The sequence below is a fragment of the Paenibacillus sp. 01T443 genome (genome assembly GCF_056398325.1).
On the sequence record NZ_JBFTPE010000008.1, the window covers coordinates 346,029 to 403,699 of the forward strand.

Below are 57,671 nucleotides of genomic sequence, written 5' to 3' on the forward strand. Positions count from 1 at the left end.
TTCGTTTGTGTTCTTCCTACGGAGCGAATCTTGCCTTTAGCAGGTATGGGCTTACCATTTTCATCTAAACTACCTTGCTCTAGAAATGGCGTTGTTATGTAAGATCCTGCGATGGTGACACCGCCAATGGCGATACCGTCTCCCGTCATTTTTTCAATTTTCATATTCTCGACAATGACATTTTCGGCGCCAGAGATATTAATGCCATATCCCCATTCGTGAGTACCTCCTGTATAGAGTCCTTTTTTAGAGTAATCATGTGTATCGCGATCTCCTCGCAATGTGCCTCCTCTTACAATGGCGTTCTTGACATCAGAACCCATGTAGATCACATCATATATTTCCAAACTATTCTTTTCTTTTTGGAAAATTGCGTTTTTATCCAACTCTAAAACCATATTGCTTACCATATTGATACGTTTCCCCGCAGCGATTAAATAGGTGCCGCTTGGGACTTTAAATGTCGTTTTCCCGTTTGTTTTTGCCCACTGCAAAGCGTTGTTCAGTCCTGTTGTCGTTTCCATGGAATGGGTTCCATCATTGTAAATTTTCCACTTTTTGAGTTCCAGGTTGTATACGCTTGATTCGCTTGCAAAGGCAGAATGTAAACTAAAAGCTTGTGCAGTCAAAAAAACAGCGAAAAATAACACGATAAAATTAAATTTAATGCTAATCACCCCTCTCTATAAGGATTATACTTTTCTGTGAAATTGTCAATATTTTTATTCATATACTTATTATGTATATTCGATTTAGAATTCGCTCCTGCTCATCCTTCAATTCGAGGCAGTTTTTTTTATTTTGCCTTGGCATCTGTTTTTACGCGCGGTTCGTGGCAATCAGGCAATCATGCTCATATATGTATCAATAATAATCCCTAAAAGGTGGTAATCATCACTTGTGGAACTGGAGACCGGATTTGAGTCTGTTTGCTCCTCTACCTTTCATTTTAATACTTCTATATTACTGAAAACAAAAAGCCTTTCTCTAGTGAGAAGGCTCTTTTTATTACCTTTGAATTCAACAATTCAAATAGTCATTTAGGAACAATTGTTAGCATTGACTGACTCTCAAGACGTGAAACCTCATCTGTTAATGCACTATGTATGGATTTACGCATCTGATATTCTTCAATTATGTGTTTCTTCATTTCAAATCCATCAGGTATCAGAGGCAACACATATTCATATTCCCTTAGAGTATTTTCGAATTTCACTATATCTTCTCTAATCATCTCAATATTTCCTCTGATTTGTATCAGTTTCCTATCTTTTAACTGACCAAAAAACGTGACACTCATATTACGACCTCCATATATTTATGTGGATATAAGTATGTCACTTTTTATTTAGCATTATACAAAATAAAAAACCAATGGATAGTTTCCAAATGAAAATTGATCTAATATTTTCGGTAAGGTTTCTCACCGGTTCAGCTCCTTCAGGCATGTAAAAAGCCACTTTTAAGAGTGACCGGATTTTTTTTCGTCAAACTTCCCTTTATACAAATCGTCCAATAAATGAGTGAGCATAACCTTCTTTGCAACCCACATCAGAATCATTCCGCTATCGATGCTTTTCGCTTCATCATAGCCATCAATCTTCAATCGAAGTTGCTCAGCGTTAAACTCAAGATGTTCGATTAGTTTCTGACGATCAATCCTCAAATTGGACACCTTCGATGTCTTTGATTTAGAACCATTCTCCATCAATCATAATACGACCTTTTAACTGATCTACGCTTCTCAACGGCCTTTGAGATACTCTCCCATTCCTGTTCATCAAGATGAATTCGTGATCGTTTCTTTTGTTGGTATGCATGTTCATTTATGCTCACAATATGCTCCGGCAGCATCATACGACTTGATTCCCATAAACTGTTTGCTACTAACTTCTTTCTCATCGAATACACCATCCTTGTAGATTGGTGTATTTATTATATGCAAACACTTGTTCTATTATCAATAATGACTTGATGGAAACAAAATTAATAAAACCGACTTCCCCCCTAGTTCAGAAGGAAATCGGCTTTATTGATGTTATTTAATTACCTGTCTTTTGCGCGTCTACAGCTCCTTCATCTCTCTTGGCTGAAACACACTCATAGATTGAACCTGCATTAACATCAATTAAACGTTTAATTCCTCTCTTCTCCAACATACTAACGAGCATTATAAGAACATCCCTGTAGCAAGTCAGTGTAAGTCCAAATAAATTACGAATAAGACAACTTCTAATTAAATCTAGCTGTTGCCGCATTAAATCTTCAAATTCAATTGGATTGTTTACAACATCTTAACTAGTTACCGCTATCGTGTTCTTTCGTCAGACTGGATAGAGCTTTTCGGACAAAGAAAAAAGCACCTCTTCGCGATTCATTCGTTTTTCAACGAGTAAACTGCGTTTATGAGGTGCTGCTTCCTTTTACCATTCAATAAATTATTATTGAATGGTATTATGTACTTCGTGAAAACCATTGAAATCTCAAGGTTTTCGAGGTATGCCGAGGACGGGAATCGAACCCGTACGGTGGTCACCCACCGCAGGATTTTAAGTCCTGTGCGTCTGCCAGTTCCGCCACCCCGGCATGTTGTGAAGGTTTTGCTTATGGTGGGCCCTGAGGGACTCGAACCCCCGACCAATCGGTTATGAGCCGACCGCTCTAACCAACTGAGCTAAGGGCCCTCGAAAAACGTATATTTCAACGTATTCATCGAAAGGTTGGTTGCGGGGGCAGGATTTGAACCTGCGGCCTTCGGGTTATGAGCCCGACGAGCTACCGGGCTGCTCCACCCCGCGACGTATATCCATTTGAGCAAAGCTTCTTGAAATGGCGACATAAAATAATATACTATATGAGCATGATTTAAGTCAAGCAAAATATTCTATTTTATTTTTTATTCTTTTTTAAGGAATAAATCTGACCCCGAACCGCCCCTTGCGCGACCGAAAAACTTCGACTTCACGGGGACTTTCGTAGCCGTGAACCCACCAGTCGTTTTCCATTCTTCTAACTAGGCACCCCGCTTGAAATTTCGTCTCGTATAGGCGAACCCAGTACACCCATCTCATGCGAATCCCTCCACTGTTTTATAGGATAAACAGCATGTCGCTGCCTCAATAAAGGTTGTAGCCATTAGGATACCCCAAACATGAGATAATACAAGTAAACATAACCATAAGCCTTTACAATCACATGAATCCCATTCGCCTCTCCTTAAGTTCAAAAATGATGAATTTTTCAACTTCTTAAATTTTATACAAATCGGGTATACTCAAATTAGGTCATTTTGAAGGAGCTGAAGACCATGTTATATGGTGTCGTCGTTTTTCCGGAAAAACATGTACAGGATTTCGCGAATAGCTGGCGAAGACGGCTTGATCCGCATTACTCAGCCATTCCTGCTCATCTAACGCTAAGAGAAGCTGAGGAGTGGTCGGATGACGAGCTGCAGGCAGCTGTGAACCATTTAGAGCAAATCACATCCGCGATGCCTGCGTTCTCCATTCAATTGAACCGGGTCTCTACCTTCTATCCGGTCAATCACGTGCTTTACCTTGCGCTTCAGGACACAGTCCCCATGCAGCAGCTCCATGATAAGGTTTGCAGCGGACCTATGACTATCGCAGAGCCTAAGTATGTATTCACGCCGCATGTCACTATTGGGCAAGAGCTCTCTGCAGATGAACTTCATGATGTATATGGCAACCTACGCATGCAGGTCATTGACCTATCTTCGAGAATAGATCGCGTACACTTGCTTTATCAGACCGATAACGGCTCCTGGACCGCCTATCAGTCGTTTCTTCTAAGAGGTTAGCCTTATAGTAGGAAAAAGCCCGCAAACGACGCTAGGATCGTTTGCGGGCTTTTTATTGTATTAGTTATCTTGGTACTGGCATAATGTCAATTGCGCCGCCACCGCCGTCTACGCCACCGTTAGGGTTCGTTTTCAAGCGTTCCAGCACAGCGTTACCGCGGGTTTCCCACTCGGCAAGCGCTTCTTTTGCTGTTTTCGTCTTTTTAATCACTTCTTGGAATAACTCGTTGCCTGGTTGCTGCGCTTCCCAAATACCTGGTTTCTCGCGGAATATTTTTTCGGAATCCGTGCTCGTTGGAGGAAGCGGCTTAAGGGAAGTAAAAGCGTCCATGTTGTATTGCAAGCCTCCGATTGGCGTCAAGAACTCCTTGCGGGCAACCATCTCGTACAAGCTTCTCGACTTCAGCTTAGCCCATTCCTTGCTGTTCGAAAATTTGATGAACTCCCATGCATCTTTATCATTTTGCGCTTTACTGTTAATACCCATCAATTGGCTCAGATAAATGTTGCCGCCGACCTCTGGATCGTTCGGATGAACCGGTACCGTAACAACGTCCCAATCAACAGGCTCGAAATCTTTAATTTTCGATGCGTTATCCGATGCTTTTTTGAGCTCATTGATATAGCCGTATTCTCCAATTGTCATGGCTACTTTGCCTTTGATAAACAGGTCGCCGTAGAATGGATCATTAACATTGCCGCCGTCAGCAGCTTGCTTCTCATAGATTTTGTTCATGTACTCCTGGGTAGGGATAATTTCTTCTTGGTAGAGAGAGGAAACAGTGTTCCAGACATTTTCCCACTGATCGCTGTTAACGAGCATTTTCTCGCCTTTGTCATCCCACATTTTCAATTGCAGAGCCTGGCTGTAAACCTGTGTGTCATTAAAGCCATCGGATGGCCAGCGGTTAAACGCAAAACCGAATTTGCGCTCTTCGCCCTCTCCTTTTGCTACTTGACGTGCAAGGTTAAGCACATCCGCCCACTGCATTTTATCTGTTGGAGGCGTTACGCCAGCATCAGCAAACAACTTTTTATTGTAATAAAGAGCAGAAGAGCTGAATGTAGGAGTTAATGCATAAAGATTGCCCTCACCTGCAGCCTTAATTCCGTCAATCACGGTCGGAACATAATCGCTGAGATCAAATTTATCCTGCTGCACTAAAGGATCCAGCGGCTGAAGCAAGTTGTCTTGCGTCATACGGCGCAGCATATTGTAATCAAGGACTACAACATCGACCGGATTTTGACCGTTTAGCATCTCCTTCATTTTCTCATAAGGATCCGGCTGAGTGACCGGCTTAGCTGGATCTGTCTGCTCAAAGCGTTGCTCATCATAATTGATTGCGCCTACGATTTCAAATTCAATGTTAGGATGAGACATTTCGTACATATCCGTGTATTGCTGACGGAAGTATGGCTCGTTATCCGATCCGCCGTATAGAACCCCAATCCGCAAAACCCGTTTTTCGGTAGACTCTTCTGAGCCGCTGCTGCATGCAGCAAGCAAACCGATAAGCAAAGCAAGCGTTAAGCTTACTAAAGTCAATTTGCGAAACCGAATTCCTGAAAACCGTTTGTTCTTCATCCGATTTAACCCCCCAATGATTTAGGCGGAGTGATTATGATCCGCTCGCCGTCAAACTCCATCGTTGCTTTGTCCTTAATGTTTAAAGCAGATAAATATTCCTTCGGTACTTGTAATCGTCCAACCCGATCTACTACGACATAGGCTTCATGCACAGATTGCAGTCCGCTGGAAACAGCCGGAAGCTCTGCCTCACCTCCATCAAGATTAATATTCGGATTACGTTTAATAAACTCCGTGCTCGTTAAACCGTCACGGATCGCAACCACTCGGTCAACCTTGCTCGCAAGCGTCAAATCATGCGTAACGATTACAATCGTAATTCCTATTTCGTGATTAAGCCTGCGGAAAATGCCCATTATTAAATCAGAGGTGGTTGTATCAACCGAGCCTGTCGGCTCATCCGCCAGCAGCAGCTTCGGGCGGTTCGACAGCGATATCGCAATGGCGACCCTTTGCTGCTCCCCGCCAGATAATTGATGGAGCTTATTGTGCATCCGCTCCTTAAGCCCAACCCACTCGAGCAGCTGTTTTGCATACTCGCGATCCACCTTGCCGGATAACATCATCGGCATCTCCACATTCTCCAGCGCGGAGAGGTAAGGAAGCAGGTTGCGGGCATTATTTTGCCAAATGAAACCTACCGTCTCTCGCTTGTATTGGACAAGATCCTCTTCGGTAATTTTAAGCAAATCCCAAGGACCTACGCGCACCTGGCCGGCAGATGGGCGGTCAAGACCGCCCAGCGTATTCAGAAGCGTCGATTTCCCGCTTCCGCTGTTGCCGATGATCGCCATCAACTCGCCTTCATTAACTTTTAAATTAAGTCCTTGCAGGGCGACGACTTCCAAATCATCGGTTTTGTAGATTTTGACTAAGCCTTCGCAATCGATCATCGCTGTTGTCATCGTTCCTCTCCCATCTTGACCGCTTGATGCACTCTCAGCCTACGAATATGCAGGAAGAGCAGCATGGCCCCGATCAGCATCATGACACCGACTACGACGAATAATTGATTCGTATCATTCGAATCGAAAATAACACGGAACGGAGGCACTGTTTCAGCAACATTTTCTGTCGTTTGCAGGAAAGGCAGGAAGAGTAAGCTGACTGCTTTTCCGATCAAAACGCCAAGCCCGATAGCTAGCCCCGCGGTGAACAGCTGCTCAAGCAGCAGCATTCCTGTAAGCTGTTTACGTGATAATCCCATCGCGCGGAGCACGCCGAATTGGACGACCCGACCCGATAGATTAAAGAACCAAAACAGCACATAGCCAGCAAGCGTAATGACTACCGAAACGAGGAAACCTAAACTCAAAATACCGAAAACTCCGCCTCGCGTAGGAAGCTTAGACTGGGAAATCAGTTCGCTTCTCACGTCTTTTACCGACGCAAGCTCGATGCCCGCCTTCTGAAGCTCAGTTACAATTGGGGCAACCTTGGCATCCGGCTTCATTTTGAGCCATACCTCGTATGGAATAAGCGGCAGCTGGTCATAAATATAATCCAAATTCGTTATAATAAATGGCGATTTATCCGGATATTGGCTGGGCCAATATGGCAAAATGCCGACTACCACAAAGTCAACCTTTCCTTCTGCGAAGCCGACAGAGATCGGATCGCCCAGCTTCAGCTGGTATTTCTCAGCTACTTTAGAAGGTATGAGTGCAGCATGTTCATACAGGCCTAGATTATTTAAATAGTAGTATGGATGTACAGGGTACAAATCGTTACGGAACCAGCCGACTTTAGCAAAATCAACATTATCGATCCCCATTACCGTACCTTGACCGATCGATTTGCCAGAGATAACGACGCTGCCCTTTGCCTGCAGCACGCGAGCTGCCGCTTCTACGCCTTCAAGGGAACGGAATAGCTCAAACGGAGGTTCACTGTACAAAATCTTAGTGGGCACGCTTTGACCGCCGCCACCGCCGGAACCTCCTCCTGATCCGCCGCCTGCGCCGCCTCCAGAACCGCCACCGCTTCCACCGCCGGATCCGCCGCCAGAGCCTCCGCCGCTTCCTCCTGATCCGCCGCCAGGAGTCGTTGTCACTTCAGCTGAGCCTTCCCATACCGTTTGAATGGTTACGTCAGCACCGTACTTATACAGCGTCCGCTCCGTCGAGTTCAAGTCAATGGTTCGAGCTGCCGATGCGTTATAAACACCTAGACCCAGCGTCAGCACTAACAGGATCATCAGTGGATAATAACCTTTGGAAGAGCGCGACAGCTGCGTCAACGTCAAGTAAAGCGGTACGGGCAAAAATTTTCGACCGAGCCATGTGAAGAGCTTCAACAGCCACGGAAACAGCCTCAAGAAAAATAAACCAAGCGCAAAAATCGATAGTGCCGGAACAAAGAACAAAAACGGTTGGACATTTAATTGATCCGTTGTCATACCGGTTTTGAATGTCAGCATCTGACGTTCATTAAACATGTACCAACCATACCCAGCAGCAGCGATCAATAGAACATCCAGGTACCAGCGCTGCCAGCCTGGCTTTCGGTCTGAGCGCGCCAGGTCCTGTTTGTAGCTTACGATTGACGATCTTGCGTAAATGATCGCTGGAATAATCGTAGCCAGCAGTGCGAGCAGTACGGCAGCGCCGCCTGCGATAATCGCTTCCGTCGAGAAACCAACCGGTATCGATTTCCGATTAACGAAGGAGAGGAAGCCGTTGGCGGAGCCAATGCTCTTCGCCATAAACCAGCCCATAAAGGGACCGCTCGCCAGAGCAATACCGCCAAGCAGCAGCCCTTCCAACAAATAAATCCAAATAATTTGCCGTGTGCCTGCCCCGCGGCTTCGTAGCACAGCAATGTCGCTACGCTGTTTATCCAGGGACTGACGGGCATTCATGGCAATGAAGAAAAACACCATAGCAAGCATTGGAGCGGCTAGCGTAAATAGCAGCGTCTGCAGCTGCAGGCTTTGCTTCTTAAATTCCGAAAGAGTGGACGCAAAGGAAATTTCTACTCTGGTGTCCTTAAGACGCTGATACAATTCAATATTTAATCGTTCAAGCGTCTTCCCAAGCGGTGTAAGTTGGCTCGTTTGAATTTCCGACAGATCAAAGGCGTAATACCAGCTGGCATTATGCAGAGGTATACCATTCTTAGCAAGCAATACCTTCTCAAAAGCCGCCTCGCTAATCTGGAATGTGCCGAGCAAGCTCTCCATTCCTTGATACCAGTATGAACTCGTATCCGTTAGCGGCTTAACAGCTCCGACGATTTTCACTCGTAAAGTGAGATCAAGACCGCCGTATATCGGATATTCAAACACGTCGCCGATATGTACATCATTACGATACATGGCTTCCTCGAACATGACTGCTTCGAGCAGCTCTCCGTCTCCTTCAGCGTTTACGAACCATCTCCCTTGGGTGAGCTCGGTGTTCGCTTCAAGACCAGACATCGTCATTATCGTCAGCTGACGATTTCTACCTGCATCGACCTTCGTTGGATCCTCAGGCACTACCTCTGAGCCCCGTATGGAGTAACTGTTGACATACGTATTGAAAGGGAAGTTAATCTCCTTCGGTACTCCTTCTGAGATATAACGCTCAAGCTCCGACAATGCTGATAAATCCGTTTTACCGCCAGCAGGTGATTGATACCTCATTAGCAGCGAGCCTGCCGGTAATCCAGCGCTCTTCTGCTGCAGCGATTCGGCAACGACTCTCTTGAGAGCTCCATCTGCGTACATCGGTATGCTCGTTGCAAACGCAACCGCCAGTGTCAGTCCCGCAAGCGTGCTTAAGGTTAGCCAGCGCGTGTTCCACATTTTGCGGAACAAAAAACGAAACAGCGGAATTCCCATTGGCTATCGACCTACAACTTTCTGCCCCGGCTTCAAACCTTGCAGGATCTCTACCTGCGTCGAGGTTTGTTGACCAACCTCAACGTCAACTTCGCGTTTTCCGTCTGCATCAATAACCTGCACATAGGTGCGGGAGCCGATAGAACGAAGCGTGGAAGGAGGAATAACAATGGCGTTTTCTGTGCGCTTCGTAATAATGTTAATGGACAGCGGCGTACCTCGGTTTAAGTTTTTCGGCAAACCCTTGAGATCAACAATTAAGAAATCCTCAGGTCTCTCCGGCTTCGTTTCTCCAGGCGTTCCACCCGTACCGCCGCCTGTATTCTGATCCTCTGTTTTCACGGGAAGCAGCTTTACCTTACCTTTAAAGGTTCCTACATTGCTTATATTGGCAACAACCTCTAGTCCAACGGCTATTTTTTCCAGCTCTGTTTTGGTTAGCTTAGCGGCAGCCGTTATTTTGCTTGTATCAGCGACAATGGCAATCGGCGCATACGCCTTAATGAGATCGCCCTTCTGTACATTAAGCGTAACGATCGTCCCGCCAAACGGCGCCTTCAAGGTAGCTTTTGCGATTTCCTCTTCCATATCGACAAGCTTTTGCTTGCGCTCTTCAAATGCGATGGACTTTTCCTCAAATTCAATAGGATCCATTTCATCGCGCAGGCGCAGCGTTTCTTTCATTGCAATTTCTTCTTTCTTGAATGAGAGCCTCTCCATACGAAGCGTTTTCACCAAATCATCAACGTCTAGCTCGCCGATAGCCTGACCAGCCTTCACTGTTGCTCCTGCTTTCACGTACAGCTCTTTCAAATGCTTGCCGTCTAATGTGAAAAACATGGTCTCTTCTTCCAAAGAAATCAGCTTGCCAATTACTTGTACTTTTGTTTCTAGTGTTGCAGTCGTCACCTCATATTCCGGTTTTTTGGATATTTGAGGCGGAGCAATCTCAGGCAATACTTCTTCTTCATCTTCCGCGGGAAGCAACGAACACCCGCTTGCGAATAATAGGGAAACGCTCATTACAACAACCATTGAACGTTTAAATAAATTTCCCGTCCACCATTTCATAGACATGGTCGGCAACCTCCAAAATCGTAGGATCATGTGTAGTCATGCAAATTGAAACTTGTTCAGTGCGAATGATATTTTGGAAAACCGCCATAATTTGTGCGGACATGCCGGAATCCAGCTCTGCAGTCGGCTCATCTGCTAACAACAGCATCGGTTTATGAGCAATCGCTTTTGCGATAGCTACACGCTGCTGCTCACCGCCGGAGAGCTCGAAGGGCCGGTGATTCATACGCCGCTCCAGCCCAACCAATTCTAGACACTCGGTAACTCTGCCCTTCCATTCCGCACGAGGAACACCCGCCATGCGAAGGGAAAGCTCTACGTTTTCCCGGGCGGACAAAAGTGGCATAAGAGCGAAGGCTTGGAAGATAAAGCCCATATGCTTACGCCTGACTAATGTACGTTGATCGTCGCTCATACTATGAAAAGGCAAGCCATTAAACAAGATTTCACCATTACTTGGTGTATCAAGCCCTCCCAAGCAATTCAGCAATGTCGTCTTGCCAGAGCCTGATCTACCTCTTAGCATAACTAACTGGCGTTCATTAAGCTCCATTCGAATGCCCTTTAATACATGCAGCGGAGAACCGCCAACTTGAAATGTACGCTCTACGTCAGTAACGGTAAGTAGATTGCGCCTTTCTTCAGCGGGTTCAAGCTGCGCTTCTGTCTTCAGTTCTTCTTCCTGCGGAATGGCCATTAGCGCTTCCGATCCCTCCTTAAACAACTTTCATAATTCTCATCTTACATGATAGACGAAGGACATGCTCAAAAAGTTACGTCAAAAACACACAACTTTTCAAAACATTTTTTAATGAAAAAAAAGCTGATTTCAGCTGATTCTTCCGAATCACGCTGCAGCAGCTTTTACTCCAATTTCATTTCACCTTAAAGTGAGAAATGGCAAGATCCAGGTTACGCACAATCCCATCCAAATGAATTGCCGCGGAAGATATATTGTCCATCAAGGCAAGCTGTTCTTCCGTTGCGGCAGCGACGCTCTCCGTCTTCTCCAGGTTCACAGCTGCCGTAGCGGCTGATTGCTCCATTGAGGCGCTGACCTGCTCAGAGCTGGCGGACATCTGCTGCGTAATCGCGGAGTTTTCATGAATCTGCTCGCTCATTTGAATAATGGAAGCAACGATTGTATCCAGGTTTTGGCGAACCTCTTGGACTCTCTCACTGCCCCGCTCCATTTCCTCTATCGTTTGTGACATGTACGCTGAAGCTCCTGCGATCTCATTGCGCGTTTCATCAACTAGCTGATGAATTCCGTCAGCGGATGCAAGCGAGCCTGCCGCAAGCTTGCGAATTTCTCCGGCAACAACAGCAAAGCCTCTCCCGTGTTCGCCAGCGCGAGCCGCTTCAATGGATGCGTTAAGCGATAATATATTCGTCTGATTAGAAAAACTCGTAATGTTCTCGGCAATCACGCCGATTTCCTTCGATCGATGCTCCAGCGTGCCTATCGTGCTGGAAAGCTTGTTAATGACCGATGCCACTTCGTCCATTTGCTTGACTAAACGCACCAATGCTTCATGGCTAAGATTTGCTTGCTCTGAAGTTGAAGTCGATTTATCTGCAATCGAGGCTGTATTCTCAGCAATACGCTGGATGCCGATCGTCATTTCTTCAATAGCTCTGGAAGTTTCCTCTGCCCTTCTTGCTTGGACCTCTGAGCCATTTGCCACTTCCGTAATATTTCGGGCAACATGCTCGGCAGCGGCGGCCGATTCCTTTGAAGTCATCATGAGCTGAGCAGTCGACTGCGTTACCTCACTCGCATTTCCCGCAATACCGCTAATGAGCTGACTCATCGTTTCGATCATATGATCAACAGAACGCGAAATACTGCCAAGTTCGTCCTTGCTGTACTTGCTATAAGGCAGGACGGTCAAATCTCCTTCTGCCACTCGCTGTGTTTTGAGAACGACGCTTTTTATTGTATTCATGATATGGCGTACAGTAAAAAAGACGGAGACTCCCAAAACGATCGTTATTACAATGATTCCTACTAATAAATTGAACGTCGTGTTATCCAGCTCAGCCTTGATCTGCGTGATGGTCGTATTCGCATACACACCGATATTTTGACCAATTTCATCTATGCCTGACCGACTGGTTTGAAAGGTATTATCGATTTCACTATTTTGAAATTTGCTTGCGCCGTCTCCCACAGCTTTTTCAGCTGCTGCTGTCCAGATATCGAAATTCGTTCTAAATTCAACTAAAATCTGCTCCATACTGCGTTCCGAGTCACCATACGCTAAGTCCTGCAGTCTTCTTTCGATTAAAATAGCTTCGGCTTCGCCTACCCGCTCATCCACCTGCTTGATGTTATCAGACAGCTCCTTCAGCACGGATTCGGCACTTACCTTATCCAGGGTACCTGATTCAACCTTCAAATAAGCTTGATAAGCCTGATACATATCTCGGTCAGCGTTTAAGATTAACGTATCGACTTTATTCGAAGTTTCATAAATTTGTTCCGTCATTTCTTCTAATATGGTGCGCTGCTCACCCAGCATATAAAGTCCAGTAAAAGCATAAAAAGCAATTGGAATAATAGAGAGCATTGCCAATCTAAAACGTAAAGATAATTTCATAAATAATCCCGCCCCTCAATTCATATCGTCTAATGATATTTATCGGCGTTTTGCAGGTAATAAGAAGAGCAATTATTAAAATTATTAAAATTTATTGTCGAATTTCGAACAAAAAAAAGGCGTGCTCTCCCGATAAGAGAGCACGCCTTTTTATGGTCGAAAAACTATTTCCCGAAGGATTGAGGATCCTGTCTCCAAGCCTGCAGAGTTGCTACATCATCAGCTGCAACCTTGCCCAGCTCAACTGCTGACTGAATCAGTGCACTATAGTTAGACAACGTAGCAAGCGGTACTTGTTCAGCCTCAAATGCTTGCTTTGCGCTATCGAATTCATAAGTGAAAATAGCGAGAACCGCCAACACTTCTGCACCTGCTTCTCTAACTGCCAGCGCTGCTTTTATGGAGCTGCCGCCTGTTGAGATTAAATCCTCAATAACAACGACCTTTTGGCCAGGTAGAACTTTGCCTTCGATCTGGTTTTGTTTGCCATGACCTTTGGCTTTATCGCGAATATAGGCCATAGGCAAATTCAGCTTTTGTGCAACCCATGCCGCATGTGGAATGCCCGCAGTCGAAGTTCCCGCTATGACCTCAGCGTCTGGATAGCGTTCACGAATGATTGTAGCAAATCCTTCTGCAATGAGATCACGAATTTCCGGATAAGTCATGGTAAGTCGATTATCGCAATAGATCGGCGACTTGATGCCGGATGTCCAAGTGAAAGGATCATTCGGTTGAAGCGCAACCGCTTCGATTTCTAGCAAGCTTTTGGCAATTTGGTCAGGCAATTCGATCAATGTTACTTTACTCATAGGAAGTCAGCTCCTCAATAATGGATTCTAATGCCGCTCTCGGGCTTGGTGCCGCTGTAATGGGACGGCCGATAACCATATAGTCAGTACCTTGACGCAAAGCCTCACTTGGCGTCATGATCCGCGATTGGTCATTGACCTCGGAGCCCGCAGGACGAATGCCCGGCGTGACCGTTTTGAAGGATGCTCCGCATACCGCTTTAATCGCTTCAACCTCGGAAGGAGATGCGACTACACCGTCCAAGCCAGCTTTTTTTGTCAGTTCTGCATAGCGGATAACAGCAGCTTCTACGGACCCGTTAATCCCAATCTGTTCATTTAGCATAGATTGGCTGGTACTTGTCAAATGTGTTACTGCGATTACCGCGGGCTTACGAAGTCCGCTGCCGGTAAGCGCGATATCTACGCCCTCAAGCGCGGCTTCCAGCATCGCGCTGCCGCCAGCTGCGTGAACGTTGAACATATCGACCCCAAGCTTTGTTACGCTGCCAGCTCCGCCTTTAACCGTATTTGGAATGTCATGCATTTTCACATCAAGAAAAACGTGGTAGCCCCGTTCTTTCAAGCTCTGCACAAATGATGGCCCTGCAGCGTAAAACAGCTGCATCCCAACCTTCATATAACAAGGAATGCCTTGCAGCTCTGTTATTAAGCGCTCAGCTGCAGCTGCATCAGGGTAATCCAGCGCTACCATAATCCGTCCAGCCGCTTGCTCGTTAGTCAACTTCATCCGGGATCACTCCATTTCTTTGCTGATTTGCATAATAAACGGCCATACGTTTGCTTCATGCTAAGCTCCTTCAGAAATGTAACCCTGAGGAACTTAGCGAAGCAATTAACGCTGGCCGTACTTTTAAGCTGCGATGAACTTATTTCTTTTGAAGCAGCACCGGCATTGAGCGCGATGAGAAGTTCAACGTTTCGAGCATCACAAGCAATGCGCGTACCGTATCAAGCGACGTCATACAAACAACGCCATTCTCAACCGCTTCACGACGAATCCGGAATCCGTCACGTTCAGGAGCTTTACCTTTTGTCAGCGTATTAACGACAAACTGTGCTTGCCCTTCGCGTACAAGATCTAGAATGTTCGGCGAGCCTTCGCTTAGCTTATTAACAGTCGTAACGATTAAGCCGGCTTCTTCCAATGCTTTGGCCGTTCCGCCTGTTGCAATGATTTTGTATCCGAGGTTAAAGAAACCGCGAAGCAATTCCGTTGCTTCTTCTTTATCCTTATCCGCAACGGTTGCAATGATGGCACCTGATGTCGGAATTTTCATTCCTGCGCCGATAAGACCTTTATAAAGTGCTTTCGCATACTGAACATCGCGTCCCATTACTTCACCCGTTGATTTCATTTCCGGAGTAAGCGTCGGGTCTACACGGCGCAGCTTCGCGAATGAGAAGACCGGTACTTTGACCGATACGTATTCATCTTCCGGCCACAAGCCTTCTACATAACCGAGGTCAGCAAGCTTCGTACCCAGTATGGCTTTTGTCGCTAGGTTAGCCATTGGAATGTTCGTTACTTTGCTCAAGAATGGAACCGTACGCGACGAACGCGGATTAACTTCGATTACATAAACTTTATCTTGGTGAATGACGAACTGGATATTAACAAGTCCGATTACATTCAGTGCTTTCGTTATGCTGATCGTGATGTCAACGATTTGCTGCTTAATTTCTTCCGAAAGTGATTGTGGCGGGTATACCGCAATCGAGTCGCCGGAGTGAACACCAGCGCGTTCAACATGCTCCATAATTCCTGGAATAATAACGATATCGCCATCGCAAATCGCATCAACTTCTGCTTCTTTGCCCAGCATATAGCGGTCAATCAATACCGGATGCTCTGGGTTGATCTTCACTGCGACTTCCATGTAGCTTAGCAGTTCTTCGTCAGAGTATACGATTTCCATGGCACGACCGCCAAGTACGTAAGACGGACGAACAAGTACCGGATAACCTAGGCCCTGCGCAGTGATAACTGCTTCATCAACCGAGATTACGGTTTTACCATCAGGCTGCGCGATATTCAGGCTGCGAAGCAGAGCTTCGAACTTCTTGCGGTCTTCCGCTGCGTCAATACTCTCAAGGCTAGAGCCTAGAATGCGTACGCCTGCTTTGGAAAGCGGTGCTGCCAGGTTAATCGCTGTTTGACCGCCGAATTGCACGATAACGCCGATTGGATTTTCTTGTTCAATGACATTCATAACATCTTCGAAAAACAGTGGTTCAAAATACAGTCTGTCCGAAGTGCTGAAGTCCGTGGACACCGTTTCCGGGTTGTTGTTAATAATAACGGCTTCATAGCCAGCATTTTGAATGGCCCATACGGCGTGAACCGTTGAATAATCGAACTCAATGCCTTGACCGATCCGAATTGGACCCGAGCCAAGCACGAGAACCTTTTGCTTTTCGGTAACCGTTACTTCATTCTCCACTTCATATGTGGAGTAGTAGTAAGGCGTAGAAGCTTCAAATTCAGCCGCGCAAGTATCTACCATTTTGTATACCGGCTTCAAGTTAAGCTTCACACGTAGTGCGCGTACATCGTCTTCTGTTGTATGGCTGCCGTTAGGGAAACCTTCTTTACGAATCTCTGCGATCGAACGGTCAGAGAAACCTTTGCGTTTAGCTTCATACAGCGTTTGCTCGGTCAACGTTGATTCACTGCGCATACGATCTTCGAAGGCAATGATTTGCTCAATTTTATCAAGGAACCACCAGTCGATGTTTGTAAGATCTTGAATATCTTGAAGCTTGTAACCGCGGCGGAACGCTTCCGCTACAAGGAACATGCGCTCATCATCCGGTTTCTCAAGGCGTGAACGAAGCACCGCGTCTTCTAAAGAGGAAGCTTCCTTCAAGTGAATACGGTGAGCTCCGATTTCCAGCGAGCGGACTGCTTTATGGATCGATTCCTCAAAAGTACGGCCGATTGCCATAACTTCTCCGGTTGCTTTCATTTGCGTACCCAGCTTACGGTTCGCGTTTACGAATTTATCAAAAGGCCAGCGCGGTATTTTCGATACGATATAGTCGAGTGTAGGCTCGAAGCATGCGTATGTTTGGCCCGTAACCGGATTTACTAGCTCATCAAGCGTGTAGCCGATTGCGATTTTTGCTGCCATTTTTGCAATCGGGTAACCTGTCGCTTTGGAAGCAAGCGCTGAAGAACGGCTTACACGTGGGTTTACCTCGATTACATAATATTGATAGCTTTGCGGATCAAGCGCGAACTGTACGTTACAGCCGCCCTCGATGTTTAGAGCGCGAATGATTTTCAAAGATGCGGAACGAAGCATCTGATACTCGCGATCAGACAACGTTTGGCTAGGCGCTACAACGATACTATCGCCTGTATGTACGCCAACCGGGTCAAAGTTTTCCATGTTGCACACAACGATACAGTTATCGTTCGCATCGCGCATAACCTCGTACTCAACTTCCTTCATGCCTGCGATCGATTTCTCGATCAAGCACTGGCTGATCGGGCTGTAGCGAATGCCGGAAGCAACAGTCTCGCGAAGCTCTTCTTCATTCGCACAAATACCGCCGCCTGTTCCGCCGAGCGTATAAGCAGGGCGCACAATGATTGGATATCCGATCGTGTTCGCAAAATTCACGGCATCCTCTACCGTTGTTACGATATCGCTATCAGGTACAGGCTGTTCCAGCTCGCGCATCAGGTCGCGGAACAAATCGCGGTCTTCTGCTTTTTCAATCGCTGTCAGCTGCGTACCGAGCAGCTTCACGTTCTCGCGTTCAAGGACACCAGCGCGTGCCAGTTCAACCGCCATGTTAAGACCCGTTTGTCCGCCAAGTGTTGGAAGAAGTCCATCAGGACGTTCTTGGCGGATAATTTGAGATACGAAATCAAGAGTAATTGGCTCGATGTAAACTTTGTCAGCCATATTCGTATCCGTCATAATTGTTGCAGGGTTACTGTTTATAAGTACAACCTCGTAGCCCTCTTCTTTGAGCGCTTGGCAAGCTTGAGTGCCGGCATAGTCGAATTCCGCCGCTTGTCCGATGACAATTGGACCGGAACCGATCACGAGAATTTTTTTGAGTTCATTATTTTTGGGCATACTGAAGCTCTCCTTTCAACGTCTCCGATATCACAGCTTGACGAGGTTTTTGTGGGTTATTTTTCTTGTGCGTACGGATCATTTGCAGGAACTCATCAAACAAGTAGCTGGAATCGTATGGTCCAGGAGCTGCTTCCGGATGATATTGTACCGAGAAAGCAGGGAATGTATTGTGTTTAAGTCCTTCGATCGTGCGGTCATTGTTATTAATGTGCGTAACAGACAACGGTGTGTTGTTTACCGAATCTTCAAGTACCGTATATCCGTGGTTTTGTGAAGTAATGTAGCAGCGATTAGTTGCTAGCTCTTTAACCGGGTGGTTTCCGCCGCGGTGTCCGAATTTCAACTTTGTTGTTTCAGCGCCGCAAGCAAGGGCGAACAACTGATGCCCTAAACAAATTCCGAAGATTGGATATTCGCCAAGCAGCTCGGAAATCATTTTTACCGCGTAAGGTACGTCCTTCGGATCCCCAGGTCCATTCGACAATTGAATGCCGTCAGGAGCTAAGCGACGAATTTCGTCTGCAGTTGTATTATGAGGTACGACAACCACATCGCAGCCGCGTTTTGTAAGCTCGCGCAAAATACCGCTTTTTGCACCGAAGTCAACAAGAACGATACGCTCGCCTTGACCGGGACTCGAGAAAACGTTAGATGTTGATGTGCGAGCTACTTGATCAGTCATCAGCTTAGAGATGTTCAGACGCTCAGCAAGCTCCTCAACGCGTTCGTTTCCTGTAGTGATAAGACCCTTCATTGTTCCGTAGTTACGAAGTTTACGAGTAAGCATACGTGTATCGATTTCGCTTATGCCTGGAATGCCGTATTCCTTAAGAAGCTGACCAAGCGAATATTGCGCGCGCCAGTTACTTGGCAATTCTTCATGACGACGTACGACGAAGCCGTGAATAAATGGACGGACCGCTTCGAAATCATCGCGCGTGATGCCGTAGTTCCCAATTAGCGGATAAGTCATCGTTACGATTTGACCGCAGTAGGACGGATCGGAGAGAACCTCTTGGTAACCCGTAATTCCTGTATTAAATACAACCTCGCCCATCATTTGCGCTTCTGCACCAAACGAAAGGCCCGTAAACAACGTACCGTCTTCCAACAATAATCTTGCTTGCATCCGTATCACTCCTCAGGTGTTGATTGTTCCCCATATATTAGCTTAAGTAGTAGTTAAATGTTGTTATTCCGACCAAACGACAGCGCCGTCAACGATGGTAACCACTGGCCAGCCGCTAAGCTTCCAGCCGCCAAAAGGCGTATTATTGCTTTTTGAAGCGAAGGTGCTTGGATCTACCGAACGCTCACTGTTCAAATCCACGATTGTCACGTCAGCAGGCGCTCCTTGCTCCAAACGACCCGTTGGCAGACGGAAAACTCGGGCAGGATCTGCAGTCATACGCTGCAAGAGGAAGCCAAGCGTCCATTTGCCCGTTTGTACGAACTTGGTATACAAAAGCGGGAATGCCGTTTCGAAACCAACGATGCCAAAAGGTGCAAGCTGAACGCCGCGCGCCTTTTCTTCCGCGCTATGCGGCGCATGGTCCGTTACAACCATATCAATCGTACCGTCCTCGATCGCTTCAATGACCGCTTGAACATCGCGCGGTGTGCGTAGAGGCGGATTCATTTTCCAATTCGCATCATCAAGACCCGGAATATCCTCGTCAGACAACAGAAGGTGATGCGGGCAAACCTCAGCAGTTACTCGCACTCCGATTTGCTTCGCCAGGCGAATAAGCCGTACCGATTGCTCTGTGCTAACATGGCATACATGGTAATGAACGCCAGTCGCTTCCGCTAACAAAACATCTCTTCCGACATGAATCGCTTCGGATTCATTCGGAATCCCTTTCAAGCCGTGCTTTCTTGAAAACTCGCCTTCCGATGCCCATGCGCCTTCAACCAAGGTATCATCCTCGCAGTGTGCGATAATCGGCATATCCATTGATTTTGCTAAAGCCATGGCGTTTTTCATCATTTGAGCGTTTTGGACACCTACTCCGTCATCCGTAAAGCCAATTGCGCCTGCTTCCTTAAGCGAAGCGAAATCCGTCAGCTCGCGGCCCAGTTCATTTTTGGTGATCGATGCATAAGGCAGCACCTTCACAACGCCAACCTGCTCTGCTTTGTTCGTGATGTAGCGAACGGTTTCAGCCGTGTCCGTTACTGGACGAGTGTTCGGCATGCATGCGATCGTTGTAAAGCCGCCCTTTGCAGCAGAACGCGTGCCAGTCGCGATATCTTCTTTATATTCAAAACCAGGATCACGCAGATGGACATGCATATCGATAAAGCCAGCTGATACTAGCTTGCCCTGCGCATCGATAACTTCTGCGCTGCCAGTATCAGGCGTTTGCGCGCCGTCAATAATAGCTTCGATTTTCCCATTTTCGATGCGGATATGTTTACTTTCCAGGTTCCCGGAAGTTTCGTTCCATACGTTACCGTTAATAATCCATAATGACATATTGTTTCACCCTCCGGATTCGTTTGGTCTATGTTGCTGTTGTTAGCTAAGTGCGCGTTCTACGACTGCCATGCGAATCGGTACCCCATTTTCCATTTGCGGGAAAATTCGTGATTGCGGATGTTCCACCAGTTCATCGTCAATTTCTACGTTGCGGTTGATCGGTGCCGGATGCATGATAATCGCATGATTTGCAAGCTTGCTTGCTCTTTCAACCGTTAATCCGTAATGCTCGCGGTAACTTTCGGCCGAGCTCAGCATGCCGCTCTCATGACGCTCAAGCTGTACTCGAAGCATCATGACCACATCTGATTTTATAGCTTCATCTATGGTGACATAAGAAACATCCAGGTCGGTGGCTTGCATATTCGGCGGTGAGCAAAAGTTCACTTTCACTCCGAATTTTTGCAGCGCCCATAGGTTTGATCTTGCAACACGGCTGTGCAGCACGTCGCCGACAATCGTCACGGTCAAACCTTTAAGTTGTCCAAAATGCTTCCTCATCGTATACATATCAAGCAGTGCCTGCGTAGGATGCTCATTATTGCCATCACCAGCGTTGATTAATGGAACTTTGATCTTCGTCGCCAGCTCTGCAAGAACGCCAATCGGCTTCAAGCGGATAATGCCCACGTCGATCCCCATCGATTCAAGCGTGCGAACCGTATCGTAAATGGATTCGCCCTTCTGTACGCTTGATACTGCGGCCGAGAAGTTCAACACTTCTGTTCCAAGGCGCTTCTCCGCAACCTCGAACGAAAAGCGTGTACGCGTGCTGTTCTCAAAAAACATATTGGCAGCAAATTTGCCTTGCATCGTATTGTGAACCTTAGTTGAATGATTTTCCCAATAAGCAGCTCGATCAAGAATCGATTCAATCTCATCTTTGCTTAGATCTTTTAATCCGAGCAAACTCCGTTGTTTAAGCTGAGTCATCGTCATCCGGCTTGCCCCCTCTGGTTAATGATGGTGACCTGATCAATTTGGTCGATTTCAGTCAATGCCACTTCGATTTGCTCCTGCTTAGAGGTCGGCACGTTCTTTCCGACAAAATCAGGTCGAATCGGCAGCTCCCGGTGTCCCCTGTCAACAAGCACCGCCAATTGGATGCTTTGCGGGCGTCCGCAGTCCATAAGCGCATCCATTGCCGCTCGAATCGTACGTCCGGTATACAACACATCATCGAACAAAATGATTCGTTTGTCTTGAACATTGAAGGGCACGCCGTCCGTATCGCCGATTGCGGCCGCAACCTCTACATCCGCAGAGATGGCCACCTTCCGATCATCACGGTATTGCGTAATGTCAAGTTCGCTTACAAGCACCGGTTTGCCTTCGATTTCACCGATACGTTCCGCGATCCGACGCGCCAAGTAGATTCCCCGGGTTCGAATGCCTACGATTACGCAATTGTCGATCCCCTTGTTCTTCTCTACAATTTCGTGAGCAATTCGCGTCAATGCGCGGCGAATCGCCGTTTCATCCATGATGACTAAATGCTCTTCTTCCGTCATTTCCGCTGACTCCTTCCATTATCGCCCAAATGCCAGGTTGCGACAAAAAGCTCCTTGCAAAAATCGCAAGGAGCTTGTGATAAGTCATGAAGAGATAGGGTACAGGCCGTCGCAGCTCTCGTCACAGAAAGCTGCAAATTAGGCTGTCCTATTCTTCTCTTCTATAGACTTGTTATTCACGCTACCTTGCCAGCCTCTCGGGACTGAGTTAAAGGTACTGCTGTATATCATAGAAATTATCCCACGTTCGACATTAGATGTCAAGTAAAAACGAATTTTTCCGCTTGTACTTATTGTGGACCAATCCCGATGAGCTATACGAGGATAGCGTTGGTTACTATAGGCTTAGCTTACGAATTCTTTCAACTGCTTTTTCTGTATTTTCGCGGCTGCCGAATGCAGTAAGGCGGAAATAACCTTGCCCGCTTTGTCCGAAGCCTACGCCTGGCGTACCTACGATATTAGCTTCGGTAAGAAGCTTATCAAAGAATGACCAAGAATCCATGCCGTTAGGTGTTTTCAGCCAAATGTAAGGAGCGTTTACGCCGCCGAACACTTCTAAGCCCAAAGATGCCAAACCATCGCGAATGATCGCTGCATTGGTCATGTAATAATCAACCAAGGACTTGATTTGCTCTTTGCCTTCCGCTGAGTAAATGGCAGCGGCACCGCGCTGCGTGACGTAAGAAACACCATTAAACTTAGTCGTGTGACGGCGATTCCACAAATCGTTGATCAACACTTCATTTCCTGAAGCGTCGAGACCTTTAAGCTCACGAGGAACGACAGTGTATGCGCAGCGTACGCCTGTAAAACCGGCTGTTTTGGAGAAACTGCGGAATTCAATGGCTACTTCACGAGCGCCTTCGATTTCATAAATGCTGTGCGGAACATCCTCTTCTTGGATAAATGCCTCGTAAGCAGAATCATAAAGAATGATGCAGTTGTTTGCTTTCGCATAATCAACCCATACTTTAAGCTCTACTTTCGTCAGCGTCATCCCTGTCGGGTTGTTCGGATAACACAAGTAAATGATATCAACCTTACGGTCAGGCAAGCTTGGTTTGAAGTCATTTTCAGCTGTGCACTCCAAGTAGGCAATATTCTCATAACGTTTCGTCTCTTGGTTGTATTTACCTGAGCGTCCCGCCATTACATTAGTATCTACATATACAGGGTAAACAGGATCTTGAACAGCTACGATACTGTTTTCGCTAAAAATTTCTTGGATGTTGCCGACGTCGCATTTCGAACCATCGCTTACGAACACTTCGTTCGAAGCAATGTCGATACCGCGAGCTTTATAGTCATTTTCGATAATCGCATTAATAAGGAAATCGTAACCTTGCTCCGGACCGTAACCACGGAATGATCCCGGTACAGCCAGCTCGTCTACCGCGCTGTGCATTGCATTCAGAACAGCGTCAGGCAAGCCGCGAGTTACATCGCCAATTCCAAGGCTGATAATTTCGGCATTTGGATTTTCTYGAATAAATTTCGTGCGGCGTTTTGCAATTTCAGAAAACAAGTAGCTTCCTTGCAGCTCCAAGTAATTTTGATTAATGGATGTCATTTCTTGTCACCTATCCTTATTTTTCATTTACATATTCACTAGAATAACGTACTTCTCAGCTCTAAATAATGAATAAAGTGGTGAAAAGTTTGCACTTTTGCACGTTTGGCTTATCTGGACCGCAAACTGCTTAGCACATATTCAAAGTCCGCAGGCAAAGGCTGCTCGAATTCCAGTCTTTCACCGCTCCGCGGATGCGTAAAGCCTAAAAGCATGGCATGAAGAGCTTGTCCCTTCAAAGCAACGGTTTTATTGCGTCCATAGACCGGATCACCGGCAAGGGGATGGCCAATGTATTTCATATGCACGCGGATTTGATGCGTACGCCCTGTTTCAAGCTGAAGCTCAACTATCGTGTAGTCTCCCAAGCGTTCCAGCACATGAAAATGTGTGACGGCATGTCTGCTATTGTGATCGGTTACCGTAAACAGCTTCCGGTCGTTCAGGTCACGGCCGATTGGCGCGTCGATCGTTCCTTGATCATGGGGCACATTGCCATGAACAAGTGCGATGTATTTGCGAGTCACGGTATGCTCCTTCAATTGCTCGGCAAGCGAGATATGCGCAAGATCATTTTTTGCCGCCATCAATAATCCGGTTGTATCCTTATCGATACGGTGCACAATACCCGGTCGAATCATCCCGTTGATGCCAGACAAATCCTTGCAATGATACATGAGGGCATTTACAAGCGTTCCTGAAGAATGACCGGGTGCAGGGTGTACGACCATGCCGCGTTTTTTATTAATGACAATTAAATCCGAATCTTCGTATATGACCTCAAGCGGGATGTTTTCAGGAATGATTGCCGCTTCCTCTGGCTCAGGTATTTGAAGCACGACATGATTACCCTCGACGATCTTAAGGTTTGCTTTTGCCGCTTTGCCATCCACCTGAACGGCTCCTGCTTTGATCCATTCCTGTACCTGTGTTCTTGATACCGCCTGGTCATCTATTTGGTCTGTTACAAATTTATCTAAGCGCTCGCCGGATTGCTCCGCCTCTGCTGTCCATTCCAACAATTCTTCATTATACAGGTTGCTGCTCATGTTTGTTTTGATCCTTGTCCTCTCCATTTTGCGAACGTTTCTTATCATCCTTTGCAGATAATAAGGTGTCTATAAGAATTAATGCTACACCACAGACGATTGCCGAATCCGCCACGTTAAAAATCGGGAACTCATAGCTGCCGAAATTAAATTGCAGGAAATCAACAACCTCGCCGTAACGAGCCCGATCCAGAAAATTTCCGATCGCACCGCCAAGTACAAGTCCAAGCCCGACTAAAAGCCATGGCTTCGCCGATTTGCGTACCGCCTGTATGTACCAAATGATGCCTGCAACAATAAAGATGGTGATGATAATGAAAAAAACTCGTTGCTCTTGCAAAATACCAAATGCTGCACCACGGTTCCGATGCGATGTAATGAGAAAAAAATTACCGATAACGCTTATTTGCTCCATGATTTCCATTTTGGATTCAATCAATCTCTTTGTTACAAAATCAAGGATAAAAACCAAAACCGCTACCCAGTAATAATAAAAACGCATCTTATCACTCCTATTTTTTTGTGAAGCAACGTTTCGCTGACACTTATGCGTCGCGCCAACCCAGCAAACTGCACGAGCCATTTCGTGATTGCCAGTCAATTGTAGCATACCGAGTCAAATGAGAGCCAGCATCAAGCAATCGTTCTTCCATTGAAGCCCATACTGAAAATCTGTTTTTCAGCGAAAGCTAATACAGCAATTATGTTATGTTCCCTGCTAAGGAGGGTGCTCAAATGACAATCCCGACAAACGCGCACTTCAATCTGCTGCAAAGCAGATTATTAGACGAAAAGCGCGACATCGAAAATCGGTTAGCTGAAAACGATCATTACGGTTTATCCCATTCGCTCCGCGATGATACCGGTGAACTTACTTCCATCGACAATCATCCAGGCGACACTGCAACCGAGCTATACGAACGCGAGAAGGATGTTGCCCTGCTTGAGCAGGAAGATCTCCATCTCGTACGAATTGATGCAGCACTGCAAGCAATGGCTAACGGGACGTATGGCATTTGCGCGATCTGCGCTGAGCCTATTCCAATCGAGCGTCTGGATGCTGTTCCAGATACGCTGCATTGCATTGAACATGCGCCAAGGCAGCATTTGTCTCTGCGCAGGCCTGTTGAAGAATTAGTGCTTGATCCTCCCTTTGGCCGGACAAGCATGGATGAGCAGGACTCCTATAACGGCTTTGACGGTGAGGATGCTTGGCAAATCGTCGAGCAGTTTGGTAATGCGGACTCGCCGGCAATGTCCGAAAATCGGGATGTGGCAGATTATGATCATGTAGGCATTGATGCTTATGAGAATGACGGCTTTGTCGAGCCGCTCGAGAGCTTTCTCGCCACCGACATTACAGGCCGTCACGTCTCTGTCATCCGCAATCGGGAATATATGCATTATATGGATACAGGTGAAGGCGATCACGGACTTGAAACCGAAAATCCAGACGAAAATAAGTAATTAATAGGTTTTGCCTTCGAGCTGTATTTGAACAATTCGAACGATGTCCGCAATATAATCGCCGATTATCGGAAGGTTTAAAGYGCCTAGAATCCGAAGGACATATAGAATCGTCGCAGCAAAAAAGGTAAAGCCTATCGCAATTCCAACGCCTCTTGCCGTTCCTGCAAGCAGATTTTTCCAAATAAGCGTTCTTGGCCTGTTTAGCAAATTGACATATTCCGCAATTTGCGTGTGCTCCAAATCAGCGGCAATTTTTTGCAGTCGCTTATCTAGAGAGCTAAGCGAGGTTTGCAGTTCTTTTGGAATTTTCGACTCTTCCGGGCTATTCGTATTCATGCGAGGCATCCCCTTTGACAAACAATAAAACGAGGCCAGGCCTTCCGGCCATTGCATGCTTCGCGACCTTGCGGTCGCTTGCTGCAGCAGCCGGTAGGCGACGGCCTCGTTTTTTTGCGTGTAATTATCCTCTATACTATATCCTTAACCCCGGATGAAAATCCCTATTTCTTTATCGCCAAGCGTAACTTTTTCCATTTCCGGCAATGCTTCATAAGCTACGTTCTGAACGAGTACGTTATCTTGAAGCACTTGTTCAAATGCATTAAGCGCGGCTCTAAGCTCGCTATCAACATCAAGAACAAGCTCAATCCTTTTTTCAATCGGCAAGTCAAGCTTCTTACGCGTATCCTGTACGGCGCGAATAACTTCACGTACCCAGCCTTCTTGTTCCAGTTCAGCTGTGATATCGGTATTCAACGCGACGGTCACGCCGTTTCCTGAAGCAGAAGCAAAGCCTGATTTCGCCTGCTTCTCGACCAGCAGCTCATCAACAGCAATCGATATCTGTTCCCCGTCTGGGCTCGTAAAGTCTAAGTTTCCGCCATTTACGATGCTGCGGGTTTGATCAGCGTTCAAGCCTTTAAGCTGTGCTTGAATCGGGCCAACGTATTTACCGTATTTTTTGCCGGCAACCTTCAGATTCAGCTTGAGCGTAAAATCAACGAAGCCGCTGTCTGAATTTTGAACCGTTATCGCTTTTACGTTAATTTCGTCCTTTACGATATCCTCGTAATCCGCCACGTTAAAATCTCGATCCAGCGAAACGATAAGCTCCGATAAAGGCTGACGTGTCTTAATGCCTGTTTCGTTCCGAACATTGCGGGCTAGCTCTACGATTTGCTTCGCGCTTTCCATATCCCGCTCAAGAGTCTCGTCAATTGCAGCTACATCCGCTTTCGGATAATCAGCCAGATGCACGCTTCCCGAACCGCCAAGGTTGCCGTATACCTCCTCTGCCAATAAAGGCGCATAAGGAGCAATCAGGCGCGATAATGTCAGCAGCACGCTGCGTAAGGTTTGGTAGGCAGCTAATTTATCAGCCGTCAGGCCGCTTCCCCAGAAACGGTCACGCGAGCGGCGGATGTACCAGTTACTCAGCTCATCAACGAAGATTTCGATGGATTTTGCCGGGTTAAGGAAATCATTTACTTCAAGCCCTTTATTCACAGTATTGATTAAGCTGTTCAAGCATGAAATAATCCAGCGATCCAGCTTGTTATCAGACTTCGTTTCCTCATGCTGTGTATAGTCGAAACCATCGATTGATGCATACAAAGCAAAAAATGCATGCGTATTTACGATCGTATCGATCACCTTCGACTTCGCTTCGCCAACAATTCCGCGTGAGAAACGTTTGCTGTTCCAAGGCGCGCTATCAGCCAGCAAAGCCCAGCGGAACGCATCTGTCCCGTACTCGTTAATGATCTCCCAAGGATCGATAACATTCCCTTTTGACTTCGACATCTTCTGGCCGTTTTCATCTAAAATATGTCCTGTCGAGATGACTGCTTTATACGGCGCTTTGCCGTTATAGAGCGTGGATACTGCCAGCAAGCTGTAGAACCAGCCGCGCGTCTGGTCGATACCTTCGCAGATGATGTCTGCTGGGTATTGCTCAGCGAATTGCTGCTCATTCTCGAACGGATGATGATGCTGAGCAAAAGGCATGGAGCCGCTGTCGAACCATACATCGATTACTTCAGGAGTGCGCGTCATTTCAGCACCTTCCGCAAACGGCGACTTTAGCTTAATACCGTCAACATACGGCTTGTGTAGCTCGATATCCTCTGGCACATCGCCGATTGCCATCGCGCGCAAATCAGCGATGCTGCTAGGCGAGTACTCTTTGCCTGTCACATCACAGACCCAAACGTTCAGCGGCGTACCCCAGTAGCGGTTACGGCTGATGTTCCAGTCCACCAAATCCTCCAAAAACTTGCCGAAACGACCTTCGCGAATATGACCCGGGTACCAATCTACGCTGTTGTTGTTAGCGATCAGTTGATCCTTAACGGCAGTAGTTTTGATAAACCAGCTCTCCATTGCGTAATAAATCAATGGCGTTTTGCAGCGCCAGCAGAACGGATAGCTGTGCTCGTAACGCTCTTTCGAATACAGCAGCCCGCGTTCGCTTAGATTTTTGACGATATCGATATCAAGCTCGCTGTCTTTGACAAAACGGCCAGCGAAGTCCGTTACTTCCGCAACATAGCGGCCTGCTAAATCAACGACGCTGAGCATGCTAATTCCATTTTCACGGGATACTCGGTAATCGTCCTCTCCGTGTGCAGGCGCGATGTGTACAATACCTGTTCCGCTCGTATCGCTGACGAAATCGCCAGCAATGACGATATGCCCCTTCTCGATTGCCACATAATTAAATGGCGGCTCATAGGGAAGACCGACAAGCTCAGCACCTTTCACAACGGATAAAACTTCATATCCATCCTTTAGTACGCTTTCTGCTAAATTTTGAGCAACGATATAGACTTCGCCGTTTTTGGAGGCACGGATGTAGTCGAGCTCTGGATTAACGGCTAACGCAACGTTAGCCGGCAGCGTCCAGGGCGTCGTTGTCCAGGCAAGGATGAATTCTCCGGAAGCGGTAAGCTTAAACTTAGCAGTCGCGCTTAAATCCTTGACATCCTCGTAGCCCTGTGCAACTTCATGCGAACTAAGTGTGGTTTGGCAGTCCGGACAATAAGGACTAACCCGATGTCCGCGGTACAGTAAGCCCTTCCCGTGAATCGTCGATAAAATATGCCAAACACTTTCGATATATTCATTTTTGAGCGTGATGTAGGGATTGTCTAAATCCGTCCAATAAGCGATTGCTTCCGTAAGCTCGCGCCACTGCTTCTCATATTCAAACACACTGTCTTTGCATTTTTTCACGAATTTCTCTACGCCGTAATCTTCGATTTCTTGTTTACCGGAAATACCGAGCTGCTTCTCCACACCCAGTTCTACTGGTAGGCCATGCGTATCCCAACCTGCTTTACGGATGACGCGGTAACCAGCCATTGTCTTGTAGCGGCAAATAAAATCCTTGATTACGCGGCCAAGCACATGACCGATATGCGGTGCACCATTCGCGGTTGGGGGCCCTTCATAAAACACAAAATTCGGCTTACCTTCCCGGTTTGATATCGATTTTTTAAACGTATCATCTGTCTTCCATTGCTCCAGCACACGCATTTCGCGGCTGCGGGCACGTTCCTTTACATCTACGCGTTGCATCTTTCCAGCCTCCTGTTTTAAACAAAAATAAAGCCTCATCCCTATGAGAAGGGACGAGGCTTAGTCGCGTTACCACCCTTGTTCCGCGCATGCTCCTAAAAACTAGAAAGCAAGCAATATGAAGAAAACAGCTCAGCTGCGCTTCATGCGGCACCTTAGTCGCGAACAATTTGCTCGCGTTCCCTGTAACGGGGGACAACCGTCAGCACTTACTGCTGCTCTCGCAGGTTCGGCGCCGCTTCTCAGAGAGGATATTCCGCAATAGCTCACACACCGGGCTTTCAGCTGCCGCCGGCTCTCTGAGGAGTGAACTTAAAACGTACTCGTTCTCTTCAACGAAGTTTAGATCATTAGTTAATTACTATTAGTTATAGCGTATCGACAGGCTAAATGTCAAATGTCGATTCGTCTAATTATTAAATTTCTAACCGCGTGTGAGCTCATGCTCCGATTGCCTCTCCGATTGCCTCGATTGCTGCGGCTCAAGCGTATCCCAGCCATCAACGGTAAGCAGCTCGAGCTGCGCTTCTACGAGTGTACGGAAACGAGCACGGTAGACAGAAGCTTGTTTTTTAAGCTCTTCGACCTCAAGCGATACCTTGCGGGATTTTGCTAATGAATCATTAATGATACGGTCCGCATTTTTCTCCGATTCCTTAATGATCAATTGAGCTTCCTTCTTCGCGTTGCTTCTTACTTCGTCAGCCGCTTCCTGCGCCACAATAATCGTTTTGCTAAGCGTTTCTTCAATGTTCGTAAAATGGTTTAATCTTTCTTGCAGGCCAAGCAGCTGATTTTGCAGCTCTTTATTTTCACGAATCAGCGATTCATAGTCTTTTATGACTTGATCAAGAAATTCGTTAACTTCATCCTCGTCATAGCCGCGTAATCTCCGGCCAAACTCTTTGTTATGTATGTCCAATGGCGATAACGGCATTGGCGCACCTCCTCATGATATTTATGACCCTAGCAACCGTAACCGAATTACACGATTTAATGAGAACAATTTCGACAACTAAAGGGAGATTCCTGCAATGGATTAAATAAATTTACCAATCCTGACTCGAATTCTGCCTTTTTTTGTCACGCCGTCCACTTCTAGTACCTTAAACCGACCAAATCCTTTGAAAGAAACAACATCACCGGCACGAAGCTGCTCGGAAGGATCCTCCTCCGATTTCCAGTTCACACGGCATCTGCCTGCGCGAATCGGATCAACAATTTTGGAGCGGCTAATCCGGTAAACATCGCTCGCGATGCCATCGAGCCTCATGGAAGCGACGGATAAGCTCATTTCCTCCAGCTTTGGAACAACCGGTTTCAACTCAGACAATGGAATGATATCGGTTAAGACGCTTATCCGATGAACCTGTCTCAAATGGATATTTAAGTAATCCGCTATTTCATCCATGACGACGATATGACAAAACTGCTCATGTACATGGATGTCGCCAATTCGATCGCGTTTAATGCCGAGTCCAAGTAAGGCACCCAAAAAATCGCCATGGTCCAGTTCAAGCTGAGCCTGTCCCGGTCCATTAACGGCTAAAACGGATATTCCTGCTTCTTCATCGTCCAAATTACGATAATCCGGTCCAATAAGCGCACGTTTCCGCTCTGCCTGCTCATATCCGCCATCAAAGCGCACGGTAACATCAGTGTTACGATTTGCCAAAATGGTTAATATTTGTACTTGTCTCGGGTCTAAAAAATCGGTCCGCTTCAGCTCATGCTGCTGTGCGGACCGCTCAATCCATTCCTCAGCCCGATCGACAAAAGATTTCTCGTCGGGATGGAAATGATCATATATGCCTTGTTTCATGCGAAATCATTCCTTTAAATAAAAAAATCGAATACCGCGATTAAGCCTGCTGCAACAAACTGAAGCGCGAATACAGCAAGGATCGGAGATAGGTCAAGCATTCCTCCGATTGGCGGTATAAATCTTCTGAAAATGCCTAAGTACGGTTCTACCAGCTTGCCCAAAAATACCCCGATGAAGCTCTCCCGGGCAGTCGGCAGCCAAGAAAGCAGCACGTAACCGATAATCATAAATGTGTAGATTTGCTGGACTAGTTTAATAATGCTATAAACTTCATTCATTAACTCAAGGTCACCTCATTTTGTTGTAGTCGTTCTCCTCCGCCAGCATTTCCGTTATCGCGCCTTGGATTTCCACTGAATCCGGCGTGCAAAGAAAAATGTTAGGACCTAGCTTAGAGATGCTCCCGTTTAAAGCGTACACTGTGCCGCTTAGGAAATCAACAATCCGAACGGCTAAATCACTGCGAACGCGCTGCAAATTCACAATGACAGCTCGGCGTGAACGCAAATGGTCCGCAATTTCTTGCGCTTCGTCATAAGAACGGGGCTCACTAAGCACCACACGGACATTTTTCTGTGAGTGAATGCTGACGACATTATTGCTCTTTGTGTTTTTACGTGCTTCGAAGGGAGAAGTTTCAGCTTCTTGTTCTTCCTGCTGTACAACTCGTTCTCTCTCTACGACTTCTTCTTCCTCCTGCAAGCCGAGAAAGCTCATAAAGCGGTTCATGACACTCATCCTTTATTCCTCCTCTATCCCCACTAATATCGTGCCCAGACGGATCCATGTCGCCCCTTCTTCGATTGCTACTTCAAAATCATTCGACATCCCCATAGATAACTGGGTGATGGTGCTTCCATGCTCAGATTTCTTCTGCATCTCATCACGCAGCTCGCGCAATGCTTTGAAGACTGGTCTTGTTTGCTCGGGTTCCGCTTCAAAAGGCGCCATCGTCATTAAGCCAATTGGATTAATCGACTTGAATCGTGACAGCTGCTCTACAAATGGCACAAGTTCCTCTGGAGAAATTCCTTGCTTCGAATTCTCCCCAGAGACGTTTACTTGAATGAAGCAAGGCACGGTAATCCCGAGCTGCGACGCTCGTTTGTCAATCGCCTCGGCGAGTGACAGCCTGTCCAATGAATGCATGTATGTAAATTTCCCAATGACGTCCTTTACCTTATTCGATTGCAATGAACCGATAAAATGCCAGATAGGTTGATTGTCGGCTTCCGAATCAACCTGCTCACTAATCGTTTCCCATTTTTCCTGCGCATCCTGCCACCTGTTTTCGCCTAGATGGCGAAAGCCGTGCTCCAAGGCCGATTTCGTCATATCCAGAGAAACATATTTAGTAACGGCTATAATTTGCACTTCATTTCTGCTGCGTCCTGAACGCTCGCAAGCTTTCATGATTCGATCTTCTACGAGCTTTATTCTATCCTCAAATGTATATGGCATGCTTCACCTCTCCCGAATGCCGATCCAACTGGCCATTCGGCCCGTCAAGCCACCTTCTTTGCGATGGGAAAAGAACAAATCCCGTCTGCATCCAGTGCACCACTGTGTTAATTCGATACGTATCGGCAAAATTCCTGCTTTTATCATAATCTGTCGGTTTATTTCTTTCAAGTCCAAGTTCGCCTTGCCGTTACCACCCTGCTTTAGCATCCGATCAGCGGCCTCACCCGTTACTCCAAGCTCCGACAATAGCTGCTGAACTTGGTTTATAACAGGGCCATCAACCTCGTAGCAGCAGCTGCCTATAGACGGTCCTATCGCCGCCATGATTGATTTCGGGTCTGATCCGTACGCCCTAGCCATCGCTTGTACCGTTTTCACGGCTATTTGCTGCACTGTTCCCTTCCATCCGGCATGAGCAAGCGCTATGACCTCATGCTCAGGATCAAAGAAATACAGCGGAACGCAGTCAGCATAAAAGGAGGCTAGAAGAACCCCAGGCACATCCGTCATAATCGCGTCGCAGTCCTTAAGCACATCGTCCAAGGTTTCTTTACCGCGGCCTTTATCCGCTGCCATCACTTGATGAATGAGATTCCCATGCACCTGCTCGGCGCAGGTCCATGCCTCAAAATCCCAGCCAATTGCATCCGTTAACCGTCTCCGATTGTCAATTACGGCTTGATCCTGATCCCCTACATGCAAGCCCATATTCAACGAAGCCCAAGGAGCGCCGCTAGTTCCTCCATTTCGTCCCGTAAACCCGGCAGTCATCCGGCCAAATCGATTATTCCATTCCGACAATAAAAAAAGCGAAGGCCCCTTCGCTAATAATTTTTGTTCAAAAGCTTCCATACCGCTCTCACCTCTATTTAAAGGTTCACTTTGCAAACCAACTTCCTAAGCCAACGGTTTAGTTTGCATAGCAAACCAACTAGACACAGTTTATCGTGTTATGATCGAGCGTGCAAATCATCTTCTTCCGCACGCAGCTGTTTCGTATCATCCATGCGAACAAGTACGACATCCGCGCCAATTTTAACGATATTCCGCCAAGGAATAACGACCTCCGTACCTCCCCCGCCAAACATGCCCAAAAACTTTGTGAATTGAGGCACAACGATAGAATCAATGCGCCCTTGCCGCAAATCAAGTTCTAAGTCGCTAATTTGACCCAGCTTTTTGCCGTCAACGATATTGATTACGTCTTTCGTCTGAAAATCAGATATTTTCATTTCCGTTCACCACTTTTCGAGTAGAGTGATCGTCCGTTTATCTCTCCTATAACTATATGAGTAATTTGCCTAAAATGTCCTTCTTATTAAAAAAACGCGCTTCTATTTTAGAATTACGAACATTTAATGTACGATTGCGTACAATACTTTTCATCCCCTTTTATTTGTGTTAAGGTTTATGTACGGAAGCGTACAATAATTATAAATGTTCAAGGAGGATTAAATGCCCAAACTTGTTGCTACGGAGCTCGATTGGATTAAGCTCGGCCTTCAGAAATTTGCAGAAGGAGGCGTAGAAGCTCTTGTGGTCGAGCAGCTGGCAAAGCTGCTTGGYAGCAGTAAAACCAGCTTTTACTGGTATTTTAAAAATCGATCAGCATTCGTAAAACGTATCATCGAGCATTGGCAGGAGATTGCTACGACGTCAATCATCGCGCATATCGAATACCATCAAACGTTACAGCCGCAGCAGAGAGTTCGCCATTTGCTCACCCTTATGTTCAGCTCCGTAGAAGGGAAGGACTTTGTGTACTATTTGCGCAAATTAGGAGCCACCGAGCCTTTTTATGCTGAGCTCTTATTCCAAATAGAGCAGCAGCGGCTTGACTACATGAGTGGTTTGCTTGTAGAATGCGGCTTTTCCGCTGAACAGGCCCTTAACAGCTCTGAGCTGATTTATAGCTATTATTTAGGCTGGTATGAGCGCAATAAGTACCGAATTCTGTCAAAGCAAGAATCAGAAAAGCAGATTGGCCTGCTAATGCCTATGATTGAAAAATCACTTTAATCCTTACGGAGGGATTATGTATGGACATACTTTTAGCGAGTCTGGTTAGCGCAGTGCTGTTCATTATCGGCTGCATCCATGTGTATTGGTTATTTGGCGGCCGCGGAGGTTTTTTAATCGCAGTTCCGACAAGAACCGATACAAAGGCACCGTTTTTCAAACCGGGGCGCATCGAAATCGCAGCCGTAATTTTAATTTTCTGGGCTGCATCGGCATTGCTGCTTATGGAAGCCGGGGTCATACCCGTTATAGGCCCGTCATGGCTTCCCTCTTTCGCAGGCTGGTCGCTCGCCGTAGTTTTTTTGCTCCGTGCGGTGGGCGAATTCAAAACACTCGGTTTTTTCAAAAGCATTCGAAATACGCATTTCGCACGAATGGATACCTTGTATTACTCTCCGTTATGTTTGCTTCTCTGTGGCTTAACGACTTGGATGATGGTTATTTCTTAGACAAGACATGGCTTGCGTTGCATACACAAAAAAAACGGTGCCTCACGGCACCGTTTTTTTTTATGTTTTGACATGCTTTTGCATCTGTTGAATAGCTGATTTTTCGAGCCGTGACACCTGCGCTTGAGAGATGCCGATTTCATCGGCAACCTCCATTTGTGTTTTACCTTCAAAGAAGCGCATGGACAATATCATTTTTTCCCGGTCATTCAGCTTATGCATCGCTTCCCGCAGCGCAATTTCCTCGATCCACGATACATCCTTGTTGCGTTCGTCACTAATTTGATCCATCACATAAATCGGATCTCCGCCATCGTGATAAATGGGCTCAAACAATGAAACCGGATCCTGAATGGCATCGAGTGCAAATACGACATCTTCCTTCGGAACATTCAACGCCTCCGATATTTCAAAAATAGTCGGCTCGCGTGAATTTCTGTTCGTTAAGCTATCCCTGACTTGGAGGGCTTTGTAGGCAATATCCCTCAAGCTCCGCGATACGCGAATAGGATTGTTGTCACGCAAGTAACGGCGTATTTCACCGATAATCATCGGTACGGCATAGGTGGAAAATTTGACATTTTGGCCAAGGTCGAAATTATCTATCGCCTTCATAAGTCCAATGCAGCCGACCTGAAATAAGTCGTCCACAAATTCTCCCCTATTGTTAAACCGCTGTATAACGCTTAGCACAAGCCGTAGGTTGCCGTTTACTAATTTCTCTCTTGCCGCCCACTCGTTGCGGGTTTGCAATGCCGTAAACAATTCTCTCATTTCGACATTATTTAGGACAGGCAGTTTCGCGGTATCCACTCCACAGATCTCGACTTTATTTCGGGTCAACGTGATTACCTCCCAAGGAGAAACATTAATGTACATTATCTCCTGAGAAGGCCTTTTTATTCCTAATGCGACATCATTCGACAACCGCAAGCTGGGTGTGGACTTAGACCATTTTATTAAATTCTTTTCGCAGTCTTTTTATAATCCGCTTCTCCAAGCGGRAAATATACGATTGTGAAATACCCAAAAGATCCGCAACATCCTTTTGCGTTTTTTCTTCTCCGTCCGCAAGTCCAAAGCGAAGCTCCATAATAATCCGCTCACGTTCAGACAGCTTATCTAACGCTTTATGGAGCAGCTTACGGTCAACCTGTTCCTCAATATTACGATAAATCGTATCGTTTTCCGTTCCCAGCACATCAGACAAAAGAAGTTCATTGCCATCCCAGTCGATGTTAAGCGGTTCATCAAACGAAACTTCTGTGCGAGTCTTACTGTTGCGGCGCAAATACATCAATATTTCATTTTCAATACAACGCGAGGCGTAGGTTGCAAGCTTAATCTTTTTTTCAGGATCAAACGTGTTAACCGCCTTGATGAGACCAATCGCGCCAATTGATACGAGATCTTCGATATGAATGCCCGTATTCTCAAACTTACGAGCAATGTATACAACTAGTCTTAAATTTCGTTCGATGAGCATGGCACGAATGGCCGTATCGCCCGTAGGCAGCTTTTCCAGCAAATATTCTTCCTCTTCGCGCGTAAGGGGAGGTGGAAGCGCTTCACTGCCTCCAATATAATAAATCTCTTCACTTTTTAATCCGAATAAAAACATAATACGATAATAATATAACTGAAGGATCAATTTGTATTTGACGAGCATCTGGCCCATCCCTCCTCGTTTGTATGAGCATACGTACTTTAATGTTGTACCATAGACGGATGGATAATGGCTCGATATGCCCCATCAGACGTTAGCTTTCCGCCGTCCAGCCCGATAAGCACCTTCCGCGTTTCAAAAACTTGTCCTTCCCTAGTAATCTCGACCGCATCCGGCTTTATCGCTAGCATGAACTGTGATCCTCGGTTGACACCTCTGAATGGAACGAGACGAAGCCGGTCTTGCCACACAAAGGGTTGTTCATCCATTCCCGCTACAAGACGATCTACTTGTGCATCTCGTATGCTTTTCAACCACGACTCGGGTAAATCATCTTGCCATAAGGATGCTTCCATCACCATAACCGGCGTCCGGGTTAACGGATCATAAAGCTGATTACCAGTGTCTACCAGGCCAACGCAGGTTTGAATCCGTTCTCCAATCGTAACTTTCACCTCTGCTAAATGAGTTTGCACCAGCTCCCGTTCTCTTTTTTGCRTCAAGACGGTACGGTATATATACAGCCCGATACAAAACGCAGCAACCAAATAAAATAGTCCCATCTTGAGCTCCACGTGCATATTCCCGTTGACGAAAGCAATCGTTTTCCAAACCTTGCCAGACCCTTGCATGAACAAATAATAAAGCCCTAGCACTGCACCAGCAGCGACAAAATTAACCGCATAGAACGCTGCAATATTTCTTATAAAGTGCTGGATAGATGCGAAACCGAAAGCAATCCACACAATTAAAAACGACATGACGACCTTTACGGCAAACGTGAATAAAAAAGTTAATTGCGGAAAAAACATCAAAACGACATAACAAGCTCCGACAGAAGATGCCACTAACACCCGCCAAGGCCTTGGTTTCAGATGTCGTGCCCACGCGGTAGTTGATAGAATAGCGCCGTCAACAAGCAGCTCTCGCAAAAACATAATATCCACATAAATAGCCACTTCGGTCACCTTCCTGCAACTGGCGGTTAACGGGCCTGCAGCCGGCACCCGAGAGAACGATTGAGACTAGTATATTAAAATCCTATTTCAAAGTCTGTCTATTCATGACAGCATGACATATCTTTTTTTGTCGAGTAGGAGTATAAAAACCGCCAAGCCTTTGGCTGCTGTAAAATATATCTATTGATTAGGAACAAGTTGAGATACGGATTTATTGCTGACGAATCTGCAATCTTTTTGAAATCGCAGCTTGTCCAACGCTTTAATATAGATTATGATTTTGTATAGATGAAAAGCTGTGAAGAACACCGCTTACTCGGGATAAGATCTCTCCCGCAGTATGCGGTGTTTTGTATTTTACTGAGGAGGTTGATAAGTTGTCATTTCAAGAGCAATACGAATATTGGCTGAACATGCATCTGATGGAGCGTAAGGGTGAGAACAAACGGAGACTCGAGCACGGACTTGGACATGTTGAAAAGCTTTTTTTGGAAGCCGTTTGGTATCCTGCATTTCAGGAATTGGACGGATTGTATCCCGGGTATGAAATTGCCGATTTCCGTGACGGAGTAAGATATTTAGATTTTGCTTATTTAAAAGCCGACCTGCGGCTTGTTATTGAAATTGATGGTTTTCGAACACATTCGACTGAGATTACCCGCGAGGCGTTCTCTGATTCTTTGATGAGGCAAAATCATCTAATCCTAGATGGTTGGAAGCTTTTACGGTTCTCCTACGACGACATTAAGGAAAAACCACACATTTGCCAGCATCTACTTCAACTATTTCTCAGCAGAAGTTTACTTGGCAGAAAAGAAGAAGTGAGTGCAGAAAACTTCCTGCAGCAAGAAATATTAAAATACGCAGTAGAATCTCACGCGCAAATCCGGCCGTCCGACGTTATTCAGCTTCTTAGAATCAAAAAACGCGATGCTCAAAGGCTGCTGCACGGTATGGTATTGCGGCAACTGCTGCTTCCGGCAGGCAAAGGCACAAAAAGAATCCGCAGCTACAAAATAAACCCGGAACATCAACCTAGTTTCTTTATTTAGCAATTGCTGCTCTACATTATTCTTTCAGCATCCTTTCTAGCAGTCAGACACGCGTTTTCCTTCTTTATGCACGCTGTGTGTTTATAAACAACTTTTACAGATTGCTTCTTCCCTAAAAGCACATATGCGTGCTTAAAGCGTCTTTTTGAGCGCTCCAATACGCCATATTCGCTCTGTAAGCAAGACTGTGTTATTAACACGCATCAAAACAAAAAATCCGCCTCACCAAAGGCTGGTGAGGCGGATTGAGTTTACTTTAGCGATCGCCGCGTGGACGATTGCGAAGGAATGCAGGTATTTCAAGCTGGTCGCTTGATGTATTGCTAGCCCCGAATGGCTTAACGGCATTCGTGCTTCCCGTTTGTCTCGTATCAACCGATTCCGGCTGTTGTTGAGGTATGCGACGAGCTGCTGCCGACTTATGCTCAAAGCCCGTTGCAATAACGGTAACTTTAATTTCGTCCTTCAGATCTTCATCGATAATTGCACCAAAAATCATATTTACATCAGGATCCGAGGCAGAAATGACGATTTCAGCGGCTTCATTGACTTCATACAACGATAGGTTGCTGCCGCCAGTGATGTTCATAATTACGCCGCGTGCGCCATCAATTGAAGTTTCAAGCAACGGACTCATGATAGCTTTTCTTGCCGCTTCAGCAGCACGGTTCTCGCCTGTAGCGATACCGATACCCATAAGCGCGGATCCGCGTTCAGTCATGATCGTTTTCACGTCTGCAAAGTCAAGGTTGATCAAACCAGGTACTGCAATGAGATCAGATATGCCTTGTACCGCTTGACGAAGCACATTATCCGCTTCACGGAATGCTTCCAGCATTGGCGTTTTCTTGTCTACGATTTCGAGTAAACGATCATTAGGAATAACGATTAGCGTGTCTACTTTTTCTTTTAGCGCTTCGATACCAAGCTCGGCTTGTCCAGAACGCTTGCGACCTTCAAAAGTAAATGGTCTAGTAACAACGCCGACTGTCAAAGCACCGCATTCGCGTGCAATTTCAGCAATAACTGGAGCTGCGCCTGTACCTGTTCCGCCGCCCATGCCCGCTGTAACGAAAACCATGTCCGAACCTTTAAGCTGATTCATAATGATTTCGCGGGATTCCTCGGCTGCCTTGCTGCCTACATCCGGATTAGCTCCTGCACCAAGACCGCGTGTCAGCTTATCGCCGATTTGCAGCTTATGCTCGGATTTTGCCAGATGCAATGCTTGTGCATCCGTGTTCACCGTAATAAACTCTACGCCTTTAACACCATTCTCTATCATACGGTTTACAGCATTACTGCCGCCACCGCCTACACCTATTACTTTTATTTGAGCAAGCTGCTCAAGCTCAAAGTCGAATTCCAACATCTTTCATTTTCCCCCAGTCAAGCGTAAACTGCTGATAGCATCCTACGATACGGTACAGCAACGTTTCGCGGTAAAATATAAGCATCGTATAGAGGTGAAACTTATATTATCTTATATTTTCAAATAAACTCATTAAACATGCTTTTGATCCGCTCGAACATACCGGGTTTAGTTGAAGGTGCTGGACTTGCTTTGCGGCTTGCCGTTTTCTTCACTGCTCCAGTTCCACGAGCTCCCATATATTTCGACACATATTGAATCATGCCAACACCGCTGCTGTATGCAGGGTCTCTTACACCGATATAATCCGGAAGTGCAATTCTAACGGAAGACTCAAGCTCTGTCTGGGCCAAAGCTAGTGTTCCTGGCATCGATACCGTGCCGCCTGTCAAGACATAGCCGTTAACCTTTTCCCCATATCCGAGTCTTCTCACCTCTTGTCGAATGAGATGGAAGATTTCTTGCATACGAGGTTCAATAATGCTGGCAAGATCAACCTGTGAAAACTCTTTCTCCACATTGCTGCCCATCCGCACTACTTTAAACTTCACATCTTCGGCTGCATCTAGAACGTTAGCGCATCCGTATTTTAATTTAATTTTCTCCGCTTGATCACTTTGTGTGCGCAAGCCATAAGCAACATCATTCGTTACATATTCACCGCCAATTGGAAGTGTAGATGTAGCCGCTAGCCCGCCTTGATCATAAATCGCAATTGTGCAGGACCCTGCTCCGATGTCTGTAAGTACGGTACCCATAGATTTCTCATCCTTAGTCAATGAAACAACGCCAGAAGCTAATGATAACAAAATCACGCCAGAAATACGAAGTCCCGCTTTCTCTACACAACGCATTAGGTTATGTATGGCAGTCTTCGTTCCCGTTACGATCGTCGCTTCAACTTCTAAACGTACGCCAATCATACCGCGCGGATCAGAAATTCCTTCTAAACCGTCAACTAAATACTGCTTAGGTACCAAATTAATAATTTCACGTTCTGGTGGAAGCGCGACTACTTTTGCTGCTTGCAATACACGTTCAATATCTTCTTCACCGATTTCACGATCCTCGTTGGATACTGCAACGACGCCACGATTGGTTTGCAGCGCAATATGATTGCCCTGAATACCAACATAAACGTCTGATATTTGAATGCCTACCATGCGCTCCGCATGCTCAATTGCATTGCGAATCGATTGCACAGTCTGGTCAATATCTACTATTGCTCCTTTGCGAATACCCTCTGAGTCGGCTGATCCAACTCCAATAATATTAATGGCTCCATTATTCACTTCACCAATAATAGCACGAACTTTGGATGTACCGATGTCCAAACTGACGATGATGTCGTTACTGCTCATCCTGCGGCACCTCCGTTTCAAATAAATATTTATTATTGCACATGTTTAAGGTCTTTTTACTTATTCAACGCCTTTAATATTTTCCCTCTTTTTTCAACAAAGTTTTCATTGTTTTTTCGCTTTGTGTCGAGTTCCGCCCCTTGCTTCACTCTATATGTCCTAATGTTATCCAGCCTCATCGAGTATAAATGCGATAAATAAAATTCTACCATTCTTTCAAGCTATTGAGTAGTCTCTTTTTGCTCGGAGTCCATATTTTCCAGACTTTCACTTTGAAAAGGAACATAAGTATCTGCAAGCAGCATCGTAATCTTACCTGGCTCCTGCGTTTCAATTACGGCATTCAATGCTTCGATTTTTTCAGGCAGTACAGAAACAGCTGTGACCACTTCAAATTTAGTACGTGTATACATCACAACCCGGTCTGGATAAGCTGAAGAAGGAAACGGCAATATTTCGGATAGATCGGATAACTGCTTTGCTGAAATTTTCCCCAATTGCTTCGTCAATTCGGCTTTTATTGGGTCTCCTTCGGTCCAGCCTGACAGCACCGGCTTGTCCACTAGCTGCATTTCATCGTTATCAGCTTCCACGCTGGTTCCATTTGACAGTAATGCTGTCAATTCACCCTGCTTTGACAGCTCAAAAGCAACGACTGGGAACTCCTCGATTGAGATCTTCAAAAGTCCAGGAAACAACTTCGTAACCTTGACTTCATTGATTTGCGGCAGCGTAAGAATTCTTTCTTCTATTGTAGAGGATGATGTACGGAAGAAAGCATCGCCGACCAATATAGCAGAAGTCTTGCTTATATCCTCTTTCGACACAAATCTTGTACCTTCAATTTGTATTTCTGATATTTTGCTAATCGAGGAATTAAAAAACAGCACCGCTAAAAGAGCCAGAAATAATAAAATGAGAATATACAGCAGCTTCCTGCTGCCCATTCGTTTTTTACTCGGTTCCTTCAGTACAGGCATCTGCGCGCTCATAACTTGTCCCTTCTTTCCCCAAAAAACATCCGGCTAACCTCTTTGCTTCACCATCGCTCAGCATCAAAGGGTCCGGCTGTTTCTATCTTGCAGCTCATGCGCATAGTATTAGTTATTAGGCACTGGCGAATAACGCGATATACGCGCACCCAGTCTAGAGAGCATCGTTTCGATTTTCTCATAGCCTCGATCGATATGGTGAATTTGTTCCACGACCGTCTTTCCTTGCGCCGCTAAGCCGGCAATGACAAGGGCAGCGCCCGCTCGAAGGTCGGTTGCTTCAACCGTTGCGCCGTAAAGTCTAGGCACTCCGCGAATGAATGCGGCATTCATATCTACCCGAATGTCGGCACCCATACGTGACAATTCATCCACATGCTTCAATCTGCCTTCGAAAATCGTTTCTTTCAATACGCTCACACCATCCGCAAGCGTAAGCAGCACCATTACCTGAGACTGCAAATCAGTAGGAAAAGCCGGGTACGGAGAGGTTACGATTCTTTCAACCGCTCTGGGTCTGGTTGCACTGCCAACTTTAATTATATCACCGTCGACAACTATTTGAACACCTGCACGACGAAGAACATGGATCAATGAAGATAAATGCGCGGGCTGCGTGTTCTGGAGCGTTACCTGACCGCGTGTCGCTGCGGCAGCAACCATAATTGTTCCAGCAACTATTCGGTCCGGAATAACCTTATAACGACATGGTGTTAGCGACTGTACCCCATCTATCGTTATCGTGTCGGTTCCGGCGCCCATAATTTTCGCGCCCATTGCGTTTAGGAATCCTTGTAAGTCTTGGATTTCCGGCTCTCTTGCGGCATTGCTGATCGTTGTCCGACCTTCCGCTAAAGCAGCCGCCATCATTATATTTTCCGTTGCCCCGACGCTTGGAAAGCTTAAATGAATGTCAGCTCCCCGCAGTTTATCGGCACGGCATACAATACGATTGCCAAACTCTTCTATTTCTGCACCAAGAGCCTGCAGACCTTCTAAATGTAGATCAATCTTCCGTTCCCCAATTGCACATCCGCCAGGCTGATAGACCTGGGCTTCACCAAACCTAGCAAGCAAGGGTCCCATTAAAAAAATAGAAGAACGCATCTGTCTCATTAACGATTCCGGCACGTGGGACGTATGTGCGGTTTCAGTATCCAGCACTACGGTTCCTCCCGTATGCTCGGCCCGGCATCCTAATTCGCGCAAAATGTTCAGCATGACGTCGATATCTAGCAAATCTGGCACATGATCTAAAGTTGTTGTGCCATCGGCCAATAAACTGGCAGCCAGAATCGGCAAAGCGGCATTTTTCGCTCCTTGGATAACTATGGTTCCTGAGAGAGGTTTCCCGCCTTCAATCACCAATTTGTCCAATGTATCACCTCCGAATTACCGCTCACCCACCACCAATACTTCTGGCACTAACAGGATGCCGTAGCGTTCCTGAACCGTGCTTTGAATATGAGTCATGAGGGCGAGAACGTCTTCAGCTGTTGCTTGCCCGGTGTTTACAATAAAATTGGCGTGCTGCTCCGATACTTGCGCTCCTCCGAGGCTTTCACCCTTTAATCCAGCCTCTTGAATAAGCCTAGCTGCAAAATCATTGGGCGGATTGCGAAACACGCTCCCTGCGCATGCAAGCTGCAGCGGTTGGGTTCTCAATCTTCTCTCTTTGTAAGAGGCCATCATAGCGAGAACTTCCTTCTTATCCCCTTCAGCCAGCTCGAAGGTTGCCTCAACGACGACGCCTTTTTGCTCATGAAGAATAGAATGTCGGTAAGAGAAATTCATATCCTCGCGATCGTAGCGAACCAATTCTCCTGTTTCCAGTACAATATCAGCTGATTTAAAAATACGTGACACATCCGAACCATGCGCGCCAGCATTCATATAAACGGCTCCGCCTACCGTGCCGGGAATTCCCCCTGCAAATTCAAGCCCGGTCAGCCCTTCTTTACCCGCCATGACTGATAGCTTTATTAATGAATATGAAGCACCCGCTATGACTAGCGATCCTTCAAAACGCACGTAATCTAACCCTCTGTGCGGTTTTATCACAACACCGCGAATCCCTTTATCGCTCACCAGCATGTTGGAGCCTCTGCCCAAATTAGTCCATGGCATTTGATGCTTCCGCACCAATTGAACCGCAGCAACTAATTCTTCTTTGCTTCGAGGGAGGATTAATATATCAGCGGGGCCGCCGATTTTCCATGTTGTATAGTTCGAGAGCGGTTCGTTATACAAAACTTCGCCAAGATTGGCTTGTTCCAATTCCGCTTTAAATGCTTCCATTAGTAGAACCTCCTTAAGGTTTTGTGAAGCAAAACCAGCTTCGTAAGCGTTCACTTTGGTTTTGTGAAGCAAAACCAGCTTCGTAAGCATTCGCTTTGGTTTTGTGAAGCAAAACCAGTACGTTAGCAGATGCCTTACCGTAAAAAATGAGAATAAAACGATTCGAGACTCCTGTCAACAAGCCCAAACCGGCTGCCTCCAGGTCCTTCTGCTGCAATAACCGCTCCATTTGGGCGACGGTCACGAATATAGTGTATCTTATGCCCTTATAGGCCCTTGTGTGACTGTGGCCTATGCAGAGCCATTTGGCGTATTGACCAAGCTTCCTGATCCCATACCTATTTATCCAATCAGGCACGACTCGAAGCTCCAACACTTCTGCAGAAAATGCCCGTTCTATTCAATGTAAGGTTTATATTGGAATTCCTATGCGTGCTCGTCGAAGACGACACGTGCCGTATGAAATGCTTGAATTTAAAACCTAATCGACTTTTCATTCTTCATCGTAACAGCAGAATCCGGCTAGAACATTTGCACCTGCTGCTTCGCATTGTGCAAACCTTTCGTAGCCGGACGAGTGTCCTCTGATAAATATATATCCTTTTGCCCTGCTTTAAAGATGCAGCCTCGTTCTAACATTATTGCAGTTTCGCAAGTCAGCTGTATGTAGTTGCCATCAACTATCCCAGAATATGCGGAAAGGCCGCTTATGCCTTCTCCGCCGTTTAGCGAACCAGGCATCAACCCTCACCTCGAATAACGAGATATGTTCAATAAAATACCCAGCGCAGTTAGAAGAAGCGTAAGGGACGAACCACCATAGCTAACGAGAGGCAGGGTAATCCCCGTAACAGGCATCATCCCGATAACAACCCCGATATTAATAAGAACCTGAACGCCCACGATACCCGTGATGCCTACTGCGAGCAAGCTTCCGAATGTATCCGGGGCAGCGATGGCCGCACGGATTCCGCGCCACACCACAATTAAAAATAATAAAATTAGAGTAATCCCGCCAATAAAACCAAGTTCTTCGGCTAATATTGAGAAAATAAAATCCGTTTGCGGCTCAGGCAAATAACTGAATTTCTGACGGCTCATGCCTAGGCCAAGCCCCACTAACCCTCCGGGTCCTATCGCATACAAGGATTGGATGATTTGATATCCCCCGCCAAGCGGGTCTGCCCAAGGATCAAGGAAGTTTGTAATCCGTTTCAAACGATAGGGCGCCGCAATAATAAGTCCAATGAAGCCTGCGGCACCGATAAGCGCCAATCCGCCCAAATGGGCCATTCTGGCTCCTGCCGTAAAGATAAGTATCAAAGAAGCGCCTACCATAACCGCTCCAGTACCCAAATCCGGCTGAAGCATAATCAAGCCAAAGGCTAGTCCAACCAGCCCGAGCGGCGGCATTAGTCCCTTAGAGAACTGCGTGATCGTTTGCTGCTTATCCGATAGCCATTTTGACAGAAACAAAATCATGGCTAACTTCATAAATTCAGACGGCTGAATACCAAAGGAGCTGATGCCGAGCCAGCTGCGCGCGCCGCCGCGTACGACGCCGACTCCCGGAATCAAAACGAGCAGCAGCAGGCCGAAACAGACGATCAAAGCCATCGGAGCCCACTTTTTCCACACGGTATAGTGAGTGTTCATAGTAAATAGTAACGCGCCGATACCTAGTCCCACAAATAATACCTGACGCTTCACAAAATAGAATCGGTCACCAAATTCATGAAAAGCAAGCACCGCGCTAGCGCTGTAAACCATAATTAGCCCGATTGCGAGAATAAGCCCGATTGCAGACAGCATCCAAATATCCGGGGCAGATCGTGCTTTGGCCATAGCGAACACACCTCTTAGCATGGGAAAGTAGGGACATGCCCCCTACTTACAAGGTATGCGCCGAATTTTTAAAAATGCGCCCTCTTTGCTCATACGATGCAAACATATCCCAGCTTGCGCATGCCGGTGACAATAGCACGACATCACCCGGCTCTGCAATTGCCGCAGCTTGTTTCACCGCTTGCTTGAGGACTGATTCGGCGTCCTCACTAGGTTCGACGATTTCCACCTTAGCTAAACCTGCCAGCTCCGCGACGCGGGACAGCTTCTCGCTAGTCTGACCAAATGCAACAAGCGCCTTCAGCTTGTCACGGAACAATGGCTCAAGTTCCATATAATCAGAGCCTCGGTCAAGTCCTCCAGCTATGAGGACGATTGGTCTGTCAAATGATTTTACAGCTATCGTTGTCGCAACGGTATTCGTTGCTTTCGAATCATTGTAATATTTAACCCCGTTCACTTCTCTAACGAACTCCAGTCGATGTTCTACAGCGTTAAACTCTCTGAGCGGCGCTATAAGCTGCTCAAGAGCAACTCCGGCAGCAATACTCGCCGCAATAGCCGCAAGCGCGTTAGCGGCATTGTGAACGCCTGGGATGCCAAGCTCGGATACGGGTAAAATTATCGTTTCAACGCCATCCGCCTGCCGGAAAACGATTTGCCTAACGTTGGCTGATTCATCCCCGTCTCCCGCCTGCGAGATTCCGGCATCACGCACATATGGAGGATCAATATAAATGCCCGAATCTAGTTTCTCATATAAGGAGAATGGAATTACCTCAGCAACCAAAAACTCGGATAACGCCCTGCATTCCGGGTCATCCCAATTGATAATGGCAATATCGTCTTCGGTTTGGTTATCAAACAGCTTGGCTTTTGAATTCACGTAATCATCCATATCGCCGTGATAATCGAGGTGGGTCTCGGCGATGTTGAGCAAAAGCGCGATATGAGGACGGAATGCGCTCGTTCCTTTCAGCTGGAAGCTGCTAAGCTCGGCTACGATCCACTGATCAGACGTCGCTTCCACTGCGGCTTCACAAAGGGGGCGGCCGATATTCCCCGCAACGATCGGCTTTAAGCCCGCTGCGCTTAAAATCTCGCCAAGCCAGGTCGTCGTCGTCGTTTTACCGTTCGAGCCCGTAATGCCTATGATCGGGGCAGGTGAAAGCCAGTAGGCCGCTTCAACCTCTGTTATAATTTCAACGCCAAGCTCCTCTGCACGTTGAACGGGAGAAGATGTATATGGAATTCCAGGGTTTTTGATGAGCAGCGCAGTTTCTTCCGTAATTAGATCATCAGGATGATAACCGCATAGCACAGAAATGCCCAAAGCAGTCAATTCATCCGCTTCGGGACATAAATCACGACTCTTCATATCGTTAACAACGACTTCCGCGCCTAGTTGATGAAATACCTTTGCTACGCTTACTCCGCTTCTAGCCAAGCCTAAAACAACTACTCGGCGGCCTTCATACGATGCCGGATGGTTCATTTCTGACAGTCCCTTCTATGGATACATGAAGCGGCTCCAAATTTAATTGGAAGCCGCTTTCCGTTTCATTTCTATTCATTATATTACAAATAGTAACCCAATTGCTGCAAGCACTAAACCGACAAGCCAAAATACGGTAACAACTTTCCATTCCGACCAGCCAATCAGCTCGAAATGATGATGGATGGGACTCATTTTGAAAATACGCTTGCCCCGCAGCTTGAAAGAGCCCACCTGCAAAATAACAGAAAGCATTTCAAGTACGAAAACACCGCCAATAATGATGAGCAGTAGCTCTGTTTTCGTCAAAATAGCAACTGCCGCTATCCCGCCGCCAATGCCGAGCGAGCCCATATCTCCCATGAACACCTTCGCCGGATGGGCGTTAAATACAAGAAACCCTAATACAGCGCCGACCATTGCAGCCGAGAAAACGGCCGATTCATGCGCAGATGTCTGCAAAGCAACGACAGTGAAAGCGCCAAACGCAATCGCGCTCGTCCCCGCTAACAGACCGTCCAATCCATCTGTAAAATTAACGGAATTGCTCGCTGCGAACATGATGATTACAACAAGCGGATAATAGAACCATCCGAGATCAAAGCCCCAGCCTGTACCAGGCACCGTAATTTCGGTACTGTGGTTCATATTGTAGAGCATCGCACACACGATGATGGAGAACAGAAGCTGACCGAACAGCTTTTGTCTCGCCGTTAGGCCAAGAGACCTTTTGAATACGATTTTGATGTAATCATCAAGAAAACCAACGAGCCCAAAACCAAGCGAGGACGTCAGCAGCACCCAAAATTCAGGTGTTTTGTCAGAGAACTTCAAAAAAGCAATCATCAGCGCAAACATAATAATGATGCCGCCCATTGTCGGCGTTCCGCTTTTTTTCAAATGGCTCTGAGGGCCTTCCGTTCGGATTTGTTGACCAAACTTTAAGCGGCGAAGCAGCGGTATGAACAATGGTCCAAGCAAAACCGCTAGAAGGAATGAGGCGCCAATCGAAAATAAAATGACCATCATGTCCATATCCTCACCCCACTTCCAATGCTTGGACAATCTGTTCCATCCGCATGCCTCGAGAACCTTTTATCAGCACGAGATCAGTTGGCTCCAGATGATTGCGCAGCCAACCTGCAAGCTCATCTTTGTCTCCAAAATGTTTCACGGCTTCATTCGCGGCTGCCGACGGGATGCGCGATTTCGCACCCTCTGCGATATGGACAGCCAACGGTCCGAATGTTAAAACCATATCTGCCTTGCTTGGCGTAATATAAGCCCCCGCCTCAAAATGCAGCGTCTGCTCTTCCGGGCCAAGCTCAAGCATATCGCCAAGCACAATCCATTTTCGGCTATAGCCTTCCAATTGCTCCACAAGGTCAATCGCGGCGCGAACGGCTGTTGGATTTGCGTTATAAGCATCGTTCAAAATCATCGCGCCATTGAACGCGCGCACCGGCTGTATGCGCATGCCTGTCAGCTTCAGATGGCTTAGTCCTTCTGCGATCTTTGCTGACGGAACACCAAAGAAACGGCCAATCGCGATTGCTGCAAGCGCATTACTGACATTATGCTGTCCTGGCACCGGAATACGAACGGACCCAAGCCCACTCGGCGTTCCATTGAAGATCGCGGTAAAAGTCGCAGCTTCCGATTCGATCACGATGTCAGCGGCTGACCACTCATTTTGAGCGGATAACCCAAAGGTACGACGCACAATTCCCGCCGGGAGTATGGCCCGCTTAAGCTCAGCTTCCAGAAGCGGCTCATCGCCGTTATAAAGCAGTAAGCCATCCTCGCTTAAGCCAAGGGCGATTTCGAGCTTTGCCTTTGCAATGCCCGCTCTTGAACCGAGATGCAGCAAGTGGGCATCGCCGATATTCGTAATGATTGCCGCGTCAGGCTGGGCGATCTTTGTGAGCAGCTCAATTTCACCGAAACCGCTCATTCCCATCTCAAGAACCGCAACCTCTGTATCCTCTTCTAGTTGAAGAACAGTTAGCGGCAGTCCGATATGATTATTTAAATTGCCCTCCGTTTTATGGACTTTATAAGAGGTTCCCAGAATCGAAGCTGTCATATCCTTCGTAGTCGTTTTCCCGTTGCTGCCTGTAATGCCGACCACGCGAACGACAAGCTCACTGCGGTAAGCCGTTGCTAATCTTTGCAAGGCAACGAGCGTATCCCCGACGATGAGAAGCGGCACGCCTTCAAGCGATGCCGGCACCTCGCGTCCTTTCTCCCAGAGCGCAGCAACCGCCCCGTTATTAATAGCCTGCTCGAGATAAGCATGCCCGTCAAACTGCTCCCCGACGAGCGGAATGAACAACTGGCCCGCGGCAGCCTGCCGCGAGTCAGTCGTTACACCCGTTATCAATAGCTCTGCATTGTTTCCATTCCATTTTGCGCCGCTCATTTCGGCAATTTGCTTGATCGTACGTTTAATCAATGTATGATTCCCCTTATCGCTTCTTTCGCTACTTTTCGATCATCGAACGGATGCTTGATTCCGTTCATATCTTGGTAGGTTTCGTGGCCTTTCCCCGCAATCAATACTACATCGCCTGGGCTTGCCATTTCAACCGCTTTTTGAATCGCTTCCCTGCGATCCGTTATAAATTCGTAAGTCGAAGGATCCGTGCCGCTGTTTTGAAGCCCAATTTCAATATCCTTTAAAATGAGCTCCGGCGGTTCCGTTCGAGGATTATCAGATGTTATGATGGCGTAATCGGCGTACTTTACTGCGATATTTCCCATTAGCGGACGCTTCGAACGATCGCGGTCGCCCCCGCATCCAAAAACACAAATGATCCGATTCTCGGCAAACTGCTCAATTGCCCGCAATACATTCTCCAGGCCATCCGGGGTATGCGCATAATCGACAATTACGGCAAAATCCTGACCGGCATTAACCGCCTCGACACGTCCAGGCACGCCCGGGATTGCGCTTAAGCTTGCTGTAATGGCAGCTAGCTCTACCCCTTCAATAAGCACGGCACTTATTGCTGCAAGCGCGTTGTATACATTAAACTTCCCTGCCATTTGAAGGGTAACATCCATTTTACCTCGAAACGTTTCCACATGAAAGGTAGTTCCCTGCGCAGTAATTTTTATGTTCGAGGCGCGTACATCCGCATCTTTATCGATTCCGTAAGTCACAACCTCCGCTGCGGTTAACTCCGCATACTCGGCCGCCAAGGCATCATCCGCGTTTAAAACGGCATAAGTTCGTGCGGCTTCTTCCGCAGCATACACATTGCCAAGCCTGGAAAAAAACAGACCTTTTACCGCTGCATAACGATTCATCGTTTCGTGGTAATCCAGATGATCCTGCGAAAGGTTCGTAAAGACTGCCGTTCGAAAACGGCAGCCCTTCACCCTGCCCTGCTCCAAAGCGTGAGATGAAACTTCGATTGCACAATACTTGGTGCCCGCGTCGCGCATATCGCTTAAATAGCGCTGCAGCTGCAGCGTTTGCGGGGTTGTGCTCGTCATCGGATAGGATCGGCCCGCAAAACGACGCTCGATTGTGCCGATGACCCCTGTCGGTAGCTGTTGGTCATTCAAAATTTGCTCGATCAAATACGTCGTCGTCGTCTTGCCGTTTGTACCCGTCACCCCAATCAGCTTTACCGTATCGCTTGGATACCTATAATAATAATTAGCAACAACAGCCATAGCTAACCGGCAGTCCCTGACGATGATTTGGGGAACAGGCAGGTCAAGCTCACGTTCCGCAATAAGTGCCGCAGCACCGGCTGCCGCCGCTTGAGATGCGAATAAGTGACCATCAACGGTATGTCCCCGCAAGCAGATAAACAATTGACCATTGGTGACGTTCCGCGAATCGGTTCCGATTCCCGTCAGTTCCGTTTCCCCATCTCCAATGAGTCGCGCGGTTATAAGCAGCTCCGCAACTTCCTTTAAACGCATCTGCCCCACTCCTCCCTAAAGCGCCGACAGTTTAAATCATGCCGCCTGCAGCACCCTCGTTAAGTACCATTATAGTCAATGGGAGTGGGATATATTATCTTCTTCACCCAAATAGATGCGAATCGTCGAACCGCGGTCAACGCGCGTGCCCGCTGCCGGAGCCTGGCGAATGACCGTTTTACCAGAACCCGCTGTGGTGAGCATAAAATCCATCGTCATATCTTCATACAAGTCCGAAACGGTTTTGCCAATTAAATTCGGAACGGTAACAATCGGCGTTTCTCCATATTTATAGATCCGATCGATTTGCTTCTCGCGCGCAGGAATTTCTAGGATCGATAACGCATCCTCCATCATATTGCGAACGATCGGCGCGGCTACGACTCCCCCGAACTGTATGCCCTGTGGATTATCTACTGCAACGTAAATGACGATCTGCGGATCATCCGCAGGCGCAAAGCCGACAAAGGATACGATATGCTCGTTTGGCGAGTAACGTCCGTTAATAACTTTCTGGGCCGTACCGGTTTTGCCGCCTACGCGATAACCATCGATAAATGCATTTCGGCCCGTTCCTTTCGCTACCACGCTCTCCAGCGCTTCTCGGACCTGCTTGGAGGTGTCTTCGGAAATGACCTTTCTTACTGCCTCAGATTCGACGGTTTCTACAGTCGCTCCCGTGTCTGGATTTATCCACGCTTTTGCTACATGGGGCTTATAAAGCGTACCGCCATTAATCGCAGCGGAGACGGCTGTAATTTGCTGAATTGGTGTCACAGAAACCCCTTGTCCGAACGCGGTTGTTGCAAGCTCCACAGGCCCTACCTGACTGAGCTTAAAGAGGATCCCGTTTTCTTCGCCGCCAATATCAATGCCTGTTTTCGTTCCGAAACCAAAGTTTTTAATATAATCGAACAGCTTTTCTTTCCCAAGCCGCTGGCCGAGCGTTACAAACCCAGGGTTACAGGAATTCTCAACGACCTCCAAGAAGGTCTGGCTGCCGTGTCCGCCCTTTTTCCAGCAGCGGAGTCTGGCTCCGCCAACCTCGATTGCACCAGGATCAAAAAAACGCTCGTTCGTGAGATCAACCTTTTTTTCCTCCAAAGCTGCGGCAAGCGTAATAATTTTAAAAGTAGAACCAGGCTCGTACGTCATCCAAATCGGAAGATTCCTATTGTAAACTTCCGTAGGCACCTCGCGATATTTATCCGGTTCATAGGTTGGGCGGCTGGCCATGCCTAGTATTTCACCGTTATTCGGATCCATCGCAATGGCGATGATGCCGTCCGGCTGCAGCTTGGTCATCGCTTGGTCCAGCTCGCGCTCCATAACCGTCTGAATTTGCTTATCTATGGTGAGCTGCATCGTTAGCCCGTCCTTCGGCTCGACGTATGTGTCCGAGGAATTGGGCATCTGCCTGCCTGCGGCGTCCGACAGGAATGATACGCTGCCGCCGATCCCGCTAAGCTCTGTATTGTATTTAGCTTCAATGCCTGTCAAACCTTGATTGTCGATTCCCGTAAATCCAAGCACATGTGCCGCTAAGCTGCCAAAGGGATAAAATCTTTTGTTGTCTTCTGCGACAACGATTCCCTGAAGTCCAAGCTCTCGAATTTGATCTGCCTTGTCGATCGTAATTTTACGGCCGCCGGGTCCAAGCTTGACGATCATCTTTTTGGTCTTGATTTTGTCATAAAGCGATTCCTGAGACATGTCTAAAAGCGGCGCAAGCGCAGATGCAACAGCTTGTTTATCTTTGATTTGAACCGGGATGGCGTATACGGTAGGTGAGCTGATGTTATAAGCAAGCTGAATACCGTTGCGATCAACAATCTCGCCTCTCTTAGCCACGTACGGAATATCGCGCCGCCATGAATTCTCTGCTTTGTCTGCCAGCTCCTCACCTTGCCAAAGCTGTACAAAGCTAAGTCTCAAACATAAGGCCAGGAATGAAACCCCAGCCAGTATAAGCACGATAAATAAGCGTCGTCTAACCGTTACATTGGATACCTTCACAACTTGTTCCCCCTCCGCTTGACTGTTTCGAAAGGAGCGCGCAATGACGCTCATTCCCAGACTATTCGGGACAAGCGGAGGATAGAACAAGCTTATGGCACTGACTGCCGCATGTTAATCTTTTAGTATTTTTCAGGCATTACTCGGCTGCGGAATCGTTAGAACTGCTACTGTTTGTATCGGAATCGGCTTCCTGATCCGCCCCAGCAGCCTGCTCCCCGTCTGCCGGCTCATTTCCATCAGAAGTATCATTCGCTGCATTATCGGTACCAACAGCCGGTGTTCCGCCTTGCCCCTCTTTTCCATTTGGAGGTGCAAGCACGACCTTTAACACTCTTACGTTGTTTAAGGTCTCTTCCTTCTGGGATACGACAAAGCCTTGTCCTTCAGGGATAAGCCGAATCCCGATAAGCGATGTGATTTCGAGCGCATCCCGAAGCGAAACGCCCTTCAAATCAGGAATAGCCAGCTTTTCCTTTTGCTCCGTAATCAAATAGATTCGCTGCGTGGGATGTACGGACGAGCCCGCGGCCGGTATTTGCTGCAGGACCGTTTTGCCGTTGCCAACGAGTTCAAAATTAACCGCTTTTGCTTTTAGCTCAGCCTTGGCCTGCGCTACTTTTAATTCTGTAACATCGGGAATCGTCATCGTGACTTCCTTTGCCGCGCTATCCGAATCGGCCGCGTAGTTAGGCGCAACCCCCATCTTACGCAAGCTTTTCAGCACAATTTGCTTAAATGCCGGAGCCGCAACCGTACCTCCCCCTACAAGAGAGTCATTCGGTTCATCGACAACGATATAAACAACGATTTTCGGATTGTCCACCGGCGCATAGCCAATAAAGGATACTACGAATTTGGTAGTCGAATAATTGGTGCCGTCAACCTTCTGGGCCGTACCTGTTTTACCGGCTACGCGGTAGCCTTCGATATAGGCGTTTTTACCTGTTCCTTTTTCCTGATCCGAAACGACTTGCTCCAAATATTCGCCAACTTTACGGGACGTTTCTTCCGAAATCACTTGGCGAACGACCTTCGGCTCGATATTCGTTGTCGTCTTTGTGTTAGGATCAGTGATACTTTTCACGATTTGCGGTTGAAGCAGCTTTCCGCCATTCGCAACTGCCGCTACAGCAGCAACCTGCTGGATCGGCGTAACGGAAACCCCTTGACCAAATGTTGCATTAGCTATCTCACTCGGATATTGAAATCGAATCGAGCCCTTCAGCTCATTACCAAGCTGAATGCCTGTTTTTTGTCCGAACCCAAAATCCGTATAATATTTTCTGAGCTTCTCTTCGCCTAATCTTTCATAGCCAAGCTTAACGAACGCAACGTTACTGGAATACTTCAAGCCTTCCAAAAACGTGATCGTCCCCCAGCCCTCGCGCTTGATATCTCGAATCGGATTAGGAATACCTGGTATTTTTATTCTGCCTGATTTATAAGTTTCATCCGGATTAAAAACACCTTCTTCAACTGCCGCGGCAAGCGTTGCGATTTTGAAGGTAGAGCCTGGCTCGTACAATGATTTTATCGCATGATTATAGGAGTTCGCATTGTTTTTCCAATATTCATTCGGATTATATTGAGGAATGTTCGCCATTGCCAAAATTTCCATCGTATTCGGGTCGGCTGCAATGGCCGTTGCGCTTTTCGGCGCGTATTTCTTCTGAATCTCCTGCAGCGCTTCATCGACGTAACGCTGAATATCGCTGTCAATGGTCAATTGAATGTTATGGCCGTCCGCTGCAGGCTTATATTCAACCTCGCCTTCAGCCAACTGCACGCGTTTTCCGTCTTTTTCATACTTAATAATTCCGTTTTCCCCGCTTAATTGCTCATTAAACGAAGCTTCAATGCCTGTCATAGCCACTCCGTCTCTATCCAAATAGCCGACAACCTGTGAAGCCAACGAATCTCTCGGATAGTACCGCTTCAGGTTTTCCGCCAAATCAATGCCAACATCATAAACCTTTTTTTCCTTTGACAACTCTTCACGGAATTTTCTTATTTTATCGGCTAGCGTCTTGTCGATCTGCCAGCCTCCGTTGCGGATCTCCCGATGTATAACAAAATTCCCGTCTTCCTTCTTAGCCGTTACGCTTTTCCGAAGCTCTTCCTTGGAAATGCCAAGGATGTCGTGCAAGCCATCAATGATATCCTCTGTAAGTTCCTCATCGTTGATCACCTGTGGGTTAACAGAAACATTGTAGGCAATTGTATCCATGGCCAGCACATTGCCGTTACGATCCACGATTGAGCCGCGTTTAGCTACGAGCGTTTCTTCGGTTGACCATCTCTTTTTCGCTAAATCATACCATTTCGCGCCTTCTACTACCTGAACAACATAGATTCTGCTTATTAAAATGAGAAAAAGGAGGGTCATTAGCCCTCCAAACAACAGTGTCCGTGCTCTAATTCTCTTTTTCATCATTGATCACCCTATTCGCTCATTGCCGATTTTATCTCGGTATCACCGGTGTTCACTGTTATTCCGCCTTCTATCGAGCTGACCATTCCTTGCTTCTCGGCCAAATTGCGAATGCGTTCAGGGTTGCTAAGCATCTCTACCTGCTTCTTCAAGTCTTCCATTTCGACATTCATCGTCTGATAATTGTTGTTTAGCTTCTTGATCTCCAAATTCATGTCATAGATTTGCGCATAGCGAAAAATAATGACACCAGCGACTACAACGCACATTAATACTGTAAACATATAAAGCAGCTTTTCTTGTACGGGTAAGGATTTACGTGTCTTTACAAGTCGTTTCGTTTCCTTTATTGCGGGTTGCTGGTCCTGCTTTCGCTTAGGTTGCAGCGCTAGATTGCCATTCACATACGCCAATTTAAATCCCCCTCTTACAATTTTTCTGCTACTCTAAGCTTTGCCGATCTTGCACGCGGATTAAGCTCCAGCTCTCTCTCGGATGGGACGATCGGCTTGCGGTTTACCAATTTCACTGATCCGTTATTACCGCAAACGCATAATGGAAAATCTGGCGGACATGTGCATTTTTCCACAAACTTAGCAAACATCTGCTTGCAGATACGATCCTCTAGCGAATGAAACGTGATAACGGATGCTCTGCCGCCTGAATTCAAACAACGAATCGTCTGCTCAAGTGCTTCTTCCTCTGCGCCAAGCTCATCGTTAACTGCAATGCGAAGCGCTTGGAAGGAGCGTTTGGCAGGATGGCCGCCTGTACGTCTGGTTGCAGCAGGTATGGATATTTTAATTAACTCGGCTAGCTCGCCGGTTTTCTCGATTGGCGATTTTTCGCGCGCCTTTATGATGTTTCTTGCGATTGAACGAGCGAACTTTTCTTCGCCGTACCGATCCAAAATGCGGGCAATATCGCGTTCATCCCAGGTATTCACGATTTCATGAGCCGTTAGATCACTTTCACGGTCCATACGCATATCGAGCGGT

The 57,671-nt window shown here is 46.8% G+C and carries 52 protein-coding genes, 3 tRNA genes and 1 other annotated feature (2 of these 56 cut by a window edge); of the genes, 5 read left to right on the forward strand and 50 right to left on the reverse strand.

Annotated features, from left to right (window positions below; all coding sequences use genetic code 11):
• The 8 genes from AC1DLI_RS15475 to AC1DLI_RS15510 all read right to left on the reverse strand — a co-directional run.
• On the reverse strand, positions 1 to 677 hold the start of the coding sequence (locus AC1DLI_RS15475) for a right-handed parallel beta-helix repeat-containing protein (protein WP_477604001.1). Its footprint begins 1,441 nt before the window's first position; only the first 677 of its 2,118 coding nucleotides appear in the window; it begins with the start codon at positions 675 to 677; its stop codon lies off the left edge, out of view.
• Positions 678 to 1,036: 359 nt separating this feature from the next.
• Positions 1,037 to 1,300 (reverse strand): hypothetical protein, encoded by a 264-nt coding sequence (locus AC1DLI_RS15480; RefSeq protein ID WP_477604003.1) that lies wholly within the window; start codon positions 1,298 to 1,300, stop codon positions 1,037 to 1,039.
• Positions 1,301 to 1,462: 162 nt separating this feature from the next.
• Complete coding sequence (locus AC1DLI_RS15485) at positions 1,463 to 1,666, reverse strand: hypothetical protein (RefSeq protein ID WP_477604005.1); 204 nt, start codon at positions 1,664 to 1,666, stop codon at positions 1,463 to 1,465.
• Between the two features lie 41 nt (positions 1,667 to 1,707).
• A complete protein-coding gene (locus tag AC1DLI_RS15490) occupies positions 1,708 to 1,914 on the reverse strand; it encodes a YolD-like family protein (RefSeq protein WP_477604007.1) in 207 nt (68 codons plus the stop codon).
• Between the two features lie 586 nt (positions 1,915 to 2,500).
• Positions 2,501 to 2,586 (reverse strand) — tRNA-Leu (locus tag AC1DLI_RS15495).
• Between the two features lie 21 nt (positions 2,587 to 2,607).
• Positions 2,608 to 2,684: transfer RNA gene (locus AC1DLI_RS15500), tRNA-Ile, on the reverse strand.
• Positions 2,685 to 2,721: 37 nt separating this feature from the next.
• A tRNA-Met gene (locus AC1DLI_RS15505) sits at positions 2,722 to 2,798 on the reverse strand.
• Between the two features lie 108 nt (positions 2,799 to 2,906).
• Positions 2,907 to 3,071 (reverse strand): hypothetical protein, encoded by a 165-nt coding sequence (locus AC1DLI_RS15510; RefSeq protein ID WP_309000395.1) that lies wholly within the window; start codon positions 3,069 to 3,071, stop codon positions 2,907 to 2,909.
• Positions 3,072 to 3,307: 236 nt separating this feature from the next.
• On the opposite strand from AC1DLI_RS15510, the gene AC1DLI_RS15515 reads away from it, so the two are divergent.
• Positions 3,308 to 3,820 carry a 2'-5' RNA ligase family protein gene (locus AC1DLI_RS15515; protein WP_477604009.1) on the forward strand — a complete coding sequence of 171 codons (513 nt, stop codon included), beginning with the start codon at positions 3,308 to 3,310 and terminating at the stop codon, positions 3,818 to 3,820.
• A 64-nt stretch (positions 3,821 to 3,884) separates the two neighbouring features.
• On the opposite strand, the gene AC1DLI_RS15520 is transcribed toward AC1DLI_RS15515, so the two are convergent.
• From AC1DLI_RS15520 to lspA, 16 genes are all read right to left on the reverse strand, one after another.
• On the reverse strand, positions 3,885 to 5,408 hold the full coding sequence (locus tag AC1DLI_RS15520) for an ABC transporter substrate-binding protein (RefSeq protein WP_477604011.1): 1,524 nt from the start codon (positions 5,406 to 5,408) through the stop codon (positions 3,885 to 3,887).
• A 5-nt stretch (positions 5,409 to 5,413) separates the two neighbouring features.
• Positions 5,414 to 6,304, reverse strand: a complete 891-nt coding sequence (locus AC1DLI_RS15525; RefSeq protein WP_477605025.1) for an ABC transporter ATP-binding protein — start codon at positions 6,302 to 6,304, stop codon at positions 5,414 to 5,416.
• 8 nt (positions 6,305 to 6,312) lie between these two features.
• On the reverse strand, positions 6,313 to 9,234 hold the full coding sequence (locus tag AC1DLI_RS15530) for an ABC transporter permease (RefSeq protein ID WP_477604013.1): 2,922 nt from the start codon (positions 9,232 to 9,234) through the stop codon (positions 6,313 to 6,315).
• Positions 9,235 to 9,237: 3 nt separating this feature from the next.
• Positions 9,238 to 10,311 (reverse strand): efflux RND transporter periplasmic adaptor subunit, encoded by a 1,074-nt coding sequence (locus AC1DLI_RS15535; RefSeq protein ID WP_477604015.1) that lies wholly within the window; start codon positions 10,309 to 10,311, stop codon positions 9,238 to 9,240.
• The gene (locus tag AC1DLI_RS15540; protein WP_477604017.1) at positions 10,277 to 11,008 is read right to left on the reverse strand and encodes an ABC transporter ATP-binding protein; all 732 of its coding nucleotides are present in this window, start codon (positions 11,006 to 11,008) and stop codon (positions 10,277 to 10,279) included. Before AC1DLI_RS15540 ends, AC1DLI_RS15535 begins: the two co-directional genes overlap by 35 nt.
• A 178-nt stretch (positions 11,009 to 11,186) precedes the next feature.
• Positions 11,187 to 12,914 (reverse strand): methyl-accepting chemotaxis protein, encoded by a 1,728-nt coding sequence (locus tag AC1DLI_RS15545; protein WP_477604019.1) that lies wholly within the window; start codon positions 12,912 to 12,914, stop codon positions 11,187 to 11,189.
• A gap of 164 nt (positions 12,915 to 13,078) precedes the next feature.
• Positions 13,079 to 13,726, reverse strand: coding sequence for an orotate phosphoribosyltransferase (gene pyrE / locus AC1DLI_RS15550; RefSeq protein WP_477604021.1), 648 nt, complete (start codon positions 13,724 to 13,726; stop codon positions 13,079 to 13,081).
• Positions 13,719 to 14,456 (reverse strand): orotidine-5'-phosphate decarboxylase, encoded by a 738-nt coding sequence (gene pyrF / locus AC1DLI_RS15555; protein WP_477604023.1) that lies wholly within the window; start codon positions 14,454 to 14,456, stop codon positions 13,719 to 13,721. The genes pyrE and pyrF overlap by 8 nt, the downstream gene beginning before the upstream one ends.
• Before the next feature lie 139 nt (positions 14,457 to 14,595).
• Positions 14,596 to 17,820 (reverse strand): carbamoyl-phosphate synthase large subunit, encoded by a 3,225-nt coding sequence (carB, locus tag AC1DLI_RS15560; RefSeq protein ID WP_477604025.1) that lies wholly within the window; start codon positions 17,818 to 17,820, stop codon positions 14,596 to 14,598.
• The gene (locus AC1DLI_RS15565; protein ID WP_477604027.1) at positions 17,807 to 18,952 is read right to left on the reverse strand and encodes a carbamoyl phosphate synthase small subunit; all 1,146 of its coding nucleotides are present in this window, start codon (positions 18,950 to 18,952) and stop codon (positions 17,807 to 17,809) included. Before AC1DLI_RS15565 ends, carB begins: the two co-directional genes overlap by 14 nt.
• 63 nt (positions 18,953 to 19,015) lie before the next feature.
• Complete coding sequence (locus tag AC1DLI_RS15570) at positions 19,016 to 20,302, reverse strand: dihydroorotase (protein WP_477604029.1); 1,287 nt, start codon at positions 20,300 to 20,302, stop codon at positions 19,016 to 19,018.
• 42 nt (positions 20,303 to 20,344) lie between these two features.
• Positions 20,345 to 21,244: an aspartate carbamoyltransferase catalytic subunit gene (locus AC1DLI_RS15575; protein ID WP_477604031.1), complete on the reverse strand. Its 900-nt coding sequence runs from the start codon at positions 21,242 to 21,244 to the stop codon at positions 20,345 to 20,347.
• Positions 21,241 to 21,816: a bifunctional pyr operon transcriptional regulator/uracil phosphoribosyltransferase PyrR gene (gene pyrR, locus AC1DLI_RS15580; RefSeq protein ID WP_477604033.1), complete on the reverse strand. Its 576-nt coding sequence runs from the start codon at positions 21,814 to 21,816 to the stop codon at positions 21,241 to 21,243. The genes AC1DLI_RS15575 and pyrR overlap by 4 nt, the downstream gene beginning before the upstream one ends.
• A 337-nt stretch (positions 21,817 to 22,153) precedes the next feature.
• On the reverse strand, positions 22,154 to 23,389 hold the full coding sequence (locus tag AC1DLI_RS15585; protein ID WP_477604035.1) for an LL-diaminopimelate aminotransferase: 1,236 nt from the start codon (positions 23,387 to 23,389) through the stop codon (positions 22,154 to 22,156).
• A 110-nt stretch (positions 23,390 to 23,499) separates the two neighbouring features.
• Positions 23,500 to 24,438: an RluA family pseudouridine synthase gene (locus AC1DLI_RS15590; protein WP_477604037.1), complete on the reverse strand. Its 939-nt coding sequence runs from the start codon at positions 24,436 to 24,438 to the stop codon at positions 23,500 to 23,502.
• Positions 24,419 to 24,940 carry a signal peptidase II gene (gene lspA, locus AC1DLI_RS15595; RefSeq protein WP_477604039.1) on the reverse strand — a complete coding sequence of 174 codons (522 nt, stop codon included), beginning with the start codon at positions 24,938 to 24,940 and terminating at the stop codon, positions 24,419 to 24,421. The genes AC1DLI_RS15590 and lspA overlap by 20 nt, the downstream gene beginning before the upstream one ends.
• 233 nt (positions 24,941 to 25,173) lie before the next feature.
• On the opposite strand from lspA, the gene AC1DLI_RS15600 reads away from it, so the two are divergent.
• Positions 25,174 to 25,905, forward strand: coding sequence for a TraR/DksA C4-type zinc finger protein (locus tag AC1DLI_RS15600; RefSeq protein ID WP_477604041.1), 732 nt, complete (start codon positions 25,174 to 25,176; stop codon positions 25,903 to 25,905).
• On the opposite strand, the gene AC1DLI_RS15605 is transcribed toward AC1DLI_RS15600, so the two are convergent.
• From AC1DLI_RS15605 to AC1DLI_RS15645, 9 genes are all read right to left on the reverse strand, one after another.
• On the reverse strand, positions 25,906 to 26,244 hold the full coding sequence (locus tag AC1DLI_RS15605; protein ID WP_477604043.1) for a DUF5665 domain-containing protein: 339 nt from the start codon (positions 26,242 to 26,244) through the stop codon (positions 25,906 to 25,908).
• A gap of 144 nt (positions 26,245 to 26,388) precedes the next feature.
• Positions 26,389 to 29,487, reverse strand: a complete 3,099-nt coding sequence (ileS, locus tag AC1DLI_RS15610) for an isoleucine--tRNA ligase (protein ID WP_477604045.1) — start codon at positions 29,485 to 29,487, stop codon at positions 26,389 to 26,391.
• A 46-nt stretch (positions 29,488 to 29,533) separates the two neighbouring features.
• Positions 29,534 to 29,832: a binding site (T-box leader), on the reverse strand.
• Between the two features lie 79 nt (positions 29,833 to 29,911).
• Positions 29,912 to 30,424 carry a DivIVA domain-containing protein gene (locus AC1DLI_RS15615; RefSeq protein ID WP_309000002.1) on the reverse strand — a complete coding sequence of 171 codons (513 nt, stop codon included), beginning with the start codon at positions 30,422 to 30,424 and terminating at the stop codon, positions 29,912 to 29,914.
• A gap of 102 nt (positions 30,425 to 30,526) precedes the next feature.
• On the reverse strand, positions 30,527 to 31,309 hold the full coding sequence (locus AC1DLI_RS15620) for a YlmH family RNA-binding protein (protein ID WP_477604048.1): 783 nt from the start codon (positions 31,307 to 31,309) through the stop codon (positions 30,527 to 30,529).
• Positions 31,310 to 31,323: 14 nt separating this feature from the next.
• Positions 31,324 to 31,590, reverse strand: coding sequence for a YggT family protein (locus tag AC1DLI_RS15625; protein ID WP_309000000.1), 267 nt, complete (start codon positions 31,588 to 31,590; stop codon positions 31,324 to 31,326).
• A 10-nt stretch (positions 31,591 to 31,600) separates the two neighbouring features.
• Complete coding sequence (locus tag AC1DLI_RS15630) at positions 31,601 to 32,050, reverse strand: cell division protein SepF (protein WP_308999999.1); 450 nt, start codon at positions 32,048 to 32,050, stop codon at positions 31,601 to 31,603.
• A gap of 3 nt (positions 32,051 to 32,053) precedes the next feature.
• Positions 32,054 to 32,773 carry a YggS family pyridoxal phosphate-dependent enzyme gene (locus tag AC1DLI_RS15635; protein ID WP_477604051.1) on the reverse strand — a complete coding sequence of 240 codons (720 nt, stop codon included), beginning with the start codon at positions 32,771 to 32,773 and terminating at the stop codon, positions 32,054 to 32,056.
• Positions 32,774 to 32,776: 3 nt separating this feature from the next.
• Positions 32,777 to 33,628, reverse strand: coding sequence for a peptidoglycan editing factor PgeF (gene pgeF, locus AC1DLI_RS15640; protein ID WP_477604053.1), 852 nt, complete (start codon positions 33,626 to 33,628; stop codon positions 32,777 to 32,779).
• Positions 33,629 to 33,726: 98 nt separating this feature from the next.
• Positions 33,727 to 34,008 (reverse strand): YlmC/YmxH family sporulation protein, encoded by a 282-nt coding sequence (locus AC1DLI_RS15645; protein ID WP_053375508.1) that lies wholly within the window; start codon positions 34,006 to 34,008, stop codon positions 33,727 to 33,729.
• A gap of 223 nt (positions 34,009 to 34,231) precedes the next feature.
• On the opposite strand from AC1DLI_RS15645, the gene AC1DLI_RS15650 reads away from it, so the two are divergent.
• Together AC1DLI_RS15650 and AC1DLI_RS15655 are read left to right on the forward strand one after the other, a co-directional pair.
• Positions 34,232 to 34,795 carry a TetR/AcrR family transcriptional regulator gene (locus AC1DLI_RS15650; RefSeq protein ID WP_477604056.1) on the forward strand — a complete coding sequence of 188 codons (564 nt, stop codon included), beginning with the start codon at positions 34,232 to 34,234 and terminating at the stop codon, positions 34,793 to 34,795.
• Positions 34,796 to 34,815: 20 nt separating this feature from the next.
• Positions 34,816 to 35,244, forward strand: coding sequence for a DUF3995 domain-containing protein (locus tag AC1DLI_RS15655; RefSeq protein WP_477604058.1), 429 nt, complete (start codon positions 34,816 to 34,818; stop codon positions 35,242 to 35,244).
• Between the two features lie 60 nt (positions 35,245 to 35,304).
• Here AC1DLI_RS15655 and sigG read toward each other — a convergent pair whose 3' ends face one another.
• From sigG to spoIIGA, 3 genes are all read right to left on the reverse strand, one after another.
• Positions 35,305 to 36,087: an RNA polymerase sporulation sigma factor SigG gene (gene sigG, locus AC1DLI_RS15660; protein WP_308999994.1), complete on the reverse strand. Its 783-nt coding sequence runs from the start codon at positions 36,085 to 36,087 to the stop codon at positions 35,305 to 35,307.
• Between the two features lie 103 nt (positions 36,088 to 36,190).
• Positions 36,191 to 36,913, reverse strand: a complete 723-nt coding sequence (gene sigE / locus AC1DLI_RS15665; protein ID WP_477604061.1) for an RNA polymerase sporulation sigma factor SigE — start codon at positions 36,911 to 36,913, stop codon at positions 36,191 to 36,193.
• Between the two features lie 38 nt (positions 36,914 to 36,951).
• On the reverse strand, positions 36,952 to 37,869 hold the full coding sequence (gene spoIIGA / locus AC1DLI_RS15670) for a sigma-E processing peptidase SpoIIGA (protein WP_477604063.1): 918 nt from the start codon (positions 37,867 to 37,869) through the stop codon (positions 36,952 to 36,954).
• 377 nt (positions 37,870 to 38,246) lie between these two features.
• On the opposite strand from spoIIGA, the gene AC1DLI_RS15675 reads away from it, so the two are divergent.
• A complete protein-coding gene (locus AC1DLI_RS15675) occupies positions 38,247 to 38,921 on the forward strand; it encodes a DNA-binding response regulator (RefSeq protein ID WP_477604065.1) in 675 nt (224 codons plus the stop codon).
• Positions 38,922 to 39,177: 256 nt separating this feature from the next.
• Here AC1DLI_RS15675 and ftsZ read toward each other — a convergent pair whose 3' ends face one another.
• The 14 genes from ftsZ to rsmH all read right to left on the reverse strand — a co-directional run.
• Entirely contained in the window at positions 39,178 to 40,293 is a 1,116-nt protein-coding gene (gene ftsZ, locus AC1DLI_RS15680) for a cell division protein FtsZ (RefSeq protein WP_308997997.1), read from the reverse strand.
• 119 nt (positions 40,294 to 40,412) lie between these two features.
• The gene (gene ftsA, locus AC1DLI_RS15685; protein ID WP_477604067.1) at positions 40,413 to 41,654 is read right to left on the reverse strand and encodes a cell division protein FtsA; all 1,242 of its coding nucleotides are present in this window, start codon (positions 41,652 to 41,654) and stop codon (positions 40,413 to 40,415) included.
• A gap of 221 nt (positions 41,655 to 41,875) precedes the next feature.
• Positions 41,876 to 42,646: a cell division protein FtsQ/DivIB gene (locus AC1DLI_RS15690; protein ID WP_477604069.1), complete on the reverse strand. Its 771-nt coding sequence runs from the start codon at positions 42,644 to 42,646 to the stop codon at positions 41,876 to 41,878.
• 108 nt (positions 42,647 to 42,754) lie between these two features.
• Complete coding sequence (gene murA / locus AC1DLI_RS15695) at positions 42,755 to 44,023, reverse strand: UDP-N-acetylglucosamine 1-carboxyvinyltransferase (protein ID WP_477604071.1); 1,269 nt, start codon at positions 44,021 to 44,023, stop codon at positions 42,755 to 42,757.
• 15 nt (positions 44,024 to 44,038) lie between these two features.
• Entirely contained in the window at positions 44,039 to 44,944 is a 906-nt protein-coding gene (murB, locus tag AC1DLI_RS15700) for a UDP-N-acetylmuramate dehydrogenase (RefSeq protein ID WP_477604073.1), read from the reverse strand.
• A 747-nt stretch (positions 44,945 to 45,691) separates the two neighbouring features.
• Positions 45,692 to 46,789, reverse strand: a complete 1,098-nt coding sequence (spoVE, locus tag AC1DLI_RS15705) for a stage V sporulation protein E (protein ID WP_477604075.1) — start codon at positions 46,787 to 46,789, stop codon at positions 45,692 to 45,694.
• Between the two features lie 46 nt (positions 46,790 to 46,835).
• The gene (gene murD / locus AC1DLI_RS15710) at positions 46,836 to 48,284 is read right to left on the reverse strand and encodes a UDP-N-acetylmuramoyl-L-alanine--D-glutamate ligase (protein ID WP_477604077.1); all 1,449 of its coding nucleotides are present in this window, start codon (positions 48,282 to 48,284) and stop codon (positions 46,836 to 46,838) included.
• A gap of 78 nt (positions 48,285 to 48,362) precedes the next feature.
• On the reverse strand, positions 48,363 to 49,319 hold the full coding sequence (gene mraY / locus AC1DLI_RS15715; protein WP_308998002.1) for a phospho-N-acetylmuramoyl-pentapeptide-transferase: 957 nt from the start codon (positions 49,317 to 49,319) through the stop codon (positions 48,363 to 48,365).
• 4 nt (positions 49,320 to 49,323) lie between these two features.
• Positions 49,324 to 50,739: a UDP-N-acetylmuramoyl-tripeptide--D-alanyl-D-alanine ligase gene (locus AC1DLI_RS15720; protein ID WP_477604079.1), complete on the reverse strand. Its 1,416-nt coding sequence runs from the start codon at positions 50,737 to 50,739 to the stop codon at positions 49,324 to 49,326.
• Positions 50,736 to 52,223, reverse strand: coding sequence for a UDP-N-acetylmuramoyl-L-alanyl-D-glutamate--2,6-diaminopimelate ligase (locus AC1DLI_RS15725; RefSeq protein ID WP_477604081.1), 1,488 nt, complete (start codon positions 52,221 to 52,223; stop codon positions 50,736 to 50,738). The genes AC1DLI_RS15720 and AC1DLI_RS15725 overlap by 4 nt, the downstream gene beginning before the upstream one ends.
• A 75-nt stretch (positions 52,224 to 52,298) precedes the next feature.
• The gene (locus tag AC1DLI_RS15730) at positions 52,299 to 54,239 is read right to left on the reverse strand and encodes a stage V sporulation protein D (RefSeq protein WP_477604083.1); all 1,941 of its coding nucleotides are present in this window, start codon (positions 54,237 to 54,239) and stop codon (positions 52,299 to 52,301) included.
• Positions 54,240 to 54,378: 139 nt separating this feature from the next.
• The gene (locus AC1DLI_RS15735; RefSeq protein ID WP_477604085.1) at positions 54,379 to 56,673 is read right to left on the reverse strand and encodes a penicillin-binding transpeptidase domain-containing protein; all 2,295 of its coding nucleotides are present in this window, start codon (positions 56,671 to 56,673) and stop codon (positions 54,379 to 54,381) included.
• A gap of 11 nt (positions 56,674 to 56,684) precedes the next feature.
• Positions 56,685 to 57,077, reverse strand: coding sequence for a cell division protein FtsL (gene ftsL, locus AC1DLI_RS15740; protein WP_477605028.1), 393 nt, complete (start codon positions 57,075 to 57,077; stop codon positions 56,685 to 56,687).
• Between the two features lie 23 nt (positions 57,078 to 57,100).
• Positions 57,101 to 57,671, reverse strand: partial view of a 16S rRNA (cytosine(1402)-N(4))-methyltransferase RsmH gene (gene rsmH / locus AC1DLI_RS15745; protein WP_477604087.1) — the 3' portion only. It continues 380 nt past the right edge of the window; the window shows 571 of its 951 coding nt (coding positions 381–951); the start codon falls outside the window, past its right edge; its stop codon occupies positions 57,101 to 57,103.

Coding starts and splice junctions, on each gene's coding strand:
- pgeF (WP_477604053.1), bottom strand. CDS start 33,628: ATGGAAGCTTTTGAACAAAAATTATTAGCGAAGGGGCCTTCGCTTTTT.
- AC1DLI_RS15540 (WP_477604017.1), bottom strand. CDS start 11,008: ATGGCCATTCCGCAGGAAGAAGAACTGAAGACAGAAGCGCAGCTTGAA.
- carB (WP_477604025.1), bottom strand. CDS start 17,820: ATGCCCAAAAATAATGAACTCAAAAAAATTCTCGTGATCGGTTCCGGT.
- AC1DLI_RS15735 (WP_477604085.1), bottom strand. CDS start 56,673: ATGAAAAAGAGAATTAGAGCACGGACACTGTTGTTTGGAGGGCTAATG.
- pyrR (WP_477604033.1), bottom strand. CDS start 21,816: ATGACGGAAGAAGAGCATTTAGTCATCATGGATGAAACGGCGATTCGC.
- AC1DLI_RS15575 (WP_477604031.1), bottom strand. CDS start 21,244: ATGACGATGACTCAGCTTAAACAACGGAGTTTGCTCGGATTAAAAGAT.
- AC1DLI_RS15535 (WP_477604015.1), bottom strand. CDS start 10,311: ATGTCTATGAAATGGTGGACGGGAAATTTATTTAAACGTTCAATGGTT.
- AC1DLI_RS15530 (WP_477604013.1), bottom strand. CDS start 9,234: ATGGGAATTCCGCTGTTTCGTTTTTTGTTCCGCAAAATGTGGAACACG.
- AC1DLI_RS15570 (WP_477604029.1), bottom strand. CDS start 20,302: ATGTCATTATGGATTATTAACGGTAACGTATGGAACGAAACTTCCGGG.
- AC1DLI_RS15620 (WP_477604048.1), bottom strand. CDS start 31,309: ATGAAACAAGGCATATATGATCATTTCCATCCCGACGAGAAATCTTTT.
- spoVE (WP_477604075.1), bottom strand. CDS start 46,789: ATGGCCAAAGCACGATCTGCCCCGGATATTTGGATGCTGTCTGCAATC.
- AC1DLI_RS15655 (WP_477604058.1), top strand. CDS start 34,816: ATGGACATACTTTTAGCGAGTCTGGTTAGCGCAGTGCTGTTCATTATC.
- AC1DLI_RS15590 (WP_477604037.1), bottom strand. CDS start 24,438: ATGAGCAGCAACCTGTATAATGAAGAATTGTTGGAATGGACAGCAGAG.
- AC1DLI_RS15635 (WP_477604051.1), bottom strand. CDS start 32,773: ATGCCATATACATTTGAGGATAGAATAAAGCTCGTAGAAGATCGAATC.
- ftsA (WP_477604067.1), bottom strand. CDS start 41,654: ATGAGCAGTAACGACATCATCGTCAGTTTGGACATCGGTACATCCAAA.
- AC1DLI_RS15690 (WP_477604069.1), bottom strand. CDS start 42,646: ATGAGCGCGCAGATGCCTGTACTGAAGGAACCGAGTAAAAAACGAATG.
- AC1DLI_RS15525 (WP_477605025.1), bottom strand. CDS start 6,304: ATGATCGATTGCGAAGGCTTAGTCAAAATCTACAAAACCGATGATTTG.
- ileS (WP_477604045.1), bottom strand. CDS start 29,487: ATGCAACGCGTAGATGTAAAGGAACGTGCCCGCAGCCGCGAAATGCGT.
- AC1DLI_RS15625 (WP_309000000.1), bottom strand. CDS start 31,590: ATGAATGAAGTTTATAGCATTATTAAACTAGTCCAGCAAATCTACACA.
- AC1DLI_RS15630 (WP_308999999.1), bottom strand. CDS start 32,050: ATGAGTGTCATGAACCGCTTTATGAGCTTTCTCGGCTTGCAGGAGGAA.
- AC1DLI_RS15645 (WP_053375508.1), bottom strand. CDS start 34,008: ATGAAAATATCTGATTTTCAGACGAAAGACGTAATCAATATCGTTGAC.
- murD (WP_477604077.1), bottom strand. CDS start 48,284: ATGAACCATCCGGCATCGTATGAAGGCCGCCGAGTAGTTGTTTTAGGC.
- AC1DLI_RS15515 (WP_477604009.1), top strand. CDS start 3,308: ATGTTATATGGTGTCGTCGTTTTTCCGGAAAAACATGTACAGGATTTC.
- AC1DLI_RS15490 (WP_477604007.1), bottom strand. CDS start 1,914: ATGGTGTATTCGATGAGAAAGAAGTTAGTAGCAAACAGTTTATGGGAA.
- pyrE (WP_477604021.1), bottom strand. CDS start 13,726: ATGAGTAAAGTAACATTGATCGAATTGCCTGACCAAATTGCCAAAAGC.
- AC1DLI_RS15510 (WP_309000395.1), bottom strand. CDS start 3,071: ATGAGATGGGTGTACTGGGTTCGCCTATACGAGACGAAATTTCAAGCG.
- AC1DLI_RS15615 (WP_309000002.1), bottom strand. CDS start 30,424: ATGCCGTTATCGCCATTGGACATACATAACAAAGAGTTTGGCCGGAGA.
- AC1DLI_RS15600 (WP_477604041.1), top strand. CDS start 25,174: ATGACAATCCCGACAAACGCGCACTTCAATCTGCTGCAAAGCAGATTA.
- ftsZ (WP_308997997.1), bottom strand. CDS start 40,293: ATGTTGGAATTCGACTTTGAGCTTGAGCAGCTTGCTCAAATAAAAGTA.
- mraY (WP_308998002.1), bottom strand. CDS start 49,319: ATGGACATGATGGTCATTTTATTTTCGATTGGCGCCTCATTCCTTCTA.
- AC1DLI_RS15565 (WP_477604027.1), bottom strand. CDS start 18,952: ATGCAAGCAAGATTATTGTTGGAAGACGGTACGTTGTTTACGGGCCTT.
- AC1DLI_RS15725 (WP_477604081.1), bottom strand. CDS start 52,223: ATGCGTTTAAAGGAAGTTGCGGAGCTGCTTATAACCGCGCGACTCATT.
- lspA (WP_477604039.1), bottom strand. CDS start 24,940: ATGCGTTTTTATTATTACTGGGTAGCGGTTTTGGTTTTTATCCTTGAT.
- murB (WP_477604073.1), bottom strand. CDS start 44,944: ATGGAAGCATTTAAAGCGGAATTGGAACAAGCCAATCTTGGCGAAGTT.
- AC1DLI_RS15480 (WP_477604003.1), bottom strand. CDS start 1,300: ATGAGTGTCACGTTTTTTGGTCAGTTAAAAGATAGGAAACTGATACAA.
- pyrF (WP_477604023.1), bottom strand. CDS start 14,456: ATGAAGTTGACTAACGAGCAAGCGGCTGGACGGATTATGGTAGCGCTG.
- AC1DLI_RS15520 (WP_477604011.1), bottom strand. CDS start 5,408: ATGAAGAACAAACGGTTTTCAGGAATTCGGTTTCGCAAATTGACTTTA.
- AC1DLI_RS15545 (WP_477604019.1), bottom strand. CDS start 12,914: ATGAAATTATCTTTACGTTTTAGATTGGCAATGCTCTCTATTATTCCA.